Annotated in this window: 55 protein-coding genes and 2 tRNA genes (2 of these 57 only partly in view); 39 read left to right on the forward strand and 18 right to left on the reverse strand. The window is 65.0% G+C overall.

The annotated features are described in order from the left end of the window. From MKP08_RS06185 to MKP08_RS06205, 5 genes are all read left to right on the forward strand, one after another. Positions 1-272, forward strand: the 3' portion of a protein-coding gene (locus tag MKP08_RS06185; RefSeq protein ID WP_215228950.1) for an NAD(P) transhydrogenase subunit alpha. Its footprint begins 13 nt before the window's first position; the window shows 272 of its 285 coding nt (coding positions 14-285); the start codon falls outside the window, past its left edge; its stop codon occupies positions 270-272. Beyond that, positions 272-1780, forward strand: a complete 1509-nt coding sequence (locus MKP08_RS06190; protein WP_241555340.1) for an NAD(P)(+) transhydrogenase (Re/Si-specific) subunit beta — start codon at positions 272-274, stop codon at positions 1778-1780. The genes MKP08_RS06185 and MKP08_RS06190 overlap by 1 nt, the downstream gene beginning before the upstream one ends. Next, a complete protein-coding gene (locus tag MKP08_RS06195) occupies positions 1780-2115 on the forward strand; it encodes a hypothetical protein (protein WP_241555341.1) in 336 nt (111 codons plus the stop codon). The genes MKP08_RS06190 and MKP08_RS06195 overlap by 1 nt, the downstream gene beginning before the upstream one ends. Positions 2116-2227: 112 nt before the next feature. Beyond that, entirely contained in the window at positions 2228-2923 is a 696-nt protein-coding gene (locus MKP08_RS06200) for an aspartate/glutamate racemase family protein (RefSeq protein WP_241555342.1), read from the forward strand. Next, the gene (locus tag MKP08_RS06205; protein ID WP_241555343.1) at positions 2916-4097 is read left to right on the forward strand and encodes a deoxyguanosinetriphosphate triphosphohydrolase; all 1182 of its coding nucleotides are present in this window, start codon (positions 2916-2918) and stop codon (positions 4095-4097) included. The genes MKP08_RS06200 and MKP08_RS06205 overlap by 8 nt, the downstream gene beginning before the upstream one ends. Positions 4098-4218: 121 nt before the next feature. Here the strand turns inward: MKP08_RS06205 and MKP08_RS06210 are convergent, their stop codons facing one another. Together MKP08_RS06210 and MKP08_RS06215 are read right to left on the reverse strand one after the other, a co-directional pair. After that, positions 4219-4332 carry an entericidin A/B family lipoprotein gene (locus MKP08_RS06210; protein ID WP_371819706.1) on the reverse strand — a complete coding sequence of 38 codons (114 nt, stop codon included), beginning with the start codon at positions 4330-4332 and terminating at the stop codon, positions 4219-4221. An 82-nt stretch (positions 4333-4414) separates the two neighbouring features. Then, positions 4415-5314 carry a DMT family transporter gene (locus MKP08_RS06215; protein ID WP_241555344.1) on the reverse strand — a complete coding sequence of 300 codons (900 nt, stop codon included), beginning with the start codon at positions 5312-5314 and terminating at the stop codon, positions 4415-4417. A 127-nt stretch (positions 5315-5441) separates the two neighbouring features. Here MKP08_RS06215 and MKP08_RS06220 point away from each other — a divergent pair, with 127 nt between their 5' ends. After that, complete coding sequence (locus MKP08_RS06220; protein WP_241555345.1) at positions 5442-5672, forward strand: hypothetical protein; 231 nt, start codon at positions 5442-5444, stop codon at positions 5670-5672. Positions 5673-5688: 16 nt separating this feature from the next. Here the strand turns inward: MKP08_RS06220 and MKP08_RS06225 are convergent, their stop codons facing one another. Further along, positions 5689-7233, reverse strand: coding sequence for a CpaF family protein (locus tag MKP08_RS06225; RefSeq protein ID WP_241555346.1), 1545 nt, complete (start codon positions 7231-7233; stop codon positions 5689-5691). A gap of 199 nt (positions 7234-7432) precedes the next feature. Here MKP08_RS06225 and MKP08_RS06230 point away from each other — a divergent pair, with 199 nt between their 5' ends. The 3 genes from MKP08_RS06230 (at position 7433) to MKP08_RS06240 (ending at position 12673) form a co-directional block, all read left to right on the forward strand. After that, positions 7433-8350, forward strand: a complete 918-nt coding sequence (locus MKP08_RS06230; protein ID WP_241555347.1) for a DMT family transporter — start codon at positions 7433-7435, stop codon at positions 8348-8350. Positions 8351-8400: 50 nt separating this feature from the next. Further along, positions 8401-10224: a glutamine--fructose-6-phosphate transaminase (isomerizing) gene (gene glmS / locus MKP08_RS06235; protein WP_241555348.1), complete on the forward strand. Its 1824-nt coding sequence runs from the start codon at positions 8401-8403 to the stop codon at positions 10222-10224. 142 nt (positions 10225-10366) lie between these two features. Next, positions 10367-12673: a bifunctional diguanylate cyclase/phosphodiesterase gene (locus tag MKP08_RS06240; protein WP_241555349.1), complete on the forward strand. Its 2307-nt coding sequence runs from the start codon at positions 10367-10369 to the stop codon at positions 12671-12673. Positions 12674-12694: 21 nt separating this feature from the next. Here MKP08_RS06240 and purQ read toward each other — a convergent pair whose 3' ends face one another. From purQ to wrbA, 6 genes are all read right to left on the reverse strand, one after another. Beyond that, positions 12695-13366 carry a phosphoribosylformylglycinamidine synthase subunit PurQ gene (gene purQ / locus MKP08_RS06245; protein WP_241555350.1) on the reverse strand — a complete coding sequence of 224 codons (672 nt, stop codon included), beginning with the start codon at positions 13364-13366 and terminating at the stop codon, positions 12695-12697. Beyond that, a complete protein-coding gene (gene purS, locus MKP08_RS06250; protein ID WP_215228931.1) occupies positions 13363-13605 on the reverse strand; it encodes a phosphoribosylformylglycinamidine synthase subunit PurS in 243 nt (80 codons plus the stop codon). The genes purQ and purS overlap by 4 nt, the downstream gene beginning before the upstream one ends. Before the next feature lie 129 nt (positions 13606-13734). Then, positions 13735-16677, reverse strand: coding sequence for an insulinase family protein (locus tag MKP08_RS06255; protein WP_241555351.1), 2943 nt, complete (start codon positions 16675-16677; stop codon positions 13735-13737). Between the two features lie 92 nt (positions 16678-16769). Then, positions 16770-17579 (reverse strand): phosphoribosylaminoimidazolesuccinocarboxamide synthase, encoded by an 810-nt coding sequence (gene purC, locus MKP08_RS06260; RefSeq protein ID WP_215228929.1) that lies wholly within the window; start codon positions 17577-17579, stop codon positions 16770-16772. A 106-nt stretch (positions 17580-17685) separates the two neighbouring features. Next, positions 17686-18987: a sodium:proton antiporter gene (locus MKP08_RS06265; protein WP_241555352.1), complete on the reverse strand. Its 1302-nt coding sequence runs from the start codon at positions 18985-18987 to the stop codon at positions 17686-17688. Between the two features lie 52 nt (positions 18988-19039). Continuing rightward, positions 19040-19642 carry an NAD(P)H:quinone oxidoreductase gene (wrbA, locus tag MKP08_RS06270; protein ID WP_241555353.1) on the reverse strand — a complete coding sequence of 201 codons (603 nt, stop codon included), beginning with the start codon at positions 19640-19642 and terminating at the stop codon, positions 19040-19042. 225 nt (positions 19643-19867) lie between these two features. Between wrbA and MKP08_RS06275 the strand changes: the two genes are divergently transcribed. Next, entirely contained in the window at positions 19868-20179 is a 312-nt protein-coding gene (locus MKP08_RS06275; protein ID WP_241555354.1) for a hypothetical protein, read from the forward strand. A 64-nt stretch (positions 20180-20243) separates the two neighbouring features. On the opposite strand, the gene MKP08_RS06280 is transcribed toward MKP08_RS06275, so the two are convergent. Continuing rightward, positions 20244-20319 (reverse strand) — tRNA-Phe (locus MKP08_RS06280). 181 nt (positions 20320-20500) lie between these two features. On the opposite strand from MKP08_RS06280, the gene MKP08_RS06285 reads away from it, so the two are divergent. The 4 genes from MKP08_RS06285 to arsC are packed head-to-tail and all read left to right on the forward strand — an operon-like array spanning position 20501 to position 22410. Further along, on the forward strand, positions 20501-21268 hold the full coding sequence (locus tag MKP08_RS06285) for a class II aldolase/adducin family protein (RefSeq protein ID WP_241555355.1): 768 nt from the start codon (positions 20501-20503) through the stop codon (positions 21266-21268). A gap of 5 nt (positions 21269-21273) precedes the next feature. Continuing rightward, on the forward strand, positions 21274-21504 hold the full coding sequence (locus MKP08_RS06290) for a PF20097 family protein (protein ID WP_241555356.1): 231 nt from the start codon (positions 21274-21276) through the stop codon (positions 21502-21504). 10 nt (positions 21505-21514) lie between these two features. Further along, positions 21515-22069, forward strand: a complete 555-nt coding sequence (locus MKP08_RS06295) for a (2Fe-2S)-binding protein (RefSeq protein ID WP_241555357.1) — start codon at positions 21515-21517, stop codon at positions 22067-22069. Further along, entirely contained in the window at positions 22066-22410 is a 345-nt protein-coding gene (gene arsC / locus MKP08_RS06300) for an arsenate reductase (glutaredoxin) (RefSeq protein ID WP_241555358.1), read from the forward strand. Before MKP08_RS06295 ends, arsC begins: the two co-directional genes overlap by 4 nt. A gap of 108 nt (positions 22411-22518) precedes the next feature. Here the strand turns inward: arsC and MKP08_RS06305 are convergent, their stop codons facing one another. Further along, complete coding sequence (locus tag MKP08_RS06305) at positions 22519-23673, reverse strand: acyl-CoA dehydrogenase family protein (protein ID WP_241555359.1); 1155 nt, start codon at positions 23671-23673, stop codon at positions 22519-22521. 140 nt (positions 23674-23813) lie between these two features. Between MKP08_RS06305 and MKP08_RS06310 the strand changes: the two genes are divergently transcribed. Continuing rightward, entirely contained in the window at positions 23814-24284 is a 471-nt protein-coding gene (locus tag MKP08_RS06310; RefSeq protein WP_241555360.1) for a MaoC family dehydratase, read from the forward strand. A gap of 13 nt (positions 24285-24297) precedes the next feature. On the opposite strand, the gene MKP08_RS06315 is transcribed toward MKP08_RS06310, so the two are convergent. Further along, positions 24298-25092, reverse strand: a complete 795-nt coding sequence (locus tag MKP08_RS06315) for an enoyl-CoA hydratase-related protein (protein ID WP_241555361.1) — start codon at positions 25090-25092, stop codon at positions 24298-24300. Positions 25093-25296: 204 nt separating this feature from the next. Between MKP08_RS06315 and MKP08_RS06320 the strand changes: the two genes are divergently transcribed. The 9 genes from MKP08_RS06320 (at position 25297) to MKP08_RS06360 (ending at position 35598) form a co-directional block, all read left to right on the forward strand. Continuing rightward, positions 25297-27033, forward strand: coding sequence for an SLC13 family permease (locus tag MKP08_RS06320; RefSeq protein ID WP_241555362.1), 1737 nt, complete (start codon positions 25297-25299; stop codon positions 27031-27033). Between the two features lie 38 nt (positions 27034-27071). Continuing rightward, a complete protein-coding gene (locus tag MKP08_RS06325; RefSeq protein WP_241555363.1) occupies positions 27072-27521 on the forward strand; it encodes an Rrf2 family transcriptional regulator in 450 nt (149 codons plus the stop codon). Between the two features lie 83 nt (positions 27522-27604). Then, positions 27605-28642, forward strand: a complete 1038-nt coding sequence (locus MKP08_RS06330; RefSeq protein ID WP_241555364.1) for a sulfate ABC transporter substrate-binding protein — start codon at positions 27605-27607, stop codon at positions 28640-28642. Beyond that, positions 28642-29556: a sulfate ABC transporter permease subunit CysT gene (cysT, locus tag MKP08_RS06335; RefSeq protein WP_255750506.1), complete on the forward strand. Its 915-nt coding sequence runs from the start codon at positions 28642-28644 to the stop codon at positions 29554-29556. Before MKP08_RS06330 ends, cysT begins: the two co-directional genes overlap by 1 nt. Next, the gene (cysW, locus tag MKP08_RS06340) at positions 29553-30407 is read left to right on the forward strand and encodes a sulfate ABC transporter permease subunit CysW (RefSeq protein WP_241555365.1); all 855 of its coding nucleotides are present in this window, start codon (positions 29553-29555) and stop codon (positions 30405-30407) included. The genes cysT and cysW overlap by 4 nt, the downstream gene beginning before the upstream one ends. Further along, positions 30404-31459: a sulfate/molybdate ABC transporter ATP-binding protein gene (locus tag MKP08_RS06345; RefSeq protein ID WP_241555366.1), complete on the forward strand. Its 1056-nt coding sequence runs from the start codon at positions 30404-30406 to the stop codon at positions 31457-31459. The genes cysW and MKP08_RS06345 overlap by 4 nt, the downstream gene beginning before the upstream one ends. Positions 31460-31490: 31 nt before the next feature. After that, on the forward strand, positions 31491-32873 hold the full coding sequence (locus MKP08_RS06350; protein WP_241555367.1) for an alginate export family protein: 1383 nt from the start codon (positions 31491-31493) through the stop codon (positions 32871-32873). Positions 32874-32975: 102 nt separating this feature from the next. Beyond that, complete coding sequence (locus tag MKP08_RS06355) at positions 32976-33758, forward strand: glucose 1-dehydrogenase (protein ID WP_241555368.1); 783 nt, start codon at positions 32976-32978, stop codon at positions 33756-33758. A gap of 7 nt (positions 33759-33765) precedes the next feature. Further along, positions 33766-35598 (forward strand): glycoside hydrolase family 15 protein, encoded by a 1833-nt coding sequence (locus MKP08_RS06360; protein ID WP_241555369.1) that lies wholly within the window; start codon positions 33766-33768, stop codon positions 35596-35598. A gap of 53 nt (positions 35599-35651) precedes the next feature. On the opposite strand, the gene MKP08_RS06365 is transcribed toward MKP08_RS06360, so the two are convergent. Then, positions 35652-36641, reverse strand: coding sequence for a PAS domain-containing protein (locus MKP08_RS06365; protein ID WP_241555370.1), 990 nt, complete (start codon positions 36639-36641; stop codon positions 35652-35654). A 382-nt stretch (positions 36642-37023) separates the two neighbouring features. Between MKP08_RS06365 and MKP08_RS06370 the strand changes: the two genes are divergently transcribed. After that, a complete protein-coding gene (locus MKP08_RS06370) occupies positions 37024-39684 on the forward strand; it encodes a YadA-like family protein (protein ID WP_241555371.1) in 2661 nt (886 codons plus the stop codon). Positions 39685-39742: 58 nt separating this feature from the next. Here the strand turns inward: MKP08_RS06370 and MKP08_RS06375 are convergent, their stop codons facing one another. After that, positions 39743-40063 carry an Hpt domain-containing protein gene (locus MKP08_RS06375; protein ID WP_241555372.1) on the reverse strand — a complete coding sequence of 107 codons (321 nt, stop codon included), beginning with the start codon at positions 40061-40063 and terminating at the stop codon, positions 39743-39745. A 92-nt stretch (positions 40064-40155) separates the two neighbouring features. Further along, entirely contained in the window at positions 40156-42351 is a 2196-nt protein-coding gene (locus tag MKP08_RS06380) for a S8 family peptidase (protein ID WP_241555373.1), read from the reverse strand. A gap of 351 nt (positions 42352-42702) precedes the next feature. Here MKP08_RS06380 and MKP08_RS06385 point away from each other — a divergent pair, with 351 nt between their 5' ends. The 9 genes from MKP08_RS06385 to MKP08_RS06425 all read left to right on the forward strand — a co-directional run bounded on the left by MKP08_RS06385 (position 42703) and on the right by MKP08_RS06425 (position 49709). Beyond that, a complete protein-coding gene (locus tag MKP08_RS06385) occupies positions 42703-43317 on the forward strand; it encodes a response regulator transcription factor (RefSeq protein WP_241555374.1) in 615 nt (204 codons plus the stop codon). A gap of 147 nt (positions 43318-43464) precedes the next feature. Beyond that, positions 43465-43755 (forward strand): hypothetical protein, encoded by a 291-nt coding sequence (locus tag MKP08_RS06390; protein ID WP_241555375.1) that lies wholly within the window; start codon positions 43465-43467, stop codon positions 43753-43755. 69 nt (positions 43756-43824) lie between these two features. Further along, complete coding sequence (locus MKP08_RS06395) at positions 43825-44550, forward strand: response regulator transcription factor (RefSeq protein WP_241555376.1); 726 nt, start codon at positions 43825-43827, stop codon at positions 44548-44550. Beyond that, a complete protein-coding gene (locus MKP08_RS14400) occupies positions 44547-45896 on the forward strand; it encodes an ATP-binding protein (protein WP_241555377.1) in 1350 nt (449 codons plus the stop codon). Before MKP08_RS06395 ends, MKP08_RS14400 begins: the two co-directional genes overlap by 4 nt. A gap of 84 nt (positions 45897-45980) precedes the next feature. After that, complete coding sequence (locus MKP08_RS06405) at positions 45981-46664, forward strand: carbonic anhydrase (protein WP_241555378.1); 684 nt, start codon at positions 45981-45983, stop codon at positions 46662-46664. Positions 46665-46811: 147 nt separating this feature from the next. After that, the gene (locus MKP08_RS06410; protein ID WP_241555379.1) at positions 46812-48392 is read left to right on the forward strand and encodes a SulP family inorganic anion transporter; all 1581 of its coding nucleotides are present in this window, start codon (positions 46812-46814) and stop codon (positions 48390-48392) included. Then, positions 48389-49057: a carbonic anhydrase gene (locus MKP08_RS06415; protein ID WP_241555380.1), complete on the forward strand. Its 669-nt coding sequence runs from the start codon at positions 48389-48391 to the stop codon at positions 49055-49057. The genes MKP08_RS06410 and MKP08_RS06415 overlap by 4 nt, the downstream gene beginning before the upstream one ends. 125 nt (positions 49058-49182) lie before the next feature. Then, positions 49183-49455, forward strand: coding sequence for a UvrB/UvrC motif-containing protein (locus MKP08_RS06420; RefSeq protein WP_215228900.1), 273 nt, complete (start codon positions 49183-49185; stop codon positions 49453-49455). A gap of 23 nt (positions 49456-49478) precedes the next feature. Beyond that, complete coding sequence (locus MKP08_RS06425) at positions 49479-49709, forward strand: DUF3253 domain-containing protein (RefSeq protein ID WP_373418098.1); 231 nt, start codon at positions 49479-49481, stop codon at positions 49707-49709. Between the two features lie 65 nt (positions 49710-49774). Here the strand turns inward: MKP08_RS06425 and MKP08_RS06430 are convergent. Beyond that, positions 49775-49865: transfer RNA gene (locus MKP08_RS06430), tRNA-Ser, on the reverse strand. 126 nt (positions 49866-49991) lie between these two features. Here MKP08_RS06430 and MKP08_RS06435 point away from each other — a divergent pair. From MKP08_RS06435 to MKP08_RS06445, 3 genes are read left to right on the forward strand one after another with little or no spacing between them, the layout of a single operon-like run. Then, the gene (locus MKP08_RS06435; protein WP_241555382.1) at positions 49992-50396 is read left to right on the forward strand and encodes a metallopeptidase family protein; all 405 of its coding nucleotides are present in this window, start codon (positions 49992-49994) and stop codon (positions 50394-50396) included. A gap of 46 nt (positions 50397-50442) precedes the next feature. Then, the gene (locus tag MKP08_RS06440) at positions 50443-51393 is read left to right on the forward strand and encodes a peptidylprolyl isomerase (protein ID WP_241555383.1); all 951 of its coding nucleotides are present in this window, start codon (positions 50443-50445) and stop codon (positions 51391-51393) included. Next, positions 51393-52466 (forward strand): peptidylprolyl isomerase, encoded by a 1074-nt coding sequence (locus MKP08_RS06445; RefSeq protein WP_241555384.1) that lies wholly within the window; start codon positions 51393-51395, stop codon positions 52464-52466. Before MKP08_RS06440 ends, MKP08_RS06445 begins: the two co-directional genes overlap by 1 nt. Positions 52467-52491: 25 nt before the next feature. Here the strand turns inward: MKP08_RS06445 and MKP08_RS06450 are convergent, their stop codons facing one another. Both MKP08_RS06450 and MKP08_RS06455 read right to left on the reverse strand, forming a co-directional pair. After that, entirely contained in the window at positions 52492-52857 is a 366-nt protein-coding gene (locus MKP08_RS06450; protein WP_241555385.1) for a VOC family protein, read from the reverse strand. Continuing rightward, positions 52854-54944 carry a bifunctional (p)ppGpp synthetase/guanosine-3',5'-bis(diphosphate) 3'-pyrophosphohydrolase gene (locus MKP08_RS06455; RefSeq protein WP_241555549.1) on the reverse strand — a complete coding sequence of 697 codons (2091 nt, stop codon included), beginning with the start codon at positions 54942-54944 and terminating at the stop codon, positions 52854-52856. Before MKP08_RS06455 ends, MKP08_RS06450 begins: the two co-directional genes overlap by 4 nt. Before the next feature lie 173 nt (positions 54945-55117). Between MKP08_RS06455 and MKP08_RS06460 the strand changes: the two genes are divergently transcribed. Together MKP08_RS06460 and MKP08_RS06465 are read left to right on the forward strand one after the other, a co-directional pair. After that, positions 55118-55765, forward strand: coding sequence for a lytic transglycosylase domain-containing protein (locus MKP08_RS06460; protein WP_241555386.1), 648 nt, complete (start codon positions 55118-55120; stop codon positions 55763-55765). Positions 55766-55768: 3 nt separating this feature from the next. Next, on the forward strand, positions 55769-56026 hold the 5' portion of the coding sequence (locus MKP08_RS06465) for a TrbC/VirB2 family protein (RefSeq protein WP_241555387.1). The gene runs 45 nt beyond the window's last position; the window shows 258 of its 303 coding nt (coding positions 1-258); its start codon is at positions 55769-55771; its stop codon lies off the right edge, out of view.

Below are 56026 nucleotides of genomic sequence, written 5' to 3' on the forward strand. Positions count from 1 at the left end.
CGATCCTGTCGATCTTCGTGCTTGCCTGCTTCGTGGGCTATTACGTCGTCTGGTCGGTCACGCCCGCCCTTCACACGCCGCTGATGGCGGTGACCAACGCGATTTCAAGCGTCATCATCGTCGGCGCGCTGATCGCCGCCGCGGCGGCGGACGTGCCGGGTGCCAAATGGCTCGGCCTGGCCGCGATCGTGCTCGCCAGCGTCAACATCTTCGGCGGCTTCGCGGTGACCGAGCGGATGCTCGCGATGTACAAGAAGAAGGAGAAGAAGTGATGGGCACGCTTCTCCTCGCAGCGCCTGTCGCCGAGCATGGCCCGGTAAATCCCTGGGTCGCCCTCGCCTATCTCGTTGCGGGGGTGTGCTTCATCCTCGCGCTACGCGGCCTCTCGAGTCCCGCCACCAGCCGCACCGGCAACCGCTTCGGCATGGCGGGTATGCTGATCGCGGTGGTGACCACGCTGGTGACCCATTTCCCCCGGACGCATGAACAGGCTGCGCCGGACGTCGTGAACATCATGCCCGACTGGGCTTCGATGGGTGAAATCCTCGCTGCAATCGCCATCGGCGCGATCATCGGCCTCGTCACCGCGCGGCGGATCGCGATGACCGCGATGCCGCAGCTGGTCGCGGCGTTCCACAGCCTCGTCGGCCTCGCCGCGGTGCTGGTCGCGGGCGCGGCCTTCCTCAATCCCGGCGCGTTCGGCATCCTCGATGCGGGCGGCAATATCCTCGCCGTCAGCCGGGTGGAGATGATCCTCGGCGCGGCGATCGGGGCGATCACCTTCTCGGGCTCGGTCATCGCCTTCGCGAAGCTCAACGGCAATATGGGCGGCTCGCCGATCCTGCTGCCCGCGCGCCATGTCATCAATCTCGGCACGCTGGCGACGATCGTCGTCCTGACCGCGCTCTATGCGATGCAGCCGGTCGCCCCGGCGGGCGAGGGGTGGATTTTCTGGGTCGTGCTCGCACTCGCCTTCGCCGTGGGCTTCCTGCTGATCATACCGATCGGCGGGGCTGACATGCCGGTCGTGGTATCGATGCTGAACAGCTATTCGGGCTGGGCGGCAGCGGCGATGGGCTTCACGCTGCACAACACCGCGATGATCATCACCGGCGCGCTGGTCGGCAGCTCGGGCGCGATCCTCAGCTACATCATGTGCCGGGCGATGAACCGCAGCTTCCTGTCGGTAATCGCGGGTGGCTTCGGCGCGGAAACGTCCAGCGCAGGCGACGGGGCCCCGCGCGAACAGCGCCCCTACAAGCAGGGCAGCGCCGCCGATGCCGCCTTCATGCTGGAACAGGCGGAGAAGGTCATCATCATCCCCGGCTACGGTATGGCGGTGGCGCAGGCGCAGCACGCGCTGCGCGAAATGGCCGACGTGCTGAAGGAGAAGGGGGTGGAGGTGAAATACGCCATCCATCCCGTCGCCGGGCGTATGCCGGGGCACATGAACGTGCTGCTGGCCGAAGCCAACGTGCCCTATGACGAGGTGTTCGAGCTGGAGGACATCAATTCCGAATTCGCGCAGGCCGATGTCGCCTTCGTGATCGGGGCGAACGACGTCGTGAACCCGGCGGCGAAGACCGACAAGTCGAGCCCGATCTACGGTATGCCGGTGTTCGATGTCGGCGCGGCGAAGCAGGTGTTCTTCATCAAGCGTTCGATGGGCGGGGTCGGCTATGCCGGGGTCGACAACGACGTGTTCTACATGGATCAGACGATGATGCTGCTGGCCGATGCCAAGAAGATGGTCGAGGAAATCGTGAAGGCGATGGATTGATGCGCCGCGTGGCACTGGCCCTGTGTGCCATCGCCCTGCTGACCGGCGGCTGCGCGCAGCGGATCGCGGAAAGCCGCGTGCGCAGCGCCCTGCTGGATGCCGGGCTGTCGCGGAACAACGCCGATTGCATGGCTGAGCGCATGGTCGACCGCCTGACCATCGACCAGCTCAAGAAGCTGGAAGGCATGAAGGCGCGCAGAGGCGAAAGCGACAAGCCGACCTCGCTGCGCGATTTCGTGAACCGGGTCAGGCGCGTGGGGGATGGGGAGGTCGTCACCGTGACCGCATCCTCCGCCGCGCTGTGCTATACCGGTCTAGCGAACGAGAAGCGCTGACACGCCCCATCGGGCTGCGGAAACGCGCTCACGCAACCCTGTTCATAGGCGGTGAATCGCGGCTAGGGCAGGCGCACGCCGCACCGGATTGGCCGAACAACGAGGAAATCACTTGCGTAAGCTGGGAATGATCGGCGGGATGAGCTGGATCTCGACCGAAACCTATTATCGCCGCATCAACGAGCGGGTTCGCCGCGAGATCGAGCCGATGGCCTCCGCGCCGCTGCTGATCGAGAGCCTCGACTATCGGCAGTTGTGGGGCCTTCTCGACGAAGGCGACTGGAGCCGCGCGGGCGATATCCTGGAAGAATCGGCGAAACGGCTGGCGGATGCGGGCGCGCAAGGGCTGATCCTGTGCGCCAATTCGATGCACCGCCTCTACGACCGGCTGACTAATGCCGTTTCGATCCCCGTCTTGCACATCGCGGACGCGGTCGGCGCGAAGATGAAAGCGGACGGCGCGACGAAGAATGCGGCGCTGATCGGCACCCGTAACGTCATGACCGAAAGCTTCTATCGCCAGCGCCTGGTCGCGCAGGGCATCGATTTGCTGCCGCCCGATATGAGCTTCGCCGAACAGAGCGACCGGATCATTTACGAACAGCTGATGCAGGGGCGCGCGCCGCGCGATGCGGAACGTTATTACCGCACCGTGATCACACAGCTGGAGCAGGCGGGCGCGAAGGCGATCGTGCTCGCCTGCACCGAGCTGGCGATCGTGGTCGACGTCGATGCGAATGTCCTGCCGATTTACGATTCCGCGCGCATCCACTGCAATGCGGCGGTCGACTGGATGATGGATGGCTGATCGCGTCCCCAGCGCGGGACCGCTGGCCCACCTTGCCGCGCGACCGGAGGCGTCGCAAGGACGCGAATTCGAACAGCCGGGCGACGGAACCCGTGGGCCCCGCAGCGCATTCCAGCGCGACCGGGACCGGATCATCCATTCGATCGCCTTCCGCCGCCTGCGCTCCAAGACGCAGGTCTTCGTCGCACCCGATGGCGATCACTATCGCACCCGGCTGACACACAGCCTGGAAGTGGCGCAGATCGCGCGGGTGATCGCGCGTGCGCTGGGGCTGGACGAGGACCTGACCGAGGCGCTCAGCCTGGCGCACGATATCGGTCACCCCCCCTTCGGGCACGCGGGCGAGGATGCGCTGGACCTGGCCATCGCGGCGCACGGGGGATTCGACCACAACGCGCAGACGCTGCGCACACTCATGCGGATCGAGAGCCCCTATCCCACGCATGATGGCCTCAATCTCAGCTGGGAAGTGCTGGAAGGCCTCGCCAAGCACAACGGCCCGGTCGATGCGCCGCACTGGTCGCTCGCCGAACTCGACCGCGCCTTTCCCTTGGACCTCGCGACCTGGCCTTCGCTGGAGGCGCAGGTCGCCGCGGTGGCGGACGACATTGCCTACGACAATCACGACATCGACGACGGGCTGCGCGCCGGGTTCATCGAACTGGACGATCTCCTGACCCTCGATTTCGTGCGCGACCAATGGCGCGAGGTGGAGCGGCGTTTCCCGAGCGCGCCTCGCGATCGCCAGTTGCGCGAGCTGGTGCGCGGCCAGATCGGCTGGATGGTCAACGACGTGATCGAACAGGCGCGCGAGGCGGCGGCAGGGCTCGGTTCGCGCGACGAGATCGCGCGCGCGGGTCAGGTCGCGGGGTTCTCGCCTGCCATGAGGGCGGCGGAGCGGCGGCTGAAGGCGTTCATGTATGCTCGGCTTTATCATCACCCACAGCAAGTGGAGACGGCGGACAAGGCGCGGGTGGTGATCGGACATCTGTTCGAAGCCTACAGCGCTACGCCCGCGCTCCTGGGTCCGGGATGGGCTGAGAAGCTTCCTGCCGACGAGCCGCAGCGCAGCCGCCACATCGCCGATTACATCGCTGGAATGACCGATCGCTTCGCGCTCGACCGATGCCGTGAGCTCGATGTCGCGATACCCGATGATCTCAGCAATGTCTGAGAGGATGAAATTGGCGAACCTGCTATAGGCTGATCGCGATGGTCCGCTTCCAGAGCGAAGATAAGACAACGGCCGGCGCAGTTACCTGCGACCGGCCGTTTTTGTAATTGCTCGCGTTGGCTCAGTTGATGGCGTCGTCGCCGGCCTGGCCGACCGATTCGACGTCCCGACCCATTCCCTTGACCGTATTGCAGGCGGTCGCGGTGAGTCCGAGGGCGGCGACACCGATCGCCATCATGATCTTGCGTGTCATGCTATGCTTCCTTTCGTTGCACGGCGGGTTACCACCCTTCCGCCATTGCCATCCAGAACGCCGGTCACCCCGCTCGGTTCCGGCGGCCGAGCCGGTGCTCGCGCCAGGCGACGACGAGCCCGGCTCCGATGATCAGCGGCGCCCCCAGCCACAGTGTGGCCGGGGGCAGGCGACCGAACACCGCCTCGCCATAGAAGACCGCCCAGACGAGCGAGGTGTAGTCGATCACGATGATCGTCGCGGCGGAACCGAAGCGCAGCGACCAGGTCAGGAACAACTGCGCCACCGCGCCCGCCAGCCCCATCGCGATGACGATACCCCAAGTCGTCGGATCGTGCGCCGCGCCGACGAACGGCAGGAACAGCGCCAGCGCCGGCGTGGTGAAGGCGACGAACCAGAACACGATCGACCACGGGCTTTCGGATCGGTTCAGATCCTGGATCAGGAACGAGATAAGCGCGACGAATGCCCCCGCGATCAGGCCCACCGCCAGCCCCTCTACCGATACACCGCCCCCCAGGTCGGGCAGCATCACGATGCCCACACCCAGGAATCCGAGCCCGACGGCGGTCCAGCGATAGATGCCGATCCGCTCCCGGAACCAGATGAGCGCGATCAGCACCGCGAACAGAGGGGTGGTGAAGCCGAGCACGGTCGCCTCCGCCAGCGGGAGGAGCAGGACCGCGCCATACACGAACGCCATGCTGGTAACGCCTAGGAAGGCGCGGCGCGCATGAGCACCCAGGCGTTCCGTCCGCAGAGTCGCAAGGCGCCCAGTCAGCGCGATCGCACTCCCAAGCACCACCAGTGTGACCGCCTGACGCCAGAACAGCAGCTCGGGCAGGGCGACTCCGCGCGACCCGGCGAGTTTGACAAGCATCGCCATGGTCGCGAGCGACCCCGCCGCGAAGAAGCGGATGACCAGCGCCAGAATGGGGCGGGGGGCGGCGACGGAACCATCCATCGCACAGGCCTTAAGGTGGGCGCGCAGTGGCGGCAACGCCCGGCCGCGGCATACGGCGCAGATAATCTTGCGCGCCCCTTACCGGGCGTTGCGAGAGGAAGCAGCCGCGCCCATATCGCGCGGCACGATGGAATGGCTTCGCGATCTCGTCTTCGCCAGCGACGCGGAAATCATGGCCCTGTGGGGCGGCGGTTTCCTGTTGTTCGCCGTCGTCGCTCTCGTCGCGGAGCGAAGCCGGGTACGGCGTGCACGGATCGACCGAGTGGGCTGGGTGCCGTGGACCGGCCTGTTCCTGCTCTGCGCCGTTATCGGCGGCGGCTTGCTCGCCCTCTCGATGCCATCGGTGCTGAAGGGTTGACGCGGGGCGCGGGCCGCTAGAGACACGCCTCCAGATAGGCCTGGTCGAAGCCGAACTGGCGTGCCTTTTCCAGCGTGTAGGGACGAAGGCCCGAGGCGCGGAACTCGCCGATGATCTTGCCCTCGTCGGTCTCGTCCAGATATTCGAACTTGAACAGTTCCTGCGTGACGATCACGTCGCCTTCCATCCCGATCACCTCGGTGATGTTGGTCGTGCGACGGCTGCCGTCGCGCAGGCGCTTCACCTGAACGATCAGGTCCACGCTTTCCGCGATCTGGCGGCTGATGGCCTCCTTCGGGATCTTGATGTCGCCCATCAGGATCATGTTCTCCATACGCCCCAGGCACTCGCGCGGGGAGTTCGCGTGAAGTGTGCACATGGAGCCGTCGTGGCCCGTGTTCATGGCGGCGAGAAGGTCGAAACATTCCGCGCCGCGAATCTCGCCCAGGATAATCCGGTCGGGCCGCATACGCAGGGCGTTCTTGACGAGATCGCCGATGGTGATCGCGCCCTGGCCCTCCAGGTTCGGCGGGCGTGTTTCCAGCGGCAGCCAGTGCGGCTGCTGCAGGCGCAGTTCGGCCGCGTCCTCGATCGTCAGCACGCGCTCGCCCGGATCGATCATCTTCGACAGCGCATTGAGCATGGTGGTCTTACCCGAACCGGTACCGCCCGAAATGACCACGTTCATCCGGCATGCGCCGGCGATCTTCAGCGCGGTGCACATCTTGTCGTCCATCGAACCGAATTGCTTCAGCATGTCGAGCGTGATCGGCTTCTCAGAGAATTTACGAATCGAGATCGCGGTGCCGCGCAGAGATAGCGGCGGCACGATCACGTTGACGCGGCTGCCGTCCTTCAGCCGAGCATCGGCCAGCGGCGTGGTCTGGTCGACGCGGCGGCCGACCTGGTTCACGATGCGTTGGGCGATCTGGAACAGATGCTGTTCGTCGCGGAAGCGGATCGGGGCGACGATCAGCTTGCCGTTCTTTTCGATGTAGGTCTGTTCCGGTCCGTTAACCATGATGTCGGTCACGTCCGGATCGTGCAGCAGTTCTTCCAGCGGCCCGAAGCCGAGCAGCTCATCGATCAGGACCTTTTCGAGCGCGAATTGCTCGCGCCGGTTGAGCGTGGCCTTGAGCTCGGCCAGCACCTCCATGATGATCGGTCGGAACTCGTCCGACAGCTCATCCTTGCTCAGGGTCGCGGCCGCTTCCGGATCGACCCGCTCGAGCAGGCGTGGCAGCACCTCCTCCTTGATCTTGTGGATGCTCGCTTCGAAGCCGCCGACTTCCTGCTTCTCGTGGACCGCGTTGGCCCGGTCGGTCAGCCGGGCGAGGGCATCGGTCTGCTTCTTGGTGCCGGATCCGGGGGCGGCCTCGTTGCCGAAGAATTCGCTCTGTTCTTCCTCATCCTCGGGCAGGGGCGGAAACTGCTCCCCCCCCTTTTCGCCGGACTTGGCCGGATCGGCGCGTTCGCCGCCCTTCATGGGGCGGGCGACACCGAAGGAAGGCCGCGAACCTGTCGCTCCGCCCGGTCCCGTCTTTCGTCCAAATGCGCTCATTCGCCTATCCCAATTTCCGTAGCTCGACCGACCATCTCCCGCAAAGACGATGACGTCCGACGAGCGAAAAAGGTAAATAGGATGGAAACCTTATCTTTTTCCTAACCTCGTTTGCACAGCTAGTCTTGGCGGAAGAGGGGTTGCTTCGCGGGGCTGATACGCCCACCGGCGGCATTTGGTTCTCTACCTCGGGGGTTCGATGCAGACCGACGACCGCGCGGGGCTCGCCTTTGCGCTGGCGGGCTTCGCCTGCCTTTCTTTCGGCGACGCGATCATCAAGACCATGGCCGGGCAATGGTCCCCGCTGGCGGTGGCCGCGCTGCGCTACGCTTTCGGCGCCGTGGGCCTGAGCGCACTGTTGCTGGTTCACGAGGGACCACGCGCCTTCCGCCCGGCCAAGCCGTGGCTGCAGGCCGCGCGCGGTCTGTTCGTCGCGCTGGCGACGCTGTGCTTCTTCTCCGCGGTGTTCGTCATGCCGCTGGCCGAGGCGACCGCGATCGTCTTCGTTTCCCCCATCATCACCGCGCTGCTGTCCCGCCCGTTGCTGGGGGAACGCGTGTATCCTTCCACCGTGATCGCTTCCGTAATCGCTTTCGCCGGAGTGCTGATCGTGTTGCGCCCGAATGTCGCGGCGATCGGTGTTGCGGCCTTCCTGCCACTGGGATCGGCCATCTTCATGTCGCTGCTGGTGATCGCCAATCGCGCGTCGAGCGGGCAGGGCAGCGCGCTGTCCATGCAGAGCTTCGTCGCCGGCTTCGCCGCGCCAGTGCTGATCGCCGCCGCGGTTCTCGGGCAGGCGAGCGGGTTCGAGCCTTTGCGCTTCGGCTGGCCCGAATGGGACGTGATCGCCCGGTGCGCCATCGTGGCCTTCACCGCCAGCACTGCGCACTGGCTGATCTATCTCGCCACCATGCGCGCTGGCGCGGCGACCATCGCGCCGATGACCTATGTGCAGTTGCTGGTGGCGAGCGCGCTGGGCTGGTGGTGGTTCGGCGACCGACCCGATATCGTCACCTATGCCGGCGCGCTGGTGATCATCATGGCTGGCCTGTACCTCTGGTACGCCGGTCGGCAGAGGCAACGCGCGGCGCGCCGCGCCATGGCAATTGATTCATAGGACGCGCTCGCTAGAGGCGGAGCGTCTTTCCACTCGCGGAGTCGAGAAAAATGTGCGGAATCATAGGTATCGTCAGCCAGCGCGCCGTCGCCAATCGGTTGACCGACGGGCTGCGCCGGATGGAATATCGCGGCTATGACAGCGCAGGGTTGTGCACCCTGGACGACGAACAACTGATCCGCCGCCGGGCGCAGGGCAAGCTCGACAATCTGATTGCCGTGCTGGCGCAGGAGCCGGCCCCGGGCGATCTGGGCATTGCCCATACGCGCTGGGCGACGCACGGCGCGCCCACTGCCGCCAACGCGCATCCGCACGCAACGGGCGAGGTGGCGATCGTTCACAATGGTATCATCGAGAACTTCCGGTCGCTGCGCGAGGAATTGCAAGCGGACGGTCGCACGATGGAAAGCGAAACCGATAGCGAGGTCGTCGCCCATCTAATCTCGCGCGAGGTCGAAAACGGGGCGCCCCCGCGCGAGGCGGTGGAAACCGTGCTGCCACGCCTGCGCGGTGCCTTCGCGCTCGCGATGCTGTTCCGCCAGCATTCCGACATGCTGATCGGCGCGCGGCTCGGCTCTCCACTGGTGGTTGGCTATGGCGAGGGGGAGATGTTCCTCGGTTCCGATGCGCTGGCGCTCGCCCCGCTGACGCAGCGCATCTCCTATCTGGAGGAAGGCGACTGGGTCGTGATTACGCGCGAGGGGGCGCAGATCTACGACCAGAACAACGAACTGGTGGAGCGTGAGATAGTCGCCTCGGGTGCCAGCGCCGCGGCGGTCGAGAAGGGCAATTACCGCCACTACATGCAGAAGGAGATCTTCGAGCAGCCGACCGTGGTGGCGCAGACCCTGTCGAGCTACGTCCGGCAAGCCGATGCCAGCGTGGCGCTGCCGCAGATCGACTTCGACCTCTCCGCCATCCGCCGCATTACCATCGTCGCCTGCGGAACGTCCTATTACGCCGGACTGGTCGCCAAATACTGGATCGAGCAATTCGCCAGGGTGCCTGTCGACATCGATGTGGCGAGCGAGTTCCGTTATCGCGAGCCAGTGCTGGAGGAAGGCGGGCTCGCCGTCTTCATCTCGCAGAGTGGGGAAACGGCGGACACGCTGGCCGCGTTGCGTCATTGTCGTGCCGAAGGGCAGACGATCGCGGCGGTGGTCAACGTGCCGACCAGCACCATGGCGCGCGAGGCGGACTTGCTGCTGCCGACGCATGCGGGGCCGGAAATTGGCGTTGCGAGCACCAAGGCGTTTACGTGTCAGCTAGCGGTGCTCGCCGCGCTCGCGGCCCATCTCGCAGTGCGCAAGGGGCGGATGAACCGGGAAGAGGAGCAGGAGATCGTGCGCCACTTGCTGGAGGCACCGGCCGGTCTCAACCGCGCCCTGGATCACGATGACGACATCGCCGAAATGGCGCCGCTGATCGCACCGGCGCGCGACGTCCTTTATCTCGGGCGCGGGTCGGATTTCCCCATGGCCCTGGAAGGGGCGCTGAAGCTGAAGGAAATCAGCTATATCCATGCGGAAGGCTATGCCAGCGGCGAGATGAAGCACGGTCCGATCGCGCTGATCGACGACAAGGTGCCGGTGATCGTCATTGCCCCGTCGGGCCCGCTGTTCGAGAAGACCGTCTCGAACATGCAGGAAGTGCGGGCGCGTGGGGGCAAGGTGGTGCTGATTTCGGACGCGGACGGCATCGCCGAAGCCGGCGAAGGCTGCCTCGCGACGATTGAGATGCCGCGGGTGCACCCGCTGATCGCGCCGCTGGTCTATGCCGTTCCCGTACAACTGCTCGCCTATCACGTGGCGGTTGTGAAGGGCACCGACGTGGACCAGCCCCGCAACCTCGCGAAGTCGGTGACCGTCGAATAGGGCCATCGGGGGAAACCGTTCCGCGACGACAATTGCCGTGCGAAGACAGCTCTTAACGGGCGACTAACCATTCGCGTTTATTGCGCCACCAGTGAAGGACATCTCCTCGCCTGCGCACCGGCATCTTCGGCCCGATTCGCCGTTGAGGTTGTCGGCCCTGCTCGGCCTGAGCGATCGCGGCGGGCTGGACTGGTCGCGCCTGCGTGCCTTGCAGCATGCACATGCCGCCCGATACTGGCGAATGGGAATGCTGGGCCAGGTCATCGCGGCCGGGGCAGCCTTCGTCATTTCCCACACCGCGCTGCCCGTGTGGGCGACGGTCGGCTGGCTTTCGCTCCTGGCGGTCGGGCTTGCGCGCTACATCGTTACCAGCCGGACCATGCGGGTGCAGCGGATCGAACGGGTCAGCCGCCACCGCGCCTTTATCCGGGCGATCGGCTCGGCACCGATCGGGCTTGCCTGGGGCGTCTTCGCGCTCGCGCTGGCGGTGTGGGGCACGCAAACCGAATTGCTGATGGCGGGCCCGCTGCTGGTCGCCGTGATGGCGACCTCCGCCGCCCTGATGGCGGTCGTCCCACTCGCGGCGGTGCTGTTCCTGGCGATAGTGGGCGGAGCGAGCGTTACGGCCATGCTGCTGGACGGGGCTCCGGTGCCCGCCGGAGCGATCGCGGTTCTGACTGTGACACTGGGTATCAACGTAGTGCTGCGGGGAGAGAATTTCCTGCGCGTGCGCGATGCGGAGGCCGACCGGGCCGAGAAGGACGAGGTCGTCTCCATGCTGCTGGGAGAGTTCGAGGAAAGCGAGGCGGACTGGCTGTGGCAAATCGACACCGCGCGCCGGGTCTGCGATCCGAGCATGCGCTTCGCAGGCGCGTTGCGGGCCAGCCCCGTCGATATCGAGGGGGAACCCTTCCTCCGGCTGATCCTGGGCGACGACTGGCAGAACCAGGAGGCGCTGCCCGTGCACCGGCAACTCGCCGAAAAATTCACCCGGCGCGAATCCTTTTCGAGTCTGGCGGTCCGCGTGGTGCTCGACGGGAACGTGAAGTGGTGGGAACTCTCGGGCATGCCCGCCTATGACGAGCAGGGAAATTTTGCCGGTTTCAGGGGCGTCGGATCGGATGTCACCGAACAGCACGAATCGAACGAGAAGATCGCCTATCTCGCCCGCTACGATACGCTGTCCGGTCTCCCCAACCGGATGATGCTGACCGAGGCGCTGGCCGAAGCGCTGCGGTTCGCGGAAAAGTGGCGGACGCAATGCGCTCTGATGATGATTGATCTCGATCGCTTCAAGGCGGTGAACGATTCGCTGGGCCATCTCGTCGGCGATACGTTGCTGGCGCAGGTTGCCAAGCGACTGAACGATGCGATGGACGACAACACGTTCTGCGGGCGGCTGGGTGGGGACGAGTTCGCCGTGGTCGTGCGCGACGCCAATCCGCGCCTTCTCGCCGAACGCGGGGAATGGCTGATCGAACTGCTGTCGGAGCCGTATTCGGTCGACGAGCATACGCTACATATTGGGGCCAGTATCGGCTCCGCAACCGGCCCGGCGGACGGCACGACGGTCGAGATGCTGCTGCGCAATGCCGACCTCGCCCTCTATCGGGCGAAGGATGAGAGGGGCGGCGTCTACCGGTGCTACGAACCGACACTGTTCGCCGTGGCGGAGGAACGCCGCCAACTGGAGACTGCGCTTCGCGCGGCGCTTCAGCGGGGCGAGTTCCACCTCCAGTATCAGCCGATCGTCGATGCCCGCAGCGAAACGCTGATTAGCTTCGAGGCGCTGATCCGCTGGCATCCCGAACGCGGCAGCCCCATTCCCCCGGATCGCTTCATCCGCCTGGCGGAAGAGACGCGGCTGATCGTGCCGATCGGCCGCTGGGTGATGGAGCGTGCCTGCCGTGACGCGACCCGCTGGCCCACGCATGTTCGGCTCAGCGTGAACGTATCGGCCGAGCAATTGCTCGATCCGGATTTTTCGGCCGATGTCGTGCGCGCGCTATCCGCCAGCGGCCTGGACCCGAGCCGACTGGAGATCGAAGTAACCGAAAGCGTCTTCCTGAACGACGCCGACCGTGCCCGCCGGGCGATGGAGGAAGTGATCGCGCTGGGTTGCAAGGTAGCGCTCGACGATTTCGGCACCGGCTATTCGTCGCTGGGCTATCTGCGCAAGCTGCATTTCTCGAACATCAAGATCGATCGCAGCTTCGTGAACGGTGCCGCGCAAGGCAACATCGAAAGCCTGGCCATCATCCGTGCGGTGGTGGCCATGGCGGAATTCCTTGACATGGCGACCACCGCCGAAGGAGTCGAGCAGGCGGAGGAGGCGGATCTGATCCGCGACCTCGGCTGCACTAAGATGCAAGGTTACCTCTTCGGGCGACCGATGAACGTCAGCGACACGGATTCCCTGTTCCGGACGCGCGATCGCGAACCCGCGTAGCTGCGCCGCTTCCCGAACGATTCAGGCGTTGACTGAGTTGGAAAGCGCCGCCTCGAACAGCGCGCGCCCGTCCGTTCCCCCATGCGCCGGGTCGATCGCGCGTTCGGGATGGGGCATCATGCCCAGCACGTTGCCCGCCCCGTTCACGATTCCCGCGATGTCGCGACGCGAGCCATTGGTGGCATCGAGATAGCGGAACACCACCCGATCCTCTCCCTCCAGCCGGTCGAGCGTCTCGTCATCGGCAAAGTAATTGCCGTCGTGGTGGGCCACCGGGATGCGGATTTCGCCTCCTTCGGCATAACCTGCGGAGAACATCGTGCGGGCGTTTTCCACCCGCAGGCGGACGGTACGGCAGATGAAGGTCTGGCCGGCATTGCGCATCAGCGCGCCGGGCAGCAGACCGGCTTCGGTCAGGACTTGGAAGCCGTTGCAGATGCCCAATACCGGAACGCCGCGGTTCGCCTGCTCGATTACCGCGCGCATGATCGGGGTGTTCGCCGCCATGGCGCCCGAGCGCAGATAGTCGCCGTAGGAAAATCCCCCCGGCAGGGCGATCAGGTCGAGCCCGTCGGGCAATTGCGCTTCGCCGTGCCAGATCCGGACCGGAGCGCGGCCCATCACCTGCTCCAGCGCGACCGCCATATCCCGGTCGCAATTGGAACCGGGGAAGGTGACGACGGCGGCTTTCATCGGCGACCCTCGTCGAAAGCGATTTCGTAGTTCTCGATCACGGTATTGGCGAGCAACCGCTCGCACATCTCCGCGATGGTCGCGCGGTCGGTGCCCTCGGCCACTTCGAGCTCTACCGTGCGGCCAATGCGTACATTTTCCACGCCGTCATATCCCAGCCCCTCCAGCGCGTGATGGACCGCGCGGCCCTGCGGGTCGAGCACGCCGGGTTTCAGGCTGACGAAGACGCGAACTTTCACTGGGCGGGACTCCTGCTGGGACGGCGGCGAGCGCCGCGAGAATATCGTGGCCCTCATAGAGCGGCGGGGCGGCGCCGTCCATCGGCACCACCCCGCCATATACCCTGGATACGGGAGCGAACCCGGCCCTTATTCGCCTCGCAGGCTTTCGTGGATCACCGAAATGCGCTTCTCGGAACCCTGCTGGAGGTACTTCTTCGCGGCTGCCTGGATGTCCGCCGCGGTGACGCTGGCATAGCGTTCCTTGCGCGTGCGATAACGCTCCAGCCGCGCGGCTTCGCTCTGCGCATGCGAAGCCACGCCGAGCCAGTAACCGTTCTCGCGCAGGGACTTGTCGATCTGCTCCATCACGGGCGCACGGGCCCGCTGCAGCGTATCGGCGTCGATTGGCGCGTCGCGCAGGGACTTCGTGATCGTATCTACCGCCTTGTAGACCTCGTCGCGCGTGTCCGGCGCGATGACGATCTGCACACCGAGATAGCCGTAGCCCTTGAAGGTGTCGGACATCGTCGAGAAGGCATTCGGCGAATAGCTCGCGCCCAGCTTCTCGCGGATTTCCTCCGTTAGCTCGAGCTGCATGACCTGCGCCAGCATGTTCAGCACCGCTTCCTGCTGCGCATCCGCGTCGTCCGTGGTCGGCCAGTCGACGATGGCGAGGCCCTGATCGGGTGTGCCCTCGTGATAGAGCGTCACCTCGCTCTTGTCGGCCGGGAAGCTGACGCCGGGGTAGGACGATGTGGGAGTGAAGCTGGCCTTCCGCTGGGGCAGCGCGCCGAATGTCTCGGCGACGTCGGCGATGACCTGCTGAGGATCGAAATCGCCGACCACCGAGATTTCGATCGGAGCGTCGGGAAGAATTTTCGAGAGCGCCGATTTCAGTTCCTGCGTATTGCGGCTGAGCAAAGTCGCCTGATCGGGGATGCCGAAACGCTGGTCGCCGTCGGCGAGGATGCGATCGACATTGGCCGCCGCGACCTGCTGCGGGGTGGATTTCAGCTGGGCCTCGAACAGGGGCACGATACCCTGCCAGCGCGCCTCCATTTCCGGCCGATAGCCGGGATCGGTCAGGTAGGCCGTGCTCAGTTCCATCTGGCGCTCGAAATCCGCCATCTTCGTGCTGCCGCTGATCTGGAAGGCGTCGAGCGACGGGCTGATGCCGGCCGAAACGTCCTTGCCCGCCAAAATGGTTTGCAACTCGTCATAGCTGTGCTTGCCCAGGCCGCCCTGCGCATACATCGCGCCCATGTAGATGGGCAGGCCGGGTTCGTCGGCGGGGAGTGACAGGACGCCGCGACCGATATTGACCGTGAAGCGCAGGCGCCCGTCTTCGAAATCGGTCTGCTTGAGGTTCAGCATCACGTTGTTGCCGAACCGGATCGTGCGGATGCCCAGATCCTGGATCGTGCTGTCGCTCGCGATCTTCCCCGGCGTGCCGAAATCGGTGTAGCCGAATTCGGACACCGCCTTGTCCTCGGGGGCACTCACGGGCGTGCCCTGCGCCTCGCGATAGACCGACAGGACGTGGTCTGTGCCGCCTTCGACCGGTTCCTTGCTGCTCACAAAGATCAGCGGATTGTCGCTCGCATAGGCGCTGGCGAAGGCGGCATTCACCGCATCGACCGTCAGTGTCGGCTTGATCTGCTCGAACGCGGCCAGGAACGCTGCTGGCGTCACGAACAGATCGTCCTCGCCGACCGTGTTGGCGATCGATTCGGCCAGTCCGGCGCTTCTCCGCGTGCCCTGCTGCTCCGCCGCTTGGCGGAAGCTCGTTTCAGTATTCGCCAGCTGTTCGTTCAGTTCGGCCTGGGTAAAGCCGTATTCCTTCGCCCGGCGCAGCTCCTGTTCGCCGATGCGCAGCGCATCTTCCCATTGGCCTTCCTTTGCGGTGAGGCTGATGGAAGCGGTGTCGGCGCCCTGCAGGATGGAGCTAATCCCGGCACCGCCCCCGACGATCGTCGCATCGGGTTGCTGCGCAATCTTCTGGATCCGGCGCGAAACGATGCTCGCGCCAAGATTTTCGAGCAGTTGCTGGCGCAGCGCGGCAACGCTGGTCGGGCGAAAGGTATAGTCGCTGATCCGGTCGATCGAGACCGCATAGGGCACTGCCGGATCGACAAAGATGTCGGCTTCGGTCTTGCGGTTCGTATCGACCGAGCCGCGGTCGAGCGGGGCACCTGCAGCGACTTCCGGTTTCCAGTCGGCGAAATACTTGCGAATCTCCGGTTCGACCATCTTGGGATCGATGTCGCCGACCACGACCAGGACGGCGTTCTCCGGCTGGTAATACCGCTCGTAGAGCGAGCGGATTTCGGCAGCGGTCGCGTTTTTCAGCACGTCCGCCGTGCCGATCGGCAGGCGCGTGCCGAACGGCGCCCCGGGAAGTTCGAACTGAAGGTTCCGCTTCGCCTGCCGCAGGCCGAAGCTGTCGCGCGTGCGCATTTCCGACAGCACCACGCCGCGCTCGCGGTCGACCGCTTCGGGGGCGATGGTGAGGTTCGACGCGGTCTCGCGGAACAGCATCAGCCCGGTGTCGAGCAGATCGGCGTTGTTCTGTGGCAGGTCGAGCTTGTACATGGTGGCATCGAAGCCGGTGGAGGCGTTGGTGTCGGCACCGAAGGCCAGGCCCTTGCGCTCCAGCAGCTTGATCATCTCGCCTTCGGGCACGTTCTTCGAACCGTTGAAGGCCATGTGTTCGATGAAGTGGGCGAGGCCCTGTTCCTCGTCCGATTCGGCGATGGAGCCGAAGCCGAAGCGCATCCGCAGGGCGACCGTGTTCTTCGGCGTCTCGTTATGCAGGATGGCGTATTTCATCCCGTTGTCGAGAGTGCCGTAGATGACGTGCTGATCGATCGGGATGTCGTAGATCGGGAAGTTCCACGGCGTCTCGCCGGTGACCGTCTGCTGGCTCGTCGCCGGGGCGGGCGCGGGCGCCGGAGCCCGCTGCGCCTGTGCCGGGACGGCCTTCTCGGCAACTGCCGCGCCATTGTCGACCGCGGCGTAGGCGGTGGTCGTCAGTGCGAACAGCGGCAGGATGGCGATGGCCGAACGACGGCGAAGAGAGGTAAGGCTCACGTGAATTCCTCTGATTTACGGAGTGTTTCTGCGACGAGACGGACCCTACCCCTTGCTCAATGCTTGTAAAGGCCCGCGTCGATCGACCCGGCTCAACCTTTTGGCTTGGGCTTGCCGCCACCGCGCAGCCGGCCGCGATGGGCGCTCATGTCGAGCACTTCGCCGGGGCCGTCGCCCTCTGCCTGCAACAGGCCGAGGCGGCGGGCGACTTCCTGGTACGCTTCTTCCTCGCCGCCCATGTCGCGGCGGAAGCGATCCTTATCGAGCTTTTCGCCCGTCTTCATGTCCCACAGCCGGCAGCCGTCCGGGCTGATCTCGTCGGCCAGGATCACGCGCGCATAATCGCCGTCCCACAGCCGCCCGAACTCCAGCTTGAAGTCCACCAGCCGGATGTCGATCGCGGCGAACATGCCGCACATGAAGTCGTTGATGCGGATCGCCATGCTGGCGATGTCCTGGATTTCCTCGTGCCCCGCCCAGTTGAAGCAGGCGATGTGCTCTTCCGACACCATCGGGTCGCCCAGCGCATCGTCTTTAAAATAGTATTCGATCAGCGTGTGGGGCAGCGGATCGCCTTCGGGAATGCCCAGCCGCTTGCTGATGCTGCCCGCCGCGACGTTGCGCACGACGACCTCCAGCGGGATGATCTCCACCTGCCGGATCAGCTGCTCGCGCATGTTGAGTCGGCGGATGAAGTGGGTGGGGATGCCGATATGGGCGAGGCGGGTGAAGACATGCTCGCTGATACGGTTGTTGATCACGCCCTTGCCGTTGATCGTGCCGCGCTTTTCCGCGTTATTGGCGGTCGCATCATCCTTGAAATACTGAATCAGCGTGCCCGGCTCGGGACCTTCGTAGAGGATCTTGGCCTTGCCTTCGTAGATCTGGCGGCGGCGCGACATAGGCTGTTCCTCGGGATTCAGGACAAGGGAGAAGGCCCGGGCGTAGCACCGGGGAAGCGAGGGCGGACCCTATAGATCACACCATCCACGGGGGCAATCCGCCCGCTCAATCCTGCGTGGCGGAAGCAATGCCGTCGCCCCCTTCCACGGCCGGGCGATGGCGGTTGATCAGCCGGCCCAGCGTGGCGCGCTGGACCAGCACGCTGAACAGCACGGCGGCGAAGGTCGCGGCCAGCAGCAGGTTGCGCGTGGTCCCTTCCGGCAAAGACAGGGCGAGAGCGATGGAGATGCCCCCGCGTAGCCCGCCCCACCACAGGATCGTTCCGGTGCCTGCCCCCTCCAGCCGGGTCCCGGGGACGATCTTGGTCGTGACCCCCACGGCGATCGCGCGCGCGAGCAGCGTTATCGCGATCGCCGCGATTCCCACCGCCAGATGGTTGAGCTGCGGCACCAGCGCGATCATCTCCAGCCCGATCAGCAGGAACAGGATCGAGTTCAGCAGCTCGTCGATCAGCTCCCAGAACTTGTGCACGTAGTCGCGCGTCGTATCGCTCATCGCATGGGCGAAACCGTAATTGCCGATCACCAGCCCTGCGACCGCCATAGCGAGGGGGCCGGAAACGTGCAGCATGCTCGCTAGTGCGTAACCGCCCATGACCACGGCGAGGGTGATCAGCACTTCGAGCGAGTATTCGTCCATGCTGGCGAGACCCTTGTACCCGATCCAGCCGATCGCCAGCCCGATCGCAAGTCCGCCACCCGCCTCCACCAGGAACAGATGCGCGCCTTCGCTAAGAGAGAAGTCCGCCCCGGTGACCGCGGCTTCCAGCAAGATGGCGAACACCACGATGCCGACCCCGTCGTTGAACAGGCTCTCGCCCGCCACGGCGCTTTGCAGCGTGCCGGGTACGTTGAATTCCTTTAGCACGCCCAGCACGGAGACCGGATCGGTGGGAGAGATGAGTGCGCCGAACACGAAATACCAGATCGGCGACACGGACAGGCCGAGGATATCGCCCACGCCCCACATCGCCAGCCCGACGATGATGGTCGATAGGATGACGCCCACGGTGGAAAGCAACAATACGGGAAACCAGGCGCTCTTCAGCTTCTCCAGATCGACATGCAGCGCGCCCGCGAACAGCAGGAAACTGAGCATGCCCTGCAGCAGCGTCTGGGTAAAATTCATCCGGTCGAGCAGATCGGACACCCAGTTGTCGAGCGTCACCCAGGGCAGCAGACTGTTGGCCAGCATCAGCCCGAGCGAAGTGATCGCGCCCATTATGGTGAGCCCGATCACATGCGGCAGGCGAAAGACGTGGTGATTGACGTAGCCGAGCACGGCCGCGGCCACCACCAGGATGGCCGCGACGTCGAATGTGCTGAAAAAGGCGGGGTTGTTCTCCACGGTGCCTGCCTAGCGCGCATAGCCCACCTTGGCGAGTGCGCGCCGGTGTGGATCAAACGTGCAGCTTCGCCGCGGTCTGCGCGACCCGCTTGCCCAGATAGCGAGCGCCCGACAGGTCGATCTCGCTCGGCTGGCGGCTGCCATCCCCCGCGGCGATCGTGGTCGCGCCATAGGGGCTACCGCCATGGACCTCGTCCACACCCATCTGACCGTCGAAGCCGTAGTCGAGGCCGACGACCGTCATGCCCATATGGAGAAGGTTGTTCAGCACCGACCACAACGTCGTTTCCTGCCCGCCGTGCTGGCTGGCGGTGGAAGTGAACGCGGCGCCGACCTTCCCGATCAGCGCGCCTTTCTGCCACAGGCCGCCGGTCTGGTCCCAGAAGCTCGCCATCTGGCTGGTCATGCGACCGTAGCGGGTTGGCGTGCCGACGACGATACCGTCATATTCGGCGAGCTCGTCGGGTCCACCGATGCAGGTATGCCCTTCCATCTTCTGGAAGCCCGCGGCCTCCACCACCTCCTGGGGCGCGGTTTCGGCGACATGGCGGATTACCGCCTCGCCGCCCGCATCCCGCACGCCTTCGGCCACCGCCTCCGCCATCTGAGCGGTATGTCCGTAGGAAGAATAATAGAGAACGAGAATGCGGGCCATGGAATGCTCCTGTGCAATTGGCGAAAGGGGTTCGTGTAACAAACATCAACCTCGCGCGATGTTTCCTATTCAAACGTGCGACGTTTGCGATCACGGTGATCGACCCCGCGCGATGCATTTGTGCGTCTCCGTTCCGGTGGTAGTCATACAAGGGGGAGCAAGTTCGCACTGCTTGCGGGGCGGGCGGGACGTCACGTCCGGAGCCAGGGTTTAAGGATACGAACGATGGCCCACGAAACTAGGAAGTCTGCCGGGCTGGCACTGGTCTGCGCCATGACCGGCCTGGCCGGCTGTGCAGCGCCCGATTACACCGTGTCCGAGAGCGGCCGTACGGCAACGGCCCGGCAGGTCGAGACGCTCGGGGAAACGATTGACCGGGTGCAGAAGCACGACAAGGGCTGTCTCTCGCCCGCCAATACGGACGCGAGGGGCTCGTGCGAAGACCTGCGCAAGCTGGTGCTCCCGCCACCGCTGCCCAAGGAGCCACCCGCGCCACCCCCTCCGCCGCCGAAGAACCCAGGCCACAAACCGTCCTAGCGCAGCGAGTGCTGGCGCAGATAAACCGCGCTCAGGCGGTGAAGCGGGTGCTATGGGAGAAGAGTGGTGCCCGGGGACGGATTCGAACCGCCGACACTGCGATTTTCAGTCGCATGCTCTACCAACTGAGCTACCCGGGCGCCGCTGCGTAGCGGGGGTACAAACCGGCGCCTGCAAGCGAGTGGGCGCCTATGGCGAAGGCCGTCCGGCTTGGCAAGGGGGATCGCAAGGCTACGGGACGGATTCGTCTGCGCCCCGCTTGTCCCGGGCGTACGACGCTGCGATAGTCGATCGCAACGGGAAATGAGAGGAGCGGCGAAAATGGCCACGCAGATGAAGGACACGAAGATCGACTGTTCCGAAGCCGAATGGCAGGCCCGGCTGGACCTTGCCGCCTGCTATCGCATCTTCGATCACCTCGGTTGGTCCGAATCGATCTACAACCACATCTCTCTCGCCGTGCCGGATCAGGAGGGTGCGTTTCTGATCAATCCCTTCGGTCTGCTGTACGACGAGGTCACCGCATCCAACCTCGTCAAGATCGATGTCGAGGGCAACAATATCGGCGGCTCCCCCTACATGGTGAACAAGGCGGGCTTCACCCAGCACGCCCATTTCCACCGCGAGCTGGGCGAGCGAGCGAACGCGATCTGCCATGTGCATACGACCGAGACGATGGCGGTGTGCAGCCACGAGGGCGGGCTGCTGCCGACCAATTTCTATGCCTGCGGTTTCCAGGGGCAGATCGGCTATCACGATTTCGAGGGCGTCACGGTGCGCGGCGAGGAGGGCGACCGGCTGGTCGACAATCTCGGTAAACACAGCGTGTTGATGCTGCGCAATCACGGACCCGTGGTGATGGGCCGGACGATCCAGCAGATGTTTATGCAGATGTGGGCGCTGCAGCGCGCGTGCGAGATCCAGGTCGCGACACTTTCCATGGGCAATCCGGTCGTGGTGCAGCAGGACGTGCTCGACGTGCATCAGCGCGACCTTGCGCAGATGAGCTCTCAGGGAGGGGCGGGCCTGTTCGATTTCGAGGCGTGGAAGCGCCGGGTCGACCGGATCAACGACAGCTGGCGGAACTGACGCAAATGGAGGCGGACGGCCATCCCGCGGCGCGTGCCTGCGGCAAGTGCGGCGGACGGATGGAGCGCGGTTTCGCGGCGGAGAACAGCCAGAACCGGTACTCCCCGGTCAAATGGCACCCCGGTGCGCCCGAAAGGAGCTGGACCGGCATGTACAAGATCGACAAGAAGCAGTTGCGCGACGTAATGGCGTATCGCTGCGAACGCTGCGGCATGATCGAATTCTACGCCGCCTGAGGATCGCACCATGTCGAAGATGACGGTCAACGGGCGACCGGTAGAATACCTCCTCGATCCCGAGACACCGCTGCTGTGGGCATTGCGCGACGCTTCCAACCTGACGGGCACCAAATATGGCTGCGGGGTGGGCGATTGCGGTGCGTGCATGGTGCTGGTCGACGGCGCGGCGCTCAGGAGCTGCCTCATCACCATTGCCGAGGCGGAGGGGCGCGAAGTCACTACGATCGAGGGGCTGAGCCGCGACCGGTCGCATCCGGTGCAACAGGCGCTGGTGGCGGAACAGGCGATCCAGTGCGGGTTCTGCACGCCGGGGATCGCGATCGCCGGGGCGGCGTTGCTGCAGCGCAATTCGAACCCGTCGGAGGCCGAGATCAAGGAAGCGATTCCCAACCTGTGCCGCTGCGGCGTCTATCCACGGCTGGTGCGCGCGATGCAGCGCGCGGGCCGGGTCGCGCGGCGCCGCGAGACGATCAGCGCGGCTCCTGCGCCGGGCATTACGTCCGAGGACGCGGCGCAGGCCGTGCCCGCCATGACCACTCCTGTAAAAAAGGAACCGCGATGAAAGCGACCATCTGGCACAACCCTAAATGCGGCACATCGCGCAACACGCTGGCGATCCTGCAGGACCGCGACGGCGTGGAAGTCGAGGTGATCGAGTATCTGAAGAACCCGCCCACCGCTGACAAGCTCGCCCAGCTCTATCGCGACGCCGGAATCACCCCGAACGAGGGGTTGCGCCTGCGCGGCACCGATGCGCAGGAGCGCGGTCTGCCCGATGCCGACGCGGACGAAGTACTCGCGGCGATGGCGGCCGACCCGATCCTGATCGAGCGGCCGCTAGTCGAAACCGACAAGGGGGTGCGCCTATGCCGCCCCAAGGAGCGGGTCGAGGAAATCCTGTAACCCCCATCCGCTCAGGCTGAGCTTGTCGAAGCATCGTACTTTTCCGGCACCGCAGCGCCGAAATAGAAAAACGGCCCTTCGACAAGCTCGGGGCGGGCGGAGTAAGGCTCAGACCTTCAGCCCGGCCTCGCGCAGCAGGCTTTTGGCGATGATGGTCTGCTGGATCTGGCTGGTGCCTTCGTAGATGCGCAGCAGGCGCACATCGCGATAGAAGCGCTCCACCTTGTATTCGCGCATGTAACCCGCGCCGCCATGGACCTGCACCGCGCGGTCGGCGATCCGGCCCAGTGCCTCGGTGGCGAAATACTTGGTTGCAGCGACGTCGCCCGCGGCGCGCTCGCCCTCGTCGAAGCGGCGCGCGATGTCGCGCGCCATGCACCACGCGGCGTAGGCTTCGGTCCGGCTGTCGGCGATCATGCCCTGGACCAGCTGGAACGTGCCGATCTCCTGCCCGAACTGCTTGCGCTGCGCGGCGTAGGTTACGCTTTCCTCGACCAGCCGGTCGGCCATGCCGCACGCGCTCGCCGCGATGTTGATGCGCCCGCGATCGAGCACCTTCATCGCGGTCTTGAAGCCGCGGCCCGGCTCCGCGCCGATGATGTTCGCGGCGGGGACCAGCGCGTCGTCGAACATGACGTCGCAGGTCTTGGTACCTTTCTGCCCCATTTTCTTGTCCACCTTGCCCACGGTCAGGCCCGGGGTGTCGGCGGGCACGATGAAGGCGGAAACGCCCTTCGCTCCCGGCGTGTCGGGATCGGTCCGCGCCATCACGGTGAAGATCCCGGCGCGCGGCGCGTTGGTGATGTAGCGTTTGGTCCCGTTGAGGCGGTAGTTGTCGCCCTCCCTGATCGCGGTGGTCCTGACGGAGCCCGCATCCGATCCGGCCTCCGGCTCGGTCAGCGCGAAGCTGGAGCTGATTTCGCCGCTCGCCAGCCTGGGTAGCCAGTGCGCCTTCTGCTCCTCGGTGCCGTCGATCAGGATGCCCTGGCTGCCGATGCCGACATTGGTGCCAAAAACGGAGCGGAATGCGGACGCCGTGCGTCCAAGTTCGAACATTATGCGGATTTCTTCGGACATCGTCAGGCCGAGTCCGCCGAATTCCTCAGGGATCGACAGGCCGAAAAGCCCCATTTCGCGCATTTCGTCGACGATCTCGGCGGGAACCTCGTCCTCTTCCTCGACACGGTCCTCAGCCGGAATCAGCCGTTCGTTGACGAAACGCCGCACGGTGTCGCGCAGCATCTGGAAGGTATCGGCGTCCATGTGTTTCTCTCCGTTGGCATCTCGCGTTTGGCTGGCGAGATGCCATAACCGCGCTCACCTGCCAAACGCGCTACGTCTTGGCGGGTTGCGCCCGAACGCCTAGGGCCGAAACCGCAGCGGAAATCAAAGGAGAGAGCGGCATGCCGGGGTTGTATTTCGAGGAATTCGAGGAAGGGCAAAGCTTCGACCACGCCTTCTCCCGCACCGTGACCGAACACGACAATATCAGCTTCAGCCTGATGACGCTGAACCCGCAGCCGCTGCATATCGATGCCGATTTCGCCAGCCGGACCGAGTTCGGCAAGCCTCTGTTCAACAGCCTCTACACGCTTGGCATCATGATCGGCATGACGGTTTACGACACCACGCTGGGTACCACGGTCGCCAATCTTGGCATGAACGATGTAACCTTCCCCAAACCGGTTTTCGCCGGCGACACGCTGAAAGCACATACGAAAGTGCTTTCTACCCGGCCGAGCAAATCGCGGCCAGGGCAGGGGATCGTGGAGTTCGAGCATACCGCGACCAACCAGCATGGCGACGTGGTCGCGCGTTGTACCCGTGCGGCGCTGATGATGGGCGGGAAGGGCGAAGGCGCGGCGGGCAGCTAGCCGGGCGGCCCGCTCATTCGCCCCGGAATTCAGGGGTGCGCTTCGCCTGGAAAGCCACCACGCCCTCCGCGAAATCCGCGCTGTTGGCCGCGATCCGCTGCGCATGAGCCTCCTGTTCCAAGGCGTCCGCCAGGTTCATGCTTTGCGAGCTGCGGACCATCTGGCGGATATGGCCGATCGCGATCGTGGGACCGTTGGCGAGGCGGTTGGCGATAGCCTTAGCCTCGTCCAGCACGCTCCCGTCCTCGACGCAGCGATTGACCAGGCCCCATTGTTCGGCCTGCTCGGCGGAAATCCGCTCTCCCAGAAGCATCGCTTCCATGGCGCGCGGAATGCCGATCATTCGCGGGAGCAGCCAGGTCGAGCCCCCATCGGGTACGAGGCCGATATTGACGAACGCCTGAAGGAAATAGGCTGACCGGGCGGCGATCACGAGATCGCCCAGCAGGGCGAGCGAGCACCCGATGCCCGCAGCCGCCCCGTTCACCGCCGTGACGACCGGTATCTCGAGCGAGGCAAGCGCCAGCATCGCCGGATTGTAATGCTCCTGCAGCGAACGGTAGGTGGCATCGCCCGGCTTCGTGTTGCCACCCATATCGCGCCCGCCCAGGTCGGCACCGGCGCAGAAACCACGCCCCGCGCCGGTGATGACGAGTGCGCGCCCGCCTTTGCCCGGAATCTCGCCCAAAGCATCGCGGAATTCGTCGATCGAAGCGGGCGTGACGGCGTTCATCCGGTCGGGTCGATTGAGCGTCAGCACGGCCAGCGCCCCATCGTATTCGACCCGTATCGTTTCGTAACCGCTCATGGATTTGCTCTCCCGTGCCAAGCTTCGGCCCATTCCATAGGTCCGCAAATGTGCGATTAGCAAATGCGGTCTGATGCGTCGCGGCTGGTCAATTGCTGTTGCAAGATGTTCCTATCGCATTGCTTCGCGAAGCTCGAACGATGCTTTGGCCGCGGTTCGATTTCGACTAGGTAGCAGGCGATATCGGCATATGCCTGGTGGGCGATGGGCTTCGAACAAGCGGCAATAGTTGTGATCCTGTGCGGTATGCTCCTCGCCTTCGCATGCGAGCGTTGGCGCGTAGAGACGGTGGCGCTCGTGGGCCTGGCTCTCGGCCTTATCAGCGGCGTGGTGCCTATCGGGTCCGTCTTTCAGGGCTTCTCCAGTCCGGCCGTGATAACCGTGGTGGAAATCCTTCTCGTCGTCTCGGTGCTGACGCGCAGCAGGGTGATAGACGATTTCGCGCGTCGATTGGCGGCGAGCGTTTCATCGGAAAGCGCGCTGCTGGCGGTGCTTTGCCTCTCGGCCGCGACGGTGTCCGTCTTCATGAACAATATCGGCGCGTTGGCGCTGATGTTTCCCGTGGCGCTTTCGCTCAGCCACCGGTTGGGTGTCGCGCCGGGACGCATCCTCATGGCCCTGTCGTTCTCGACCTTGCTGGGGGGGATGTGCTCGCTGACCGGCACGCCGGCCAACCTCGCCGTGAACCAGTGGCTGATGACGCAAACCGGCAGCGGCATGGGCTATTTCGAACTGGCGAAGGTCGGTTTACCGCTCGTGCTGGCAGGGGTCCTGTGGCTGGTCCTCGCCTCGCCGCGGCTGTTCGCCCGGTTTGGAAACGACGCCGGACCAGCTGACGGTCCGGGCTTGCAGCAGGTTCAACTTGCCCCGCGCATCGTGGCATCCGCGAGCGTGGTGGCGGGGGAGAGTATCCTCGCGATCGAGCAGCGCGCCGGGATCGTCATCCATGATGTATTGCGCGATGGAAAACACGTCTTCGCGCGTCGCGAAGCGATCCGGGTACAGGCGGGCGACAACCTGCTGGTCGAGGGAAGCCACGATGAGATCGAGGCGCTGGAAGAGCTCGGGCTTAATCGAGCGAAGGTTTTGGATGCCGACGAGATGATGATCGAGGGCGTGGTGATGCCCGAGAGCCTGATCGTGGGCTCGCGCGTTGAAGACCTGGTGGCGCTTTCGGGGGACGCCGTCGCGGTCGATGGCCTCGTCAGTCGACGCGGACGTGTCGAGGGGCGGTTCGAGGACCTGCAATTCTCCACCGGCGATGTCGTGAGCCTGTCCGGGCGCAGTGAAGACATTCGCACCCTCGCGCACGATGTCGGCTTCCTCCTGCTCTCGCCCCGTCGGCCGGGCGAACCGCCCCTGCGGCGCGGGTTCGGCGTCGGCCTCTTCACGGCGGGTGTGCTGGCGAGCGCGTTGGGCCTCGTGCCGGTAGAGATCGCGTTCGGCGGGGTGATCCTTGCCCTGCTCCTCGTCGGAGCGCTCGACCTGCGCCGGGCGCTTACCGAGATAAACTGGCGGATCGTCATCCTGCTCGCCTGCATGATTCCCCTCGGCATCGCGGTCGAGACAACCGGCGCGGCACGTATTCTGGCGGGAATCCTCGTTTCCGGGCTTCCCAGCGAGCAACCCGCCTTCATCATAGCGACAGTGCTGCTGTGCGGTGTAGCGATGACGCCGTTCATCGACAACGTGTCGACGGCGGTGATCCTCAGCCCCATCGCGGGCGAATTGTCGGTGCGGACCGGTACGCCGCTGGAGCCCCTGCTGATCGCGGTCGCCATCTCGGCGTCGATCGATTTCCTCACCCCGATCGGGCATCACAACAATGCGATCGTGATGGGCGTGGGGGGATACCGGTTCGGCGAATTCGCCAGGCTGGGTGCGCCGTTGACAGCGATCTGTCTGGTCCTGGCGGTCGTTATTCTGACGCTGATGGCCTAGGCGTTGTCATTTCCACAGAGATACGATAGGGAATTGGTATGATCTCGAACAAGGCCCGTTATGCGTTTCGTGCCCTCGTGGCGATCGCGGAAGCGCCCTCCGGCGAAGCGATGGCCAGTGCCGACATCGCCCGGCGCTACGCCATTCCGCATAAGTTCCTGGAGCAGATCCTGCTCGATCTGCGCAAGGCCGGCATTCTGGAGAGCCGTCGCGGGAAGAGCGGGGGCTACACCATGCTGCGTCCCGCGGATACCGTCACGTTTGGGGAAGTGCTGCGCATATTCGAGGGGCCATTGGCACCCCTGCCGTGCCTCTCTCGCCAGGCATACCGCCAGTGCGAAGATTGCGTGGACGAGCGCACCTGCCTCATCCGGCGCGAATTCGGACGCGCCTACGACGCCAGCCGCGCGGTGCTGGACAACCGCACGATCGGCGACGCGTTGAGCGAAGGCCAAAAACAGGGCGGTGAGATACGGTGGTCCGCATAAACCTAGTTGACCGATAGGGAATAAAGAGAATAGACGTTTGGACGTGTCGCGAAACGTGCGACTCGTCTGGAGCGGCTTTCCCTATGCGATCCTTTCGCCTTGCCACGATCCTTGCCATCGGGGCGGCCATCGCCGCCTGCACGCCCTCTTCGTCCGGAGACGCCGCCGTTGGCGACACCGGAAAGTCGGTCGAACTGCTGAACGTTTCCTACGACCCGACGCGCGAGTTGTACGAAGCGATCAACCCGAAGTTCAAAGATAGCTGGAAGAAGGCCACCGGGCAGGAGGTGACGATCAACATGAGCCATGGCGGTTCGGGCAAACAGGCCCGGGCCATCATCGACGGGCTCGATGCCGATGTCGCCACCCTGGCCCTGGCTTACGATCTGGACGAGATCGCGGGGCAGTCCGACGCGCTGTCGCCCGGATGGCAATCGCGCCTGCCGCAGAACAGCGCGCCCTACACCTCGACCATCGTGTTCCTGGTCCGGAAGGGCAATCCGAAGGGCATTCGCGACTGGGACGATCTGGTGAGGCCGGGTGTCGCCGTCATTACCCCCAATCCGAAGACCAGTGGCGGTGCCCGCTGGAACTTCCTCGCCGCATGGGCCTACGCCGCCAGGAAGTACGGAGGCGAGAAGGGCGCGCAGGAATTCGTCACCCGGCTGTTCCGGAACGTGCCGGTGCTCGACAGCGGCGCGCGGGGTGCGACCACGACCTTCTCCGAACGCGGGATCGGCGACGTGCTGCTTGCGTGGGAGAACGAGGCGTTCCTCGCGCAGAAGGAGCTGGGCAAGGACAAGTTCGAGATCGTCGTCCCGTCCGTTTCCATCCTGGCCGAACCGCCGGTCGCCGTGCTGGACGGCAACGCGAAGCGCCACGGTACCGAAAAGGTCGCGGAAGCCTATCTCAAGTTCCTCTACAGCCCGGAGGCGCAGGACATCATCGGCGCGAATTTCTACCGCCCGACCGGCGCAGCCGCGAAAGCGAAATACGCCAGCCAGTTTCCGCAGATCGACCTTGTGACTATCGATGGCGAATTCGGCGGCTGGCAGGCGGCGCAGAAGAAGTTCTTCGCCGACGGCGGTGTGTTCGACCGGATCTTCGAGCAGCGGCGCTGATGGCCTCGCTCGCCGCCCCGCTCCCCGGCCAGGACCTTGCGCGACGGCAGGAGCGGGACGTCGCGCCTGCCCCGAAGCGCGATCGGGCGCGCCGCGCGAGGAAGTCGATCATTCCCGGTTTCCGGCTGACGATGGGCTTTACCATCGGCTGGCTGTCGCTGATCGTGCTGATCCCGGTGTCGCTGATCTTCGTGCGTTCGGCGGGCATGGGCTGGGACGCGTTCGTCGAGGTGGCGTTCTCGCCGCGGGCGATTGCGGCCTACCGGGTCAGCTTCGGCACCGCGCTGGCCGCGGCATGTATCAACGGCGTGTTCGGCCTGCTGATCGCATGGGTGTTCACCCGCTACAGCTTTCCCGGCAAGCGCCTGTTCGACGCGCTGATCGACCTGCCGTTTGCCCTGCCGACGGCGGTCGCGGGCATCGCGCTGACGGCGATCTACGCGAACAATGGCTGGCTCGGCGAACCGCTCGCCCGATACGGCATCGAAGTCGCCTACAATCCCGTGGGCATCACCATCGCGCTGATCTTCATCGGGCTGCCGTTCATCGTCCGGTCGGTGGAGCCCGTGCTGGCGGACCTCGGTTCGGACGTGGAGGAAGCGGCGCTCTCGCTCGGCGCAAAGCCGTGGCAGGTGTTCGTACGCGTCATCTTCCCCGCGATCATGCCTGCCCTCCTGACCGGCTTCGCGCTGGCGCTGGCACGCGGCGTCGGGGAATACGGATCGGTCATCTTCATCGCGGGCAACATGCCCTTCAAGTCCGAGATCGCGCCGCTGCTGATCGTCACGCAGCTCGAACAGTACAATATCGACGGCGCGACCGCGATCGCCCTGGTGATGCTGGCCATCTCCTTCTCCATGCTCCTGCTCATTAACATGGTGCAGGCGTGGAGCCGCCACAGGATGAGCGTATGACAGCCCCCGCCGCCGCAGCCGCGCCCGCCACGCGCCTGACGCCGACCGCGCTCGGCCTCATCGCCCTCGCGCTCGGCTTCCTGTTCGTGTTCCTGCTGCTGCCGCTGCTGGTGGTGTTCGCCGAGGCGCTGTCGAAGGGCGTGCCGCCGCTGCTGGAGGCGCTGGCCGAGCCGGACGCGCTTTCCGCGATCGGGCTGACCCTGCTCGTCGCCGCCATCGCCGTGCCGCTGAACGTGGCGTTCGGGATCGCCGCGAGCTGGGCCATCGCCAAGTTCGACTTCCCGGGGCGCAGCGTGCTGCTGACCTTCATCGACCTGCCGTTCTCGGTCTCTCCGGTGGTGGCGGGCCTCGTCTATATCCTGCTGTTCGGAGTCCACGGCCTGCTCGGGCCGGTACTGCGCGAATACGACATCCAGATCATCTTCGCGGTCCCGGGTATCGTGCTGGCGACCGTGTTCGTGACCTTTCCCTTCGTCGCGCGCGAGCTGATCCCGCTGATGCAGGAGCAGGGGCGCGATGACGAGGAAGCGGCGCTGTCGCTGGGCGCGAGCGGTTTCCAGACCTTTCGCATGGTCACGTTGCCCAATATCCGCTGGGGGCTGCTCTACGGTGTGCTGCTGTGCAATGCGCGCGCGATGGGGGAGTTCGGCGCGGTGTCGGTCGTCTCCGGCCACCTGCGCGGGCTGACCAATACCATGCCGCTGCATGTCGAGATTCTCTACAACGAATACAATTTCGTCGCCGCCTTCGCGGTGGCCTCTCTGCTTGCCATGCTCGCGCTCGTCACGCTGGTCGTGAAGACCGGGCTCGAATGGCGGTTTTCCTATCTCGCGAAAGGATCGGGACATTGATCAGGCTTGATTCCGTCACCAAGCGCTTCGGCACGTTCGATGCGCTCAAGGCCATCGATCTGGAGGTACGCGACGGCGAATTCATGGCGCTGCTCGGGCCGTCAGGGTCGGGCAAGACGACGCTGTTGCGCCTTATCGCCGGGCTCGCCTTCCCCGATAGCGGACGGGTCCTGTTCGCCGACCGCGACGTAACCGCGATGCCCGTCGCGAAGCGCGAAGTGGGCTTCGTCTTCCAGCACTACGCGCTGTTCAAGCACATGACGGTCGCGGAAAATGTCGGCTTCGGCCTCTCCGTGCGGTCGCGCAGGACCCGGCCCGGCAAGACCGAGATACGCCGGCGCGCGCTCGACCTGCTCGAACTGGTCCAGCTCGGCAAGCTGGGCGACCGCTACCCGGCGCAGCTATCGGGGGGACAGCGGCAGCGGGTGGCGCTGGCACGGGCGCTGGCGGTCGAACCGCGCGTCCTGTTGCTGGACGAACCTTTCGGTGCGCTCGACGCCAAGGTGCGAAAGGGCCTGCGCCGCTGGTTGCGCCATCTGCACCAGGAAATGGGCCTGACCTCGATCTTCGTGACCCACGATCAGGAGGAGGCGCTCGAACTGGCCGACCGCGTGGTGGTGCTCGACCACGGGCGGATCGAGCAGGTGGGCACCCCGGAAGAAATCTACATGCAACCGGCCACGCCGTTCGTGTCGGACTTCGTCGGCGATACCAACAGCCTGCCGGTGACCCTCGGGGAGGGGATGGCATTCCTCGCCGGGAGGCCGGCGTTCGAGTGTCCGCATCTCGCCTTCGCGAAAGGCAAGGGTACCCTGACCTTCCGGCCCCACGACGTGGCGGCGGAAACGCCCGACCGCCCCGGCGTCGTCGCGATCGTCGGCACCGCCTATCGCAAGGGGGGCGTGTGGCGTGTCGAAGCGACGATGGACGGGGTGCAGACGCCGGTCGAGATCGACGTCGATGGCGCGCTACCGTGCCCGCAACAGGGCGATCGCCTGTGCGTGGCGATCACGCGCGCGCAGATATTCCCCGACCGGGTGCTCGCCGCCTGAACCCGTAGGACCTTTTCGAAAGGGAACGAACATGACTTACCGGCTCTGCCTGGTGAGCGCCCTTGCGCTCGCCTCGACTCCCGCCCTTGCGCAGAATGCGCCCGCCGGGGACACGGCCTGGACCTTGCAGGATGCGATCGGCGATCCCGACAATCTGGAGGTGTCGGGCAGCGCCCGCGTGCGCTACGAGGCCCTGCACAACCAGTTTCGCCCCGCGCTGGACCGGAACGACGACCTCGTCACCCTGCGCTTCACGCTCGCCGCCCGATACGATGCCGGGCCGGTGGAGGTTGGGGCGGAATTGCAGGATTCGCGCGCCTATTTCGGCGATACGGGCAGTTCGGTCGGCACCGGCGAGGTCAACGCGGTCGAGCTGATCCAGGCCTATCTCGCGGCCGATCTGGGTCAGCCGTTCGGCGCGGGCAGCGAAGCCAGGCTTACCGCGGGGCGGTTCACCATGGATCTCGGCTCGCGGCGGCTGGTCGGTCGCAACAATTTCCGCAACGCGACCAACGCCTTCACCGGCGTGCGCTTCGACGCGAAGGGCTCCGGCGGCAAGCTGACCGCATTCGTCACCATGCCGCAGCAACGCCTGCCCAGCGACAAAGCGTCCATCCTCGACAACGAGGTGGAGTGGGATCACGAGGGCACGGACCTGTTGTTCTGGGGTGCCTTCGGCAGCTTCTCCAAGCTTCTGGGCGGAGCCGACTTGGAAGCGTATTTCTACGGGTTGGACGAGGACGACCGCCCGGGCGTGGCGACCCGCGACCGGCGGCTCTACACGCCCGGTTTCCGGCTGGTGCGCGCGCCGGCGAAGGGGCAGGCGGATTGCGAACTGGAATACGCGCACCAGTTCGGCAGCATCAGCGACAGTACCGCGGTGAACGCGCCGCGGCGCGACGTTTCCGCCAATTTCGCCCATGCGGCCCTCGGCTATCGCTTCGCTGCCAAATGGCAGCCGCGCGTCGCCCTGGAATACGACTTTGCCAGCGGTGACGGGTCCGGGCGCGACTACGGTCGCTTCGACAGCCTCTATGGCCCGCGGCGCTCCGATTTCGGCCCGACCGGCATCTACGGCCCCCTGGGGCGAAGCAATATCCACGCGCCGGGGGTCCGCCTGGAAGCCGCGCCGAGCCGCCTGCTCGACGGCTTCGTCTCCTACCGGGCGCTATGGCTCGACAGCGCGAGCGACAGCTTCGCCAATACCGGGGTGCGCGATCCGTCCGGCCGGGCGGGGCGGTTCGCGGGGCATCAGGTCGAAGGCCGCGTACGCTACTGGTTCGTGAAGGATTTGCTGAGGCTCGATACCGGCGCGGCGGTGCTGTTCGACGGCCCCTTCCTGCGCGATGCGCCGAACGCGCCGCGCTCCGGCGATACGCTGTACGGCTATGTCGATCTCACCGCGACCTTCTAGCCTTCGGCGCGGGGCCTGCGAAGGAACGCCCTTCGTGGCGACCGAGTTATCTCCACTGTGCGGCCCGTTCGGGGCGCTTCGACCAATCGCAGTGGAGCACCCATGGACCTCGATCTCAAAGGCAAACGCGTCCTCGTCACGGGCGGCAATTCCGGGCTGGGCGCGGCGATCGCGATGGCGTTCGCGCAGGAAGGCGCGCGCGTCGCGATCAACTATCTGGTCGATCCCGAACAGACCGAGGCTCTGAAGGAGCGGATCGCCGGGTCGGGCGGGGAAGCGATCGGCCTGAAGGCGGACATCAGCGATCCGGCGGCGGTCGCCGCCATGTTCGCCGCGATCGACGAGGCCTGGGGCGGCATCGACGTGCTCGTCAACAACGCAGGTATCGATGGCCAGCACGCGCTTGGCTGGGAGATAGAGCCGGATGCCTGGAGCAAGGTGATCGACATCAACCTGAAAGGCACGTTCCTGTGCGCGCGCGAGGCGCTGAAGCGGATGACGGCGCAGAAATCGGGCGTGGTTCTCAACACCTCCAGCGTGCACGAGGTGGTCGCCTGGTCCGGCTACAGCGCCTATACCGCCAGCAAGGCGGGTGCCTCGATGATGGCGAAATCGCTGGCGCAGGAGGCGGCGCCGCACGGCGTGCGCGTCCTGTGCATCGCGCCCGGCGCGATCAGGACGCCGATCAACCGGGAGGTATGGGAAGATCCGCAAGGGTATGCCGACCTGCTGGAGAAAATCCCGCTCGGCCGCATCGGCGAACCCGAGGACATCGCGAAGATGGCCGTCTTCCTGGCCTCGGACGCGGCGAGCTACGTCACCGCGACGACGGTCTTCGTCGATGGCGGCATGACCGATTATCCATCCTTCGCCCATGGCGGATAGGTCGGGCATGATGCAGCGGATCGAGGATTACGGGCTGATCGGCAACATGCTGTCCGCCGCGCTGGTGGGTAAGGACGGATCGATCGACTGGCTCTGCCTGCCCCGCTTCGATTCCGCCGCATGCTTTGCCGCGCTGCTGGGTACGCCCGATAACGGCAGATGGAAGATCGCGCCGGTCGGGAAGGTACATGCGACGAGCCGGCGCTACCTGCACGATACCGCCATCCTCGAAACCCGGTTCGAGACCGATACGGGCGTGGTGACGCTGACCGATTTCATGCCGGTCAACGAGGGGGATCGGCACGTCGATCTGATCCGCATCGTGACCGGCGTGTCGGGCACGGTCGAGATGGACATGGAGTTCACCTTGCGGTTCGAGAACGGGCAGGCGATCCCGTGGGTGCGGCGCAAGGATTACGGGCTCAGCGCGATCGCCGGCCCCGATGCCGTCGAACTGCACGCCGATCTCGCGCTCGAAGGGCGCAACATGAAAACGTGCGCGCGTTTCACGGTGGCGGAGGGTGACAGCGTTCCGCTGACGATGTCGTATCATCCCTCCAACCAGCAGCCGCACTTCGTCGCCGATCGGCGCGAGGTGCTGGAGCGTACGGCGATCTGGTGGCGCGAATGGGTCAAGTCCGGCAGTTTCGACGACCAGCCGGATGCCTGGCGAGAGCCGGTGACACGCTCGCTCATCACGCTGAAGATGCTGATCTACGCACCGACGGGCGGGATCGTCGCGGCGCCGACCACATCTCTGCCGGAAGCGATCGGCGGAGAGCGCAACTGGGATTACCGCTATTGCTGGCTGCGGGATTCGGCGCTGACGCTTTATGCGTTGCTCAATTCCGGCTATCGCCAGGAGGCCGAGGACTGGCGGCAATGGTTGCTGCGCGCCGTGGCGGGCGCTCCGGACCAGCTCCAGATCATGTACGGGATCGCCGGCGAGCGCTGGCTGCCCGAATTCGAAGTGCCGTGGCTGGCCGGGTTCGAGAAGAGCGCGCCCGTCCGGATCGGCAACGCTGCCGCAGGGCAGATGCAGATCGACGTCTATGGCGAACTGATCGACACCCTCCACGCCGCGCGCGAGGCCGAACTGCAACCGCAGGACGAGGCCTGGCGGTTGCAGAAGGTGCTGCTCGATCACCTGGAAACCGTCTGGCAGACGCCCGATCGCGGGATCTGGGAAGTGCGGGGGCCCACACACGCCTTCACCCATTCGCGCATGATGGCGTGGGTCGCATTCGACCGCGCGGTTACCAGCGTGGAGCGTTATAAGCTGGAGGGACCTGTCGACCGGTGGCGCAAGCTACGCCAGGAAATCCACGACGACGTATGCGACAACGGGTTCGATGCGGACCTAAACAGCTTCGTGCAGTATTACGGCGGCAAGACCCTCGATGCGAGCCTGCTGCTGATGCCGCAACTGGGTTTCCTCCCCGCCGACGATCCGCGCGTGGCTGGCACGATCAAGGCGATCGAGCGCGAGCTGGTGCACGATGGGCTGGTCGCGCGTTATTCAACCGATGGAACGGACGACGGGGTCGGGGGACGGGAAGGGGCGTTTCTTGCGTGCAGCTTCTGGCTGGCGGATGCCTATGTCCTGGCCGGGCGGCACGAAGATGCGCGCGCGCTTTACGATCGGCTACTCGGTCTGCGTAACGATCTCGGTCTGCTTGCGGAGGAATACGATGCGGTCGCGGATCGCCTCCTCGGTAATTTCCCGCAGGCTTTCTCGCATATCGGCCTGATCAACACCGCGCATAACCTGATGGCTGCCAGCGGCCCCGCCTCTCAACGCGCGGACCAGGTCGCGCCGAAGAAGGCGGTCAAGGTTTGATGGCGAGCGGCTCCGCGCATGCGGAGGTCAAAACGCCGTCGGACCGCCTTTGCTCAGCGCCATCCGGTGTCGTCGAGCCCTCGACCCGGGTCGACAGAGGTTAGCAGGACGACCGCCCCTTCGGCCCCGTAGGCCCCTTTCAGCTGGACGATCGCAGCTACCAGAGTTTCGGTTTTCCCCCGGTTGGAAATGAATTCGGCGATCACCCGGCGCGCGCCGTTGCCGGCCATGGCTTCTTCGAGTTCGCTCTTGAACGCGACCCGTTTTTCGCGGCTGACGAGATCCACCAGCCTTGCGCCACGCAACCGTTCTTCCGGCACGCCCAGGAGATCGCAAAAGGGTTCGTCCACCCGATCGATCAGACCGCTCACGCCTACGCGAACGTAGCCGATAGCGTTGTGCACCGCCATCGCCTCTATGATAGCGGTCTTCACGTCTGCGAGACGGTGATGCTCGACTTCTTCGGTAATGTCGCGAAACATCAGCACGTTGCGTCCGTGGAGCGGGAACGTCTGCAACCGCATCCATCCATCCTTTCGCAGAGGCGATGGAATATCCGCCGATGTAGGCTCGTTCGCCTGGACGGTCCGCATCATGTTGACCTCGTACAGCGTTCCCTGAAGCTGCGGCAGGCAATCGTAGAGTTTTCGGCCGACGCATTGCGAAGCCGATATGCCGCAGGTCGCCGCGGCCATCCGGTTCATCGATACCACGCCGAGGTCGTCGTCGCAGATGATCACGGCTTCGTCGATCCATTCGGCCAGCTCGAACGGGTCGGCCCCGGCCCCCGCTGTGTCGGCCTGTTCGCTCAGCCCCATGAACTGGTTGATCCCGACCAGCGCATGGGTGATGCGGCCATGATTTGTCACGAAGACCGGTTTTACTAGCGCCTCGTCCCGCCATTTCGCAAAACATCGCACGAAATTGGCCGCCGGAACCCCGGTGCCTTCGGTCGCCTCTGGATCGGCGACCACCCGGAATTGCCTTGGCACTTCGCCAGCGCCTTGGCTGCGCTGATGCGGAATGCCGCCCTTGTATGCCACGTCTTCTACCCCTCTGACAGCACTTCTGCCGCTTGCAACGGGCTCTCCCCCAAGAACCAAGAGCCTCAAAAACAAGATAAAATTCTAAATGCTAAGATTTCCTTTCGCAGGCCAGGATATTGCGGATTTCGCGCAATTCCTCTTGCAAACAGGCTGCGTCGATTGGTCCGGAAAGCTGCCGGATGGTCGAAACTATGGCCTGATATCCCCCCGATAAGCCTGCATCTCGGCAGGATACGAGCGAGTCCAAGCGGCGGCTCATGGAGTAACGTATTTTATGTAATTTGTCTCGCGACAGTCCTTACCGGTCACTCAACCTGTCATCCATAGGCTCATAGCTCTCTTAGAAATACAAACATTGATCAATCTAATGGAGCGAGCTGTGAATCTAAGTAAAACAACCTATCTCCGTATCTCGCTGCTGGCGACCGCATCGGTCGTGATGGCGGGCGGTGCGCCCCCCCGGCTTACCGCGCCAGCGCAGGCCCAGGCCCTTCAGCCGGTGGTCGACGTCTGTACCGGCATCAGCCTCGATCCATCCGCGGTCACCGATATCGTCGGCGATGTCGCGGTGCCCACAGCGACCGCGGTGGAGAACCTCTACGGTGCGCTGTTGAACGTCTCCATCCTCGGCAACCCGATCCTCACTCTCGACGATGTCCAGATCGGTGCTGCGGATACCCTGGAAGGTTACGCAAATGGCGATCCGATCTCGCTGCGGGTGGCGGACACTAGCGGCTCGCTGCTCGCCCCCGGTGCCGACTGCAACCTGACGGCGGACGGCTATGCGCTGAACGAAGAGGCGGGTATCGCAATCGGCGGCAACCAGATCTCCGGATTGGGCGACGGGCAGGCGGCATCGGCCGGCGAGCTCGACGCGATCGCCTTCGGTAACAATGCCAGCACCGCCGTCGGGGCGACCGGGGCCATTGCCCTTGGCACAGATGCGAGCGCGACGGTCGCCAACAGCGTTGCGTTGGGCAACGGCTCGCTCGCCGATCGTGGCGCACTGGTCGACTACGTCGCACCGGGTCTGCCTGGCACCTACAGCTCGGTCGGATCGGTTTCGGTCGGCGCGCCGGGCAGCCTGCGCCAGATCACCAATGTCGCGCCGGGGACGCAAGCCACGGATGCGGCAACGGTGGGTCAGGTACAGGGCGCGGTCGACGCGCTCCAGGCGGCACTCGGCAATGGCGTCCAATATGATGGCCCGGCGCAGGCCAGCGTGACCCTCGCCGGTGCGCAAGGGACGACGGTCACCAACCTCGCGGATGGGACCGTGAGCGCGGATTCGACCGATGCGGTGAACGGCTCGCAACTTTTCGCGACCAATCAGCAGGTGGCAGCCAACGCCGACGGGATCGATGGACTGGATGGTCGCGTGACCGCGGCGGAGGGCGACATCGCCGATCTCGATGGCCGGGTCACCACGATCGATACGCGGGTGACGCAGAACACGACCGACATCGCCGACCTGCAAACGGCGGTCGACAATGTGCCGATCGGTTACGTCAGCAATGACGATCCTGCCGTCGCCAGTCCGGTTCCGACCAACCGGGCCGCGCTGATCGGTGCGGACCCTGGCACCGTTACGCTCAGCAATGTGGGGCCGGGCGCTCTCGCCGCAGGTTCTGCCGATGCGGTCAACGGCAGCCAGCTGTTCGCGACCAATCAGCAGGTCGACGCCAATACGGCGGGGATTCAGGCCAACGCCGATGCCATCGCCTCGCTCAGCGACGCGGGCAGCGGGAATGCGCTGGCGGTGCTCTACGACGATGCGACGCGAACCTCGCTGACGCTGGATGGCGCTGGCGGCACGACCGTCGGCAACGTCGCGGATGGCGAGCTGAGCGCCACCTCGGGCGAGGCGGTGAACGGATCGCAGCTGTTTGCCACCAACCAGGCGGTCGCAGCCAATAGCGATGCGATAGACGGCCTCGACGATCGCGTGACGGTCAATGAAGGCGACATCGCCAACCTCGATACTCGCGTGACCACGAACGAGGGGGACATTGCGAACCTGGATGGCCGCGTGACGGTGAACGAGGGGGACATTGCCAGTCTGGATGGGCGCGTTACGGTGAACGAAGGCGACATCTCTAATCTGGATGGGCGTGTGACCGTAAACGAAGGTGACATAGCTGACCTCGACACGCGGGTCGCCGTCAACGAGGGCGACATCGACAATCTCAACAGCTCGGTGACATCGATAGATGCGCGGGTAACCGACAATACGACCCAGCTCACATCGGTGCAGAACCAGCTCGCCAATGTCCCGCTCGGCTACGTGTCCGACACCGATCCGACCGTCGCCAGCACCACGCCGACGAACACAGCGGCGCTGATCGGGGCGGGCGATGCGCCGGTCAGGATGACCAATGTTGCCGATGGCGCGCTTGCGGCGGGGTCCACGGACGCCGTCAACGGATCGCAGCTCGCTGCGACAAACGACCGGGTGGCGAGCAATCGTGCCGATATCGACCAGAACACCGCGAATATCGCAGCGCTGAACAACAATATCGCGGGTAGCACCGTGGTCGCGGTGCAATATTCGGACCCCAACGATCCGACCATGAGCAATGGCGGCACGGTGACCAACGATGTCGCATTGGTCGGAGCGGACGCGACCGCGCCGGTGGCGCTCCACAATGTCGCTGCCGGAACCCGGGCGAACGACGCGGTGAACCTGGGCCAGGTGCAGAACGGCTTGGCCGCTGCAATGGCCGATGCCCGTGCCTATACCGACCTGCGCTTCGGCGATCTGCAGGCGGGCATCGCACAGCTCGACTTCGATCTGGAGGAGGCGCGTCGGGATGCCTCGGCAGGAACCGCCAGTGCCATGGCCGTCTCGGGAATCCCGCAGACGATCACCGCCGGACGCTCGATGGTGGGTACGGGCATCGCCCATTACGAAGGCGAGACGGCCTTCGCGCTCGGCATGTCCACCACCTTCAGCAAGGGTCGCGGCGTGGTGAAGGCCGGGGCGACGGTGGATACCCGCGGCAATAGCGGGTTCAGCGCCGGGGCCGGCTTCAGCTTCTGACCGATCTCCCCCCATCGGTCATACTGGGGACTGCGGCGCGCTGCGTCGCAGTCCTTTTTTAAGACCGGCGCAGGTCCGCGAAGGCCGATCGTGCCCTTTCGAGCGAGGCGCGAACGGGTTCGCGGCGTCTCGTGAGCGCTTCGTCCAGTTCGGAGGCGAGATCGCCCACCGCCGGTTCGCCGAACAGCGTCGCCGTGCCTGCCAGCATGTGCATCAGCGTCCGCAATTCTTCGAGTGATTCGTAATCCCCGTCCGACGGGTTGCGGCAACACAGCGCTAACTGGCCCAGCGCCTGTTCCTTGAAAGCCGCGTAGTGTGGACGCAGCGAGGCGATGGCATCGCCATTCTCGCCGTCCGTCGGCCGGTCGCTGTCGAGCATGCGTGGTCCCCGCCCGGCCAATCCGGGGTTCGACCTCCCATTATCGTTGGCACTCGTTAACATGTCCAAAGCACGACCACCGCCCTCCTTTGCTAGCGAAAGCGCAAACGCCAGTTGGCAAGGACGGTGTTGTCCCGCCCGTCAGGACGGCTTTCCAGCCCCAGACGCATGCTGGAGCGCGGACCCGCTCTTTCGTAGCCGAACATGATGCGCGGGGCGATTTCGCCCGAAAGATCGATCTCGCGCGTGCTGAAGCGGAGCGAACGGCTGGTGCGGTCGAAGCCCGACCCGACCGTAACCAGGCCGGTGCCGGATAGCGCCACGAGGGGTTGCGCCAGGCCGATGCGCATCCGCCCGCCGAGTACGTCACGGCTGAGATCGATCCCGAACCGGCCGGTGGTGATCGCGGTGGCATCGGTCACCACCGTCTCCGGTCCGAGCGCGAGCCGCGTGCTGCCGAGGCTCCCATGCGCCGCCAGCTCCCAGCTGCCGATGGAAATCTCGCTGGACAGCTGGGCGAAGATGGTTCGCGCCCCGTCGCCGAAGCGCAGTGAGCCGGACCCCGTTGGGGTCCCGAACAGCGTACCGCGTTCGGTCAGCATCCCGACCTCGAACACGGTCCGATCCTTGCCGAGCGAGGCGAGAAGTGCGGTGGCCTCGCCTTCGCCCGTCCTGTACGACCGCATCGAGGCACCGACCCGAAAGATCCCCAGCGGCCGGTGATAGGCCAGCCCGATCCCACTGCCCGGCATATAGGCATCGAGTGCATCGGCGCTCGCCGCCCGGCCGAACATCGTGGCATCGATATACCGCCCGTTCCGATAATCCGCGGTGACCGTGCCGCCGACGCTTCGCAGGGGAACGGCGATCCGCCCGTCCGTGATCCTGCTACCGATACGGGCCGAAAAATCGGACCGATTCCCGGCGAGGTAGCCGATCTGGACCCCTGCGCCTTCTAACCGAAAGGCGGCGTCACCGGCCTGGGTCATCGCGTCGAACCGGGGCCCCAGAACACCAGCGGACCCGCTCGCCGCGTGCCGCACAAAGCCGGAAAGGTCGGCCTGATAATCGCGCCCGAACGCATCGACCAGCGTGACATCGGAAATCGCGGCCGCCAGCGAACCATCCGCCCCGTCTCCGATCGCGGCAGGCAGGATCAACGAGGCAGAGCCGAGGGAACTGACGGTGGTACCGTTCGACAGGGTCGGATTGACCGGGGAAAGGGCGGCCTCCACGTCGATGAGACCGTGTCCGAAAACCGGATCCACGCCCGCTTCACCGATGTCGCGCGCGGTAGCGAGAATGACATTGCCGGCGTCGACGCCCGTCAGATGCGGCCATTTGTGCAGGATGAGTGCGGCCAGCCCGGACACTTGCGGCGCTGCGGCACTGGTCCCCGAAAAGCTGACGATATTGCCCGACACGTCGGTGGTGGCGCTGGTGCCTACGCCCGCCACGCACCTGTCCATGGCCGTGCCGCAACGGTTGGAATAGCTGGCCAGTTCGTAACCCGCGCCGTTCGGGTCGAGGGCGACCGCGAACAGCCACCCTTCCGCGTTTTCAGGGGTCAGGTCGATCGCGTCGTTGGGGTTCGCACCACCTGTGTTGCCGGCGGCATTGACGACAAGGCCGCCCACCTGCCGATACGCGTTGACGGCATCCTGCATTAGCCTGTTCGAGATATCCGGATTGGCCTTGGCGATCGAACGGTTGACGATCAACACGCCGTTTTCGCCGGCATAACGCAGCGCTTCGTGGCTGTTGAAGCCGACGGTGGATGTCCCCGTGTCGATATTCTCTACGTCGCTTCGCAACACCACGATGCTGGCACCGGGGGCGATACCCTGGATGCCGTTCCCGTTATTGCGTGCGGCAATGATCGAGGCGACCCGCGTGCCGTGGTCGGAATTGTCGCCGCCGAGGGACTCGTGAGGTGTGAGCACGCCGTCGTCGCGGATGCCTCCGAAATCCTTGCTCAGGTTGGAAATCTGCCCTTCGAGTTCGAAGGTTTCCTCCACCCCCTCGTCCAGAACCCCGACGAGAACGCCGCTTCCGTCCCAACCATTGTCCAGCGCATAGAGAGCGTTGATCAGCTCCGCGGCGAGATAGTTCTCGCGGTATTCGGCGTCATCCTCGGCGGAGCGCATCGCGACGTTGCCGGAGGGGCGAACGCCGGCTTCGGGCGGAGGCTCGTCCTCGGTCGGCGACGGGGCCGGGGTCGGGGTCGGAGCCGGAGCGGGTGCGGGTACGGTCGAAAAAGGTGGGGCGGCAATCGGGTCCGAAGCCATGGCTCCGGATGGGGGGGGAGGGGTAGATCCGATGCCGCCCCCAGTGCAGGCACCGAGCGAGAGACACATCGTCGTGCCGAACATGGTCGCCAGGGCACCGCCCCCCTTGCGAAGGGGTGTAATGCGGGGGCGAGCGTCGGAGAAGCGCACGGCCCTGGCAGCCAGACGGTTACTGGCAAATGGTCTTTCTTGACGTACCATGCAGCGTCGTTGGCATGGGGGCGGGTCCGGGAAACCTGCGAATCGGCGAATTCAACCCAAGGTATGAAAGAGTTAGCGGCATCTTAACCTTTGGCGGTGTTTGGTGGCGTTGAAGGCTGGGCCGTCATCGGGAGAGACGATTTGGGACGAATGCTGCGCTTCCTCCTGATCGCCGAAGATCATCCGCTTTGCTTTGCCGCCCTGAAGAGTGCCGCGCACGCGCGCGACAGCGCGATCCAGGTCGATGGCTGCGACACGCTGGAAGGTACGATTCACGATCTCGCGCAGCGGGACTACGCCGCGCTCGTGCTCGACCTCGGACTCAGGGACTCAGAAGGCGTCATCAACCTGAGGCGCGTGCGCGGTAGTTATCCGCGTCTGCCGATCCTGGTGATCAGCGCCACCGACGATGCGACGACCCGGATGCGCGTCCGATCTTTCGGCGCGCGAGGCTTCCTGTCGAAGAAGAGCAGCCTGGAGGAAATGGGCGAGGCCATCCTGCGCGTGATGGCCGGCGAAACATATTTCCCGACCGACGAAGACGCAGCGGGCGACGAAGACGATCTTCTTCACGCCCTCTCGCCGGCGCAGCTGCGAATTATGTCTGAACTGTGCAAAGGGAACTCGAACAACGTGATCGCGCATAATCTCGACCTGTCGGAGGCAACGGTCAAATCGCACCTGAGTTCGATATTCAAATCCCTGCGGGTCTCCAACCGGGCGCAAGCCATCCTGAAATACGGTGAGATGATCGGCCACGGTTAGCCGTGGCGCAAGCGGGCAAGCGCCCGAGCCTTGCCGGAGAAGCCTGAAACCCGGCAAAGCGATCCTGACACACTTCGTAACAATGCGTCCCTGTTGGCGAAACACTGGCGGATTAGGTGCCCGCGCTCTCGCCCAAGAGGAGTGCTTATGAATATCCTGATCGGCCTGCTGACACTGGGCAGCGCCACGACCGTGCCGGTTCCGCCCGTCGCGCACGCCGCCGTCGCAATGGCGCGCTGCCATCCATACAAACACAAGGTTCACGGCTGTGGTCGCAAAAGCGAATCCGCGGACAAGGAGAGGTTGGCGGAGCGCGATACCACCTGTCGCGAGCTCCCCGGCAAGCTGCGTCTGTGCGACACGCGCCCGAAATCCGACAAGCGGACGTCGCAGGAACAGCGCGCGGAGAACGAATCTCCAGCCGAAAACGATGGTTAAGTATCGGTCCGCAAATTCCCTTTTCGGTGGCCGCCAACGGTTCTAGATGGTTGGCACTCGAGCGTACCCATGCAGTTCAACGAACGAATCTACCATATCTCGCTCGTCGAGGACGATGGCGCTCTGCGCACATTGCTGACGCGGCATATCCGCCAGAGCGGATTTCCGATCCGCAGCTATGCGACCGCGGCGGAATTCCGCGCCTCGACGGAGCAGTACGATCTGGTCATTCTGGACGTGATGCTGCCGGGTACGAGCGGGCTCGACCTGTGCCGCTGGCTGCGCCAGCGAAGCGCGGTTCCGATCATCTTCATCAGCGCGCGGTCGAGCCATACCGACCGCATCGTCGGGCTGGAGCTCGGCGCGGACGACTATCTCGTAAAGCCGGTCGATCCGGGCGAGCTGGTCGCGCGCATCCGCTCGGTCCTGCGGCGGTACGAGCAGCCGGCGGGGGGCGAAACGCAGGATCACACCGCGATCGCGCGGTTCGACGGCTGGCAGATCGATCGGCGGCGGCGCGAGCTGTTCGCGCCCGATGGCGGGCGGGTATCCATCTCCGAAGCGGAATTCGATCTACTGAACGTGTTGGTGGACATGCCCCAGCGAGTGATCGGCCGGAACACGCTGCTGGAACACTCGCGCGACCGCATTGCCGGGCGCGATAGCGGCGACCGCAGCGTCGATGTGCTGGTCAGCCGCCTGCGGCGCAAGCTCGGGTCGGTCGAGGGCGGGCGCGATCTGATCCGCACCGTGCGCGGCGTGGGATATGTCTTTACCGGGCAAGTGGAACGGTGATCGGTCGCGGCCGGCTCTGGCCCAAGGGTTTCACCGGCCGCGTCACGCTTGTCCTCGTGCTGGCCGTGGCGGTGCAGTTCATTGCCGGCACGCTTCTGATCGGGGCGGGGGAAGCGCATATCCAGCGCCAGGGTCTGGGCAAGCGCATCGCCGAACAGCTCGTCACTGCGGAACGAGTGGTGACGGCGGTTGCGCCGCAGGATCGCGCGCCTTTGCTCGGCAGTCTGTCGACCATTCATTTGCAGATGCGGCTCGTGGAAGGGGCGCCGCAGATCGCGCCCGGGATCGCGCCCGATGCCGCCGAGATCGCCCGCTCGCTCGTGCGATGGGAGCCGGAGCTGGCCAAGAACGACTTGCGCCTCGCCATGGTCCGCAAATCTCCACTCGTCCTCGATCGCCATCTGGAAGGCGCGCTCCGGATCGCCCCCGATGTCTGGATCGCGTTCGAAACGAATGAGCCGGTGGCCGGCTGGACACCGCTGATCAGAACGTCGCTGACGGTCGGGATCGTGGCGCTGCTGGTCCTGGGGTCGGCGGCAGTGCTGGTTCGGACGTTGAGCGCCCCGCTTAGGCAATTGTCCTCGGACGCCAAACTTATCGGCACGACCGCGCGCATCCCGTTCGACGAGCAGGCCGGTCCGCTGGAATTGCGGCAGGTTTCCCACGCGCTCAATTTGATGCAGGACCGCATCGAGGCGGCAATGAACCAGCGCACGCAGGCCCTGATGGCGGTCGGCCACGATCTGCGTACGCCGCTGGCGCGGCTGCGGCTGCGGATCGGTGCGATCGCCGACGAGCAGGACCGGGCAGAGGCACGGTCCGACATCGAACAGATGACCGCGATGCTGCAGGAACTGCTCGAATATTTCGAAACCGGCGACCTGAAGCAGGATTACGAACCGACCGACCTGTCCAGCCTGTGCCAGACGATTGGGGAGAAATTCGCCGACCTGGGTTACGACGTGGATTATCGCGGCCCGGAACGGGCGGTGGTCGCGGCGCTGCACAATTCCCTGACCCGGGCGATCGAAAACCTGGTCGACAACGCCGTGAAGTTTGCCGGGCATGCCACGATAGAGCTCGAACTGACCGAAACGCACGCGGTGATCGCGGTGCAGGATGGCGGCCCCGGCATACCCTGGGCCGACATGAAGCGCGTGATGCAGCCGTTCGAAAGGCTCGATATCGCGCGTTCCGGGGGGCATCCCGGCATGGGGCTGGGTCTCAGCATCGTGCGTAACGTCGCGGAAGCGCATGGCGGAACATTCGAACTGTCGCGGGTGGAGCCGACCGGCCTGCGTGCGGCGCTGGTAATTCCGCAAAAACAGTCCCCGGAAATACTTTGAAACAAATCGAGCATCGCGCGGAAATGCGCGGGCGCGATTGTGCACTGCGACACGGGCTCCGGCCCGCTAACACAGGAGTGCACCATGAAAGAGTTGATGGAAGGCGTTACGCGGTTCCGCGAGCACATCTACAAGGAACATGAGCAGAAGCTTCAGGTCCTCGGACGCGAGGGGCAGAGCCCCAAGACGCTGATGATCAGCTGTTCCGACAGCCGCGTCGTTCCCGAACTGATCACCCAGTCGCTTCCGGGCGACCTCTTCGTGATCCGGAATGCGGGCAATATCGTGCCGCCCTGGCAGTCCATCAATGGCGGCGTGACGTCCACCATCGAATATGCGGTGGTCGGCCTTGGCGTCACGGACATCGTCATCTGTGGCCATGCCGATTGCGGCGCGATGAAGGCGCATTTCGCACCCGAAGGCGCGCTCGATGCGATGCCTTCGGTCAAGGCGTGGATCGGCCATTCGCGTGCCGCGCGCGACATCGTCCATGCCTGCTGCGCGGGTGCCGGGGATACGGAAAAGCTCGATCGCCTGGTGGAAGAAAACGTCACTCTTCAGCTGACGCATCTGCGCAGCCATCCGTCCGTCGCGGCGGCGCTCGCCTCCGGGAAAATCCGGCTGCACGGGTGGGTCTTCGACATCGAAAGCGGAACCATCCGAGCGTTCGACGGCAGGACCCGGCAGTTCGGACCGTTGTCCGATGGAGACACTCCGCCGATCGCGGAAGGCGGGTTGGATCGCGACACGCCTAAAAAGGCGGCCTGAATCCCCCCAAACTCAGGGCCGATGGGGTTGTTCGCAGGAGAACCCGCCGCATCGGCCCACCTTTTTTTTTCTATTTCTCGATGATTTCTGCCGGTCGGAAGGGCGCGACAATCCCCTGGTCAGCCATGTGCACGCGAAGGATCCGAAGTGACTGAAAAAACGACGTTCTTGTCTTCTCTTGGCAAGGATATCCCCGCATCGATCGTGGTGGCGCTGGTCGCCCTACCCCTATGCCTTGGCATTGCCCTCGCTTCGGGGGCTCCGCTGTTTTCCGGCCTGATCGCCGGCATCGTCGGCGGCATCGTCGTCGGTACCCTGTCCAAATCGCAGCTGTCGGTCAGCGGGCCGGCGGCGGGGCTGACCGTCATCGTGCTCGACGCGCTCGAGCTGCTTCCCAGCTGGGAGATCTTCCTCCTCGCGGTCGCCCTGTCCGGCGTGCTTCAGATCGGGCTGTATTTCACCCGGTCGGGCACCCTTTCCGAATTCGTGCCCAGCTCGGTCATCACCGGCATGCTGGCGGCGATCGGCCTGATCCTGATCCTCAAACAGATTCCGCACGCCCTTGGCTACGACGGCGATTTCGAGGGTAGCCTCAGCTTCCTTCAGCCCGACGGCCTCAACACCCTCTCGGCGCTGTTCTACTCGGCATGGGATTTCTTCCTTCCGGGGCCGATGCTGATCGCGCTGATCTCGCTTGTCTTCCTCTTCTGGTGGGATGCCAAGAAGCCCAAGGACGGGCCGTTCCGGCTGCTGCCCGGTCCGCTCGTCGTGGTGATCTTCGGCGTGCTTGCCAACGAGGCCTTCAAACTGTTCGCACCCGGCCTGGCCGTCCGGCCCAGCCATCTTGTTCAGGTCCCCATCTCGGGATCGCTGGGCGAGTTCGTCGGGCAGTTCCGCACCCCCGATTTCACCGCGATCGGGATGGCGGACGTCTGGATCGTGGCGGTTACGCTCGCGATCGTCGCAAGCCTGGAATCGCTGCTATGCGTCAAGGCGGTCGACGAACTGGATCCGCGCCGTCGGACGACCGACAAGAATCACGAATTGCTGGCGCAGGGTGGCGGCAACATCCTTTCCGGCCTGATCGGCGGCCTGCCGCTCACTTCGGTGATCGTGCGCTCCTCCGCCAATGTCGCGGCCGGGGGCGAGACGAAAACCTCCGCCATTCTGCACGGCTTCTGGCTGCTGCTGAGCGTGCTGCTGATCCCGGTCCTGCTGAACATGATCCCGCTCGCGGCGCTGGCTGCGATCCTGATCCAGGTCGGTTACAAGCTCAACACGCCCGAGTTGTACCGCCGGCGCTGGGCGCAGGGATGGCACCAGTTCGTGCCGTTCATCGCGACGATCGGCGCCATCCTGTTCACCGATCTGCTGCGCGGCATCATCATCGGGCTCGCGATCGGCTTCGTCTTCGTCGTCGCCCGCAATTTCCGCAAGGCGGTGAGCGTGGCGAACGACGAAGGGTTCTGGTTGGTCAGCGCCCGGCGCAACCTGTATTTCATTCACAAGTACGAATTGCAGAAGTCGCTCGGCAGCGTGCCCGATGGTGCGAGCGTGGTGATCGATCTCGAGCGGGCCGAGTTCATCGACCCCGACAATATCGACATCATCAACAGCTTCTCGCGCAATGCGAAGTTCCGCGACATCGCGGTCACCATCCGGGGCGATCTGGATCACCTGCAAGCCGCCCCGCTGGAAGCCCCATTCAAGAAGGTTGCCTACTCATGAAAACCATTCGCGAACTGATCCTGTCCAACAAGACCTGGTCGGCGGAAATGCAGGAGCGCAAGAAGGACTACTTCGCGCAGCAGACCTCTGGCCAGTCACCCGAGATCATGTGGATCGGCGGGTCGGACAGCCGCGTCTCGCCGCAGAACATAACCCAGACCCGTCCGGGCGAGCTGTTCATCCACCGCAATCTCGCCAACCTCGTCTATGAAACCGACGACAACCTGATGGCGGACGTCCAGCACGCGATCGAGGATTTCGAAATCGCCCACATCGTCCTTTGCGGACATTACGGGTGCAGCGGACTGCAAACGGCGATGACCGGCGGCGGCTCCGGCCATGTGCATTCGTGGCTTGCGGCCGCGCGAGAGGTGTTCGCGCAGCATCGCGCGGAACTTGAGGGGATCGAGGATCAGTCGGAGCGGCTCAACAGGATGGCCGAACTCAACGTGCGCGAGCAGCTGGTCCGCCTGTCGAAGACGGACACCGTCCGGGCCGCCTTCGCACGCGGGCAGGATTTGACCCTGCATGGCTTCATCTACGATCTGCGGAATGGTCGGTTGGCGGAGCTGCTGGAGATCGGCCGGTCCGGGGAGCTTTCGGAAATCGGTATCCCGCCCATGACAAGCGATCCGGACGCGGTCGGAGAGGCCCGCGCGGCATAGTAGGCCAGCGACACCGCAGGCGCCCATGTGCTTCCGGGGTCGCGCGATTTGGGGCGGAGCGGACTCACTGATGAGCGATATCCCGATTGATGGAGCCTAAGACCGCGTCGCTGCGTTGAATGGCCATGCGAAAGACTGTCGAGGATCTTCAACGCGAAATGGAAGCTGCGGCCGAGGCCCTCGATTTCGAGGAAGCCCGGCGCATTCGCGACCGCATCAATCTGATGCGGGGCGGGGCGGATGCTGCGGATGCCGCGCAAGCCGACACGTCGGGCCTGGTTCGCCAGCGGCCTGGCGCGATGGGGCTTGGCACAAGTCGACAGCGACCGGTTGCTCCGCCCGATTGGAAGCCGCCCGCCAAGCCCGATCCCATGACCTCCAAGCGCAAGCGAAAGTGAGTGTCGGGGGTACGAGCGATGCCGTGTTGGCCCTGCTCGCCGAGCGCGGGGCCGGAAAAACGGTATGCCCTAGCGAAGTCGCACGAAGGATCACTTCCGATGGCGAAGCGGATTGGCGCATGGCGATGCCGCTCGTCCACGTTGCGGTCGACCGGCTTATCGAGCGGGGAGCTATAGAACTGACCTGGAAAGGCCGGGCTCTCCCTGCGCGGTCCGGACCGTATCGGATCGGCCATGCAAGCGACAGCACATGAGAATGGTCGCCGATTGCCCGGAGCGAGCGTAACCGACCGAGGCTGGTCCTCCCGAGGTTCGGTAATGGCGGAGCGGGAGGGATTCGAACCCTCGATACGGGGTTACCGTATACACACTTTCCAGGCGTGCGCCTTCGACCACTCGGCCACCGCTCCGCATGTTCTCTCGTGGCGCTGCCGCTTCGCAGATTGAGCGATGGAAGCACGCCGGTTCGAACAAGAACGCGCGCCCTAGCGGGACGGGGTTGCGAGCGCAAGCGGGCTTGCCTAGCTTTGCAGGCGATGACGCAACGGTTCGGCACGGCGCCCTCGCTCGAGGATATGGCAACGTTGGGCCGCGCGGCTTACGACCGCCTGCCGCAACAGTTTCGCGCGCAACTGGGCGACGTCGATTTCCGGGTCGAGGATTTCGCCGACCCTGAGACGCTGGCGGCGGTGGGGCTGGAGGAGCCGTTCGAGCTTTCGGGGATCTACCAGGGCCATCCACTGCCCGCGCGCAGCATCGAGATGAGCGGACAGATGCCGACGCGGATCCGCCTGTTTCGCCGCCCCATTCTCGACGAATGGGCGGAGCGCGGGGACGTGACGCTGGAGCGGCTCGTCGCGCATGTCGTGATCCACGAGATCGGGCATCATTTCGGCTTTTCCGACGACGACATGCACGCGCTGGAAGACGCTGCCGACTGAGCGAAGGTGCTTGCCATGCGGGCGCGGCGTGGCAGGATGCGCGGCCATGAAGAGGCTCGCAATCGCATTCGCCGCGCTGGCATCGGCGCTCCCCGCATTGGCTCTTGCGCAGGACGCGGAGACGACGAAGCCGCCGAGCGCGAAGGAAGTGCTCGATGCGGCGCCGCGGTCTGCTTGGCAGGAGGTGCGGCCCGAGGATCTGCTGGTCTTCGAACTGAACCCCGCCCCCGATGGCAGCGAGCGGCGCATCGTGCTCCAGCTGATGAGCGAGCCGTGGAGCCAGAAATGGGTCCGCAACATCCGCAAGCTGGCGAAGGCGCGGTGGTGGGACACGCATTCGTCGGTCTATCGCATCGCGCCGGGCTTCGTCGCGCAGTGGGGCGATCCGGACGAGGAACGTGCGCCGCTTCAGGGCCTGGAACCGGTGGGAAAGGACGACTTCACGCATCGCCTGCCTGCCGTTGCGCAGCTCGCCGATCCTTGCGCCGATCGCAAGCTCGATAATAGCTTCTGCGATCCTTACGCGCCGGCGGTTTCGTTCGAGGACGGGTGGCCGATAGGGACCGACGGCGTGCGCGACTGGCCGCTGCACTGCCCGGGCATGGTCGGGGTGGCGCGCGATGTCGATCCTGCGACGGGGCTCGGCGACACGCTCTACACCATCATCGGGCACGCACCGCGGCGGCTCGACCGCAATCTCGCGGTGGTGGGCCGGGTGGTCGAGGGGCTCGACCTCTTGCGCACCCAGCCGCCGGGGACGGGCGAGATGGGCTTCTACGCCGAAGGGCAGGATCCGCTGAAAATCGAGTGGGCGCGGCTGGCGAGCGACCTTGCGCCCGAGGCACGCCCGCGGTTCAAATATCTCGAAACCGAGAGCGGTACGTTCGCCGAGTGGCTGGCGGCGACGGGGCGACCGAACGAATTCTACACCACCGTGCCGAGCGATTACGACATCTGCGCGCTGACTTACCCGGTGCGCGAGATCGAGGGCGAGTGATGCTGCGCGGCGGCCTCGCGCTCCTTGCGGCACTGGCGCTCGCCGCGCCGTTGGATGCGCAGGAAACAGCGATGTCGCCTGGCGAGATCGTCGCCGCCGCGCCGCAATCGGACTGGGTCGCGATCGCGCCCGAGGACCTGCTGGTGATGACGCTCGCCCCGGACGGCGAGGGCCAGCCCCGCCAGGTCTACATCCAGCTCATGCCGCCGCCCTTCAGCCAAGGCTGGATCGAGAACATCCGCACGCTCGCCCGCGCGCACTGGTACGACGGGCTGGCGGTGATGCGGGTGCAGGACAATTACGTCGTCCAGTGGGGCGATCCCAATCATGACAACCCGGAAAGCAGCGGGCCGCAGAAGCCGCTGCCGGAAGGGCTGAAAGTGATGAACCAGGGGGATTACGCTGCTCCGACCGTGGACGTAGCCATGGCCTATAACGGCGAAGAAATCACTCCAGAGAACAGGTCAACGTGGTCCGACAACGATTGGTCCACGAATCGAGACCCCGTTTTTCACAACCAGCGGCCAGATATCCGGATTACACAAACAGACTGGACTTATGCGGGTTGGCATCAGCGCGATTCTTCCGCGGAGTGGATCGAGTTCTTCGAAGGCTGGCCAGTCGGCACGGAAGGTGAGGCTGAAGACGCACCGTGGTGGCCCCTCCACTGCTACGGCATGGTCGGGGTCGGCCACGGCATGCCGCCCGATACCGGCACCGGCGGCGAGCTCTATACGGTGATCGGGCAGGCACCGCGGCATCTCGACCGCAATCTCGCGCTAGTCGGGCGCGTGGTGGAGGGGATCGAGCATCTCTCCAGCCTGCCGCGCGGGGCGGGAGCGGGCGGTTTCTACGCCGACCCGGCGCGGCGCACGGGAATCGAAAGCATTCGCGTGGCGAGCGACTTGCCCCCGAGCGAGCGGCCCAGCTTCGAATATCTCTCCACCGAGAGCGACAGCTTCGCCCGCTATGTCGAGGCCCGGGCGAACCGGCGCGATCCGTTCTTCGTGGTGCCGGCGGGCGGGGCGGCTATCTGCAATATTCCGGTACCGGTGCGCCGGATCACCGGATAACCCAGTTCGACGTGACGTCGGGCCTTCAGACCCGTTCCATCAGTTCGATGCGATTGCCGAACGGATCGGCGATGTCGCCCCGCTTGTAGCCATCGAGCGGCTTGCCAGGGGTGAACGCCACACCTGCAGCTTCCAGGCGCGCCACCAGCGCATCGAGATCGTCGACCAGCAACGCCGGATGCGCCTTTCGCGCCGGTCGGAAATCGTCTTCCCCACCAAGGTGGATATGCGCGGTACCACCTTCGAACCAGCACCCGCCCCGCTTTGCGAGGTCGGCGGGCTTGGGCACCTCGGTGAGCGTTAGCACCTCGGCATAGAACGCGCGCGCCCGCTCCTCCTCGCCGCGCGGCATGGCCAGCTGCACATGGTCGAGGCCGACGATACCCGTCATACCCGCTCCGCATCGGCGACCGCATCGCTGGCGCGCAGGGCACTGAGCATCCGGGTGAGGTGGGCAAGATCCTGCACGTCGAGATCGATGTTGTAATGGGTGAAGGGATGGTCGAGCTGCGTCTGGACGAGGCTGCGCACGTTCACATGGTTGCGCGCGAAAATACCGGCCATGTCCGCCAGCGTTCCGGGCCGATCGTACAGCGTCAGGCGCAGGCGCCCCACCGCGCCATTCGACTGTTTGCCCCACTGGAGGTCCAGCCAGTCGCTGTCCACGCCGTTCGCCAGCACCAGGCAATCGATCCGGTGCACCTCGATCCGTTCGTTCTGGTGGCGCAGGCCGACAATGCGGTCCCCGGGAACGGGATGGCAGCAATCCGCCAGCTCGTAGGCGACGCCGGGTGTCAGGCCGCGAATGGAGATCGCGCGGTCCCGGCTGACCCAGGCCGCATCGGCCTCCACATTGGCGGTGCATCCCGGAACCAGCGCCTCCATCACCTCCTTGTCGGTGATGCGCGCCGCGCCGATCGCGTAATGCAGCTCCTCTATCTCGGTCATTTCCAACCGCTTGAGCGCGGCGCGCACCGCCTTGCGGCCGATCTCCGCCGGTACGCGCTCGGCAATCTCGTCGAACAGTTTCGCCCCCAGCTCGGCGATTTCCGCCCGCTCCTTCAGCCGCACGGCGCGGCGGATGGAGGCGCGCGCCTTGCCCGTCACGACGAAGCCGAGCCAGCTCATCTGCGGCTCCGCCTCGGCGCCCTTGATGATTTCGACCACGTCGCCGTTGTTCAGGGCGGTGCGCAGCGGGACGTGCCGTCCGTTGATCTTTGCGCCGACGGTCTGCGCGCCGAGGTCGGTATGCACGGCGAAGGCGAAGTCGACCGGCGTTGCGCCCTTGGGCAGCTGGAACAGCGCACCCTTGGGCGAGAAGGCGAAGATGCGGTCCTGATAGACGGCCAGGCGCGCGTGCTCGAGCAGCTCTTCCGGATCGTGGCTCGCATCGACGATCTCGATCAGATCGCGCAGCCAGCCGACCTGCCCGTCCGCCTCGCCATCCTGCTTGTAGGCCCAATGCGCGGCGAGCCCGAAATGGTTGGTCCGGTGCATCTCGCGCGTGCGCAGCTGCACCTCCACCCGCATCGACTGTTCGTAGATCAGCGAGGTGTGGAGCGAGCGATAGCCGTTATTCTTGGGCGTGGAGATATAATCCTTGAACCGCCCGGGAATGAACTGCCACGTCGTGTGCAAGATGCCCAGCGCGCGGTAACAGTCGGCCACGCTCTCGGTCAGCACCCGGAACGCGAAGATGTCGGTGATCTGGTCGAAGCTGACATGGCGTTCGGCCATCTTGCGCCAGATCGAATAGGGCTGCTTCTCGCGGCCCGTGACCTCCACCTGGATGCCCGCTTCCGCCAGCGCCTGCTTGATCGACAACGCGATCGCCTCGACCTCGCCGCTGTCCTGTTCGCGGATCTTGTCGAGGCGCGCGGTGATGGTGGCATGCGCCTCAGGCTCGAGATGGCGAAAGGCGAGCGCCTGCATTTCGCGCATGTATTCGTACATCCCGATCCGCTCGGCCAGCGGGGCGTAGATGTCGATCGTCTCGCGCGCGATCCGCTGCCGCTTCTCGGGCGACTTGATGAAATCCAGCGTGCGCATGTTGTGCAGCCGGTCGCCCAGTTTCACCAGCAGGACGCGGATGTCCTCGCTCATGGCGAGCAGGAACTTGCGCAGGTTTTCGGCCGCCCGCTCGTCCTCGGGCATCTGCTCGATCTTGCTCAGCTTGGTGACGCCGTCGACCAAGCGCGCGACATCGGGGCCGAAATTGGACTCGATGTCCTCGATCGTGGCCAGCGTGTCCTCGACCGTGTCGTGGAGCAGGGCGGTCATCACCGCGTCCTGATCCAGCTTCAGGTCGGTCATCAGGCCCGCGACCTCGACCGGATGGCTGAAATAGGGGTCGCCACTGGCTCGCTTCTGGCTGCCGTGTTTCTGCACGGTATAGACATAGGCGCGGTTGAGCATCGCCTCGTCGGCGTCCGGATCGTAGGCTTTCACCCGTTCGACGAGTTCGTATTGACGCAGCATCGCCATGGAATGTGCGTGGCCGCGCGGCGCGCCGCAAGCGAAAAGAACGCGCGATGCGAATGGGTTGGGTGCGACGAAGCGGACGCTGCGTGCGGCGGGCGCGGGAACGGCTCGCGCTTGTAGTCATGCGGTTGTCACGTGTAGTGTCCAAGGGACGTCGCATCGGAGGGTTCATGATTCTCGCCAAGTGTGGCGGCGCGGCGTTGGCGGTCGCGCTGGCTCTGACAGCAAACGTCGCGCAAGCGGACGTCCTCGAGATCGGGGACGACGGCGCGCGCTGGATCGCCGGGGATCAGGCCGTCTTGTTCGAAGCGGGCGTGTCCGATGCTGGAATGCCGGATGCGGGGGCGCAGGAACTGTCGGCCGAATGGGGCGGCGACCTGCCGCCCGCCGCCCTGTCGGACCCTGCCGCGCAGGCCGGAGGCATTCCCACCGCCTATGCGGCGAAGGTGGCCGAACTGGCGCGTCGCTTCGACTTGAGCCCGACGTTGATAGAGGCGCTGGTGTGGCAGGAAAGCCGCTGGCAGGCGGGAGCACGTTCGCCCGTCGGGGCGCGGGGCCTCGCCCAGCTGATGCCCGGCACGGCGCGCGAGATGGGCGTCGATCCCGACGATCCCTTCGCCAATCTGGAGGGCGGGGCGCGCTATCTGCGCGAACAGCTCGATCGCTTCGACGGCGATCTGGAGAAGGCGCTGGCGGCTTACAATGCGGGGCCTGGCCGGGTCCTGCAGGCGAACGGCGTGCCGCGCATCCGCGAAACGCAGATTTACGTGGCGGCGATCATGGGTCGCCTGGCCGATCATTCCCGAGAGGACGACTAGACAATGCATTCGATTACCCGCCTGACCGCGCTTGCCGCGTTGCTTTCCCCTTCCGTCGCGCTGGCGCAGTTGCAGGGTCAGGACCCGGCCGGGTCGGGCCCGATCGTCAACGCGCTCGCCTGGCTGCAGGGCACTCTGCTGGGCAATGTCGCGACCGCCGTCGCCGTTATGGCGGTGGCCGCGGTCGGCTTCATGATGCTGACGGGGCGTCTCAACTGGCGCTTCGGTGCGACAGTGATCATCGGCGTGTTCATCCTGTTC

It is taken from the genome of Erythrobacter sp. LQ02-29 (genome assembly GCF_022576075.2).
In the GTDB taxonomy this organism is placed as follows: domain Bacteria; phylum Pseudomonadota; class Alphaproteobacteria; order Sphingomonadales; family Sphingomonadaceae; genus Alteriqipengyuania.

What these genes read in the sequence shown, in the direction of transcription:
- MKP08_RS06190 (WP_241555340.1), top strand. Translation starts at nt 272, where the DNA reads ATGGGCACGCTTCTCCTCGCAGCGCCTGTCGCCGAGCATGGCCCGGTA.
- MKP08_RS06195 (WP_241555341.1), top strand. Translation starts at nt 1,780, where the DNA reads ATGCGCCGCGTGGCACTGGCCCTGTGTGCCATCGCCCTGCTGACCGGC.
- MKP08_RS06205 (WP_241555343.1), top strand. Translation starts at nt 2,916, where the DNA reads ATGGCTGATCGCGTCCCCAGCGCGGGACCGCTGGCCCACCTTGCCGCG.
- MKP08_RS06210 (WP_371819706.1), bottom strand. Translation starts at nt 4,332, where the DNA reads ATGGCGATCGGTGTCGCCGCCCTCGGACTCACCGCGACCGCCTGCAAT.
- MKP08_RS06215 (WP_241555344.1), bottom strand. Translation starts at nt 5,314, where the DNA reads ATGGATGGTTCCGTCGCCGCCCCCCGCCCCATTCTGGCGCTGGTCATC.
- MKP08_RS06220 (WP_241555345.1), top strand. Translation starts at nt 5,442, where the DNA reads ATGGAATGGCTTCGCGATCTCGTCTTCGCCAGCGACGCGGAAATCATG.
- MKP08_RS06225 (WP_241555346.1), bottom strand. Translation starts at nt 7,233, where the DNA reads ATGAGCGCATTTGGACGAAAGACGGGACCGGGCGGAGCGACAGGTTCG.
- MKP08_RS06230 (WP_241555347.1), top strand. Translation starts at nt 7,433, where the DNA reads ATGCAGACCGACGACCGCGCGGGGCTCGCCTTTGCGCTGGCGGGCTTC.
- glmS (WP_241555348.1), top strand. Translation starts at nt 8,401, where the DNA reads ATGTGCGGAATCATAGGTATCGTCAGCCAGCGCGCCGTCGCCAATCGG.
- purQ (WP_241555350.1), bottom strand. Translation starts at nt 13,366, where the DNA reads ATGAAAGCCGCCGTCGTCACCTTCCCCGGTTCCAATTGCGACCGGGAT.
- purC (WP_215228929.1), bottom strand. Translation starts at nt 17,579, where the DNA reads ATGTCGCGCCGCCGCCAGATCTACGAAGGCAAGGCCAAGATCCTCTAC.
- wrbA (WP_241555353.1), bottom strand. Translation starts at nt 19,642, where the DNA reads ATGGCCCGCATTCTCGTTCTCTATTATTCTTCCTACGGACATACCGCT.
- MKP08_RS06275 (WP_241555354.1), top strand. Translation starts at nt 19,868, where the DNA reads ATGGCCCACGAAACTAGGAAGTCTGCCGGGCTGGCACTGGTCTGCGCC.
- MKP08_RS06285 (WP_241555355.1), top strand. Translation starts at nt 20,501, where the DNA reads ATGGCCACGCAGATGAAGGACACGAAGATCGACTGTTCCGAAGCCGAA.
- MKP08_RS06290 (WP_241555356.1), top strand. Translation starts at nt 21,274, where the DNA reads ATGGAGGCGGACGGCCATCCCGCGGCGCGTGCCTGCGGCAAGTGCGGC.
- MKP08_RS06295 (WP_241555357.1), top strand. Translation starts at nt 21,515, where the DNA reads ATGTCGAAGATGACGGTCAACGGGCGACCGGTAGAATACCTCCTCGAT.
- arsC (WP_241555358.1), top strand. Translation starts at nt 22,066, where the DNA reads ATGAAAGCGACCATCTGGCACAACCCTAAATGCGGCACATCGCGCAAC.
- MKP08_RS06305 (WP_241555359.1), bottom strand. Translation starts at nt 23,673, where the DNA reads ATGGACGCCGATACCTTCCAGATGCTGCGCGACACCGTGCGGCGTTTC.
- MKP08_RS06310 (WP_241555360.1), top strand. Translation starts at nt 23,814, where the DNA reads ATGCCGGGGTTGTATTTCGAGGAATTCGAGGAAGGGCAAAGCTTCGAC.
- MKP08_RS06315 (WP_241555361.1), bottom strand. Translation starts at nt 25,092, where the DNA reads ATGAGCGGTTACGAAACGATACGGGTCGAATACGATGGGGCGCTGGCC.
- MKP08_RS06320 (WP_241555362.1), top strand. Translation starts at nt 25,297, where the DNA reads ATGGGCTTCGAACAAGCGGCAATAGTTGTGATCCTGTGCGGTATGCTC.
- MKP08_RS06325 (WP_241555363.1), top strand. Translation starts at nt 27,072, where the DNA reads ATGATCTCGAACAAGGCCCGTTATGCGTTTCGTGCCCTCGTGGCGATC.
- MKP08_RS06330 (WP_241555364.1), top strand. Translation starts at nt 27,605, where the DNA reads ATGCGATCCTTTCGCCTTGCCACGATCCTTGCCATCGGGGCGGCCATC.
- cysT (WP_255750506.1), top strand. Translation starts at nt 28,642, where the DNA reads ATGGCCTCGCTCGCCGCCCCGCTCCCCGGCCAGGACCTTGCGCGACGG.
- cysW (WP_241555365.1), top strand. Translation starts at nt 29,553, where the DNA reads ATGACAGCCCCCGCCGCCGCAGCCGCGCCCGCCACGCGCCTGACGCCG.
- MKP08_RS06350 (WP_241555367.1), top strand. Translation starts at nt 31,491, where the DNA reads ATGACTTACCGGCTCTGCCTGGTGAGCGCCCTTGCGCTCGCCTCGACT.
- MKP08_RS06355 (WP_241555368.1), top strand. Translation starts at nt 32,976, where the DNA reads ATGGACCTCGATCTCAAAGGCAAACGCGTCCTCGTCACGGGCGGCAAT.
- MKP08_RS06360 (WP_241555369.1), top strand. Translation starts at nt 33,766, where the DNA reads ATGATGCAGCGGATCGAGGATTACGGGCTGATCGGCAACATGCTGTCC.
- MKP08_RS06375 (WP_241555372.1), bottom strand. Translation starts at nt 40,063, where the DNA reads ATGCTCGACAGCGACCGGCCGACGGACGGCGAGAATGGCGATGCCATC.
- MKP08_RS06380 (WP_241555373.1), bottom strand. Translation starts at nt 42,351, where the DNA reads ATGGCTTCGGACCCGATTGCCGCCCCACCTTTTTCGACCGTACCCGCA.
- MKP08_RS06385 (WP_241555374.1), top strand. Translation starts at nt 42,703, where the DNA reads ATGCTGCGCTTCCTCCTGATCGCCGAAGATCATCCGCTTTGCTTTGCC.
- MKP08_RS06390 (WP_241555375.1), top strand. Translation starts at nt 43,465, where the DNA reads ATGAATATCCTGATCGGCCTGCTGACACTGGGCAGCGCCACGACCGTG.
- MKP08_RS06395 (WP_241555376.1), top strand. Translation starts at nt 43,825, where the DNA reads ATGCAGTTCAACGAACGAATCTACCATATCTCGCTCGTCGAGGACGAT.
- MKP08_RS06405 (WP_241555378.1), top strand. Translation starts at nt 45,981, where the DNA reads ATGAAAGAGTTGATGGAAGGCGTTACGCGGTTCCGCGAGCACATCTAC.
- MKP08_RS06415 (WP_241555380.1), top strand. Translation starts at nt 48,389, where the DNA reads ATGAAAACCATTCGCGAACTGATCCTGTCCAACAAGACCTGGTCGGCG.
- MKP08_RS06420 (WP_215228900.1), top strand. Translation starts at nt 49,183, where the DNA reads ATGCGAAAGACTGTCGAGGATCTTCAACGCGAAATGGAAGCTGCGGCC.
- MKP08_RS06435 (WP_241555382.1), top strand. Translation starts at nt 49,992, where the DNA reads ATGACGCAACGGTTCGGCACGGCGCCCTCGCTCGAGGATATGGCAACG.
- MKP08_RS06440 (WP_241555383.1), top strand. Translation starts at nt 50,443, where the DNA reads ATGAAGAGGCTCGCAATCGCATTCGCCGCGCTGGCATCGGCGCTCCCC.
- MKP08_RS06445 (WP_241555384.1), top strand. Translation starts at nt 51,393, where the DNA reads ATGCTGCGCGGCGGCCTCGCGCTCCTTGCGGCACTGGCGCTCGCCGCG.
- MKP08_RS06450 (WP_241555385.1), bottom strand. Translation starts at nt 52,857, where the DNA reads ATGACGGGTATCGTCGGCCTCGACCATGTGCAGCTGGCCATGCCGCGC.
- MKP08_RS06455 (WP_241555549.1), bottom strand. Translation starts at nt 54,944, where the DNA reads ATGCTGCGTCAATACGAACTCGTCGAACGGGTGAAAGCCTACGATCCG.
- MKP08_RS06460 (WP_241555386.1), top strand. Translation starts at nt 55,118, where the DNA reads ATGATTCTCGCCAAGTGTGGCGGCGCGGCGTTGGCGGTCGCGCTGGCT.